Source organism: Pseudomonas sp. MEJ108 (assembly GCF_030208985.1).
GTDB classification, from domain to species: domain Bacteria; phylum Pseudomonadota; class Gammaproteobacteria; order Pseudomonadales; family Pseudomonadaceae; genus Aquipseudomonas; species Aquipseudomonas fragariae.
Map to the genome: position 1 here is coordinate 57,156 of NZ_JARVSW010000021.1, position 56,469 is coordinate 113,624.

The following is a 56,469-nucleotide window of genomic DNA, read 5'->3' on the forward strand; positions in this document are numbered from 1 at the left end:
ATGGGTGCCAGTGCCTGGGGTGTCTTGTGAAGCATCGTCTTCGGCTATCTGCGTGTCGTCCTGCTGCTCGTCCTCTTGATCGTCACGAAAAACATCAGCCAGCAGCGCCGAAGCCTCTGCCGTTTCGCGTCGCAACCGGGCAACCCTGTCCATGTCCAGCACGATCCCGGAGCCTTGCTTCTTGTCGGGGCCTGTTGCTGTAGCGGCTGACAGCGCTGTCGAGACCTGTCCTGTATGCGAACCGGCCGCAGCATCATGGAGGTTGCTGTAAAGAGCGTGTGGATTGAGTTGAAGTGCCCTGTAGATCCGCTCAAGCAATCTGACTTTCTCAGGCGTAACCGCTCCGTCAGCGTGGGCAAGGTGAGTCAGGCAACCGACGATGGTCTGCTTTTCTTCCTGATTCAGCGAACCCAGCTTCTTTTTCAGGCTTGCCAGGTTGGGCGGCTGCTGCAGTTGCATCGACAGATACGCCTTGAGACGTGTTCGATGCGCGACACGCAGATGCTCCCATGAGTCGATATGCCGTTCGAGCAGTGCAACTGCATGCTGACTCGTGCCGCCATCAACCGCTGCCACGCTGCTGGCGAGATCCAGAGTGACGACAGCCGCGTTGTAGTCCGCTGTCACCCGCGACATGCCAGGATCGGGCCCGGTCGCGAACAGAACGATGCTGTCCTCAGGTTTGGGCGCACGATTGCCCGCCAGCACATCCGGTTCCATTCCTATGTGCATGTCTTCAAGTACTTTTATCAGCGCGATGATCTGGTTGCGTGCCTGGGCACCGTCAGACTTGAAACGTATCGCCAGCTGATCAAGCGTCATCAACTTCGTGGCAGGGCCGACCTCCGATTGAAGCTGTCGCAGTTCATGCCTGGCGTATTCGGGCCATAGCGACACCGGCAGCAATAGCAGCGCCTCCAATGACTCATGCTTAGCGAGATCATCGGCATTGCGGCCCATGTACCGACTGAATGGTGCGAGCACTGAAGCACAGCCCTGCACGAGGACCTGGATTTTCTTGCGGGTGGCGGACGTAATGCTGACGTCTGGCAGATCACCCACCGGTATTTCCGGTACATCGAGGTAGGCGGACGATGGGCGATAGGCGACCCATAGTCGGGTCTTGTTCCTCAGCAGCTTCAGGCCGTCGGGAAACTGCTCTTCATATTCGGCTCTGAACAGGCGCTGAAACAGATCTGCGCATCTGCCAACAGGTTTGCCACGCGAGATATTCGGATCCGTCAGCGCCCAGGATAAGGCCCAGGATGCGTTCAACGGGTATTTGTCGATGGCCATCTGGCCCAGCGCCACTCGCAGCACGATGGGCATTTCATAGCGGTCGGCCGACTCCATTGGTGGCTCGCGCAAATACATCTGCCCTGAAATGACAGGCATGTTCAGGTATTCGAGAAGCCGCGAAGCCTGGTTATAAAACGAAAGATCCCGATGATAAACAGTCCGCAAACGCTCGATTTCCTCTTTTATCGCGGGAATCTCTTTTCGTGCATCGGGATCAGAAAGGCTGTCGATCAGTAAACGCCGTTCAAGGCCGTGGAAAAACATGAACAGGTAACCACTGCTTGCCTCAGGATCACAACGTCCCCCCGCCAGCCACTGCAGATAGCCCCTGCGCGCGGCAGGTTCAAGATCTTTGTAGGTCGACCAATAGTAGGCCACCCCCGCAACGGGAGGCGTGTCGGAACCGGCCACCGGCAAGGCTGCGTCTATGAAAGAAGGTTCGGATAGTCTGAATTCGGGGTTCTGCGTGCCCGTGTAGATCATGCCGCCGGGCAAGGTGATATCGGCCACGGTGAGCGGCTCCCCTGGACGCAGCCATCTGGCTTTCGCCGGGCGATCAGGTGCCTTGGGGATGCTGAAAGAGTGGGTGCCGGGTGAGTCCTGCCGGATGGTAAAGAACTCGGATTCACGCTCTGGATGGCGCATCTGCGGGGTGAAGGGCGAGGGTGCCTGTTCCGACGGCGTGTCCGCCCGGGGTTGCGTACCGCCAACCAGGTTGGGAGACGGTCTGCTGAAGCGCGCATAGCGCCCTATGGCCAGGTCGGCGTGGTGCCCATCGGAAACCGTGGTATGGATAGGGTCGGCTAACGGCTGAGTGCCGCCCGCGAGATTGTCTGACGCTCTACTGAAGCGGGCATATCGGCCGATCGCGAGGCGTTCGAGCTCTTCATCGATACGGTCTATTCCCAAGGTGGCTGGCGCTGAATCGTGACCATCAGCCTTGATAGCGTGCCGAATCTCATCCGCATGGGGTTGCGTGCCTCCAACAGGATGGACAAGCGTTCGGCTGGGGGCCATTAGGGTCTTCCATGGTTCATCGGCTGGCAAACTGGCAGTATCCACATTTTGTCAGCGTGGGCCAAGTATGGGCTGATGAGCTTGCGGAGGCATTGGCCAAACCCCAGAAACGACAAAGCCCTGAATAATCAGGGCTTTGCGCTGCCAAATATGGCGGAGGCATAGAGATTCGAACTCTAGGACCTGTTACAGTCGGCAGTTTTCAAGACTGCTGCCTTAAACCACTCGGCCATACCTCCACTTCGTTGCGGGCGCCATAATACCGGAATGAAACAAGCTGTCAAACTCTGTGACTAGCCAGTTGCAGCGCCTCTGTTATGATCTTTGCAACTCAACATTTCAACAGCAAGGAGTTTCGCCATGCGCGAACAGGATTACAGCCTTAAAACCGGCATGCAGGCCGACCAGCTCGAGGTTAGTCGTGTCCTGCGCAATACTTACGGTCTTCTCGCCCTGACACTGGCTTTCAGTGGTGTCATGGCCTTCGTCGCTCAGCAGATGCGCGTCGGCTACCCGAACATTTTCGTGGTGCTGATCGGCTTCTACGGTCTGTTCTTCCTGACCAACAAGCTGCGTGATTCGGTCTGGGGTCTGGTGTCGACCTTCGCCCTGACAGGTTTCATGGGGTTCCTGCTGGGCCCGATCCTCAACCGTTACCTGGGCATGGCCGGGGGGGCTGAAGTGGTCAGCTCCGCCTTCGCGATGACGGCTCTGGTATTCGGCGGTCTCTCGGCCTATGTACTGATCACTCGCAAGGACATGAGCTTCCTGGGTGGTTTCATTACCGCAGGTTTCTTTGTCCTGCTGGGTGCAGTAGTGGCCAGCATGTTCTTCCAGATCAGCGGTCTGCAACTGGCTATCAGCGCGGGCTTCGTGCTGTTCTCGTCGGTCTGCATTCTGTTCCAGACCAGCGCGATCATTCAGGGTGGCGAGCGTAACTACATCATGGCGACGGTCAGCCTGTATGTATCGATCTATAACCTGTTCATCAGCCTGCTGCAGATCTTCGGCATCATGAGCCGCGACGACTGATTTACCTGGCCTGAACATTCAGGCCACTGCGCTTCAACAAAAGCCCCGACTCGTCGGGGCTTTTTGCGTTTCTGTGTCGGGGAAAAGTGTCAGCTTTGGCCAATGGCAAGGCTGGCGAAATGCTGTTCATAGCGGCTGAGTGGGGCGCGTCATTACCCAAGGCATTCGTGGTCAGTCGAAGCCATAAAATTCCTGACCTATCAGTCATATTTATCAAGCTTGTTACAGTCTGTTCAAGCGCTTATCGACGATCTCATCATCACAAAAAATAATATCAGGCGATTCTCCAATGCCTGTAGGCGCTTGCCCATTTGAGGCCACTTGACATCATCGAACAGCGCTGGACACAAGATTTCAAGATGTGTCAGTTTTGTTACGCAACACGATTTCACGCTTCACCAGGCGAGTGACCGGACTCTCTCGCTACAGGGGAGAGTCTTGTCGTACCTGACCTGTCAATCAATCAGCAAACAAGGAAGTGTCATGACGAAAGTCAAAGAAAATGCTGCAATCCAACTTTCCGCTGCTACCAGCACCTCTTTCGACCAGATCAATGCGTTCGCGCACCAGTATGACCGTGGCGGCAACCTCACGATCAATGGCAAGCCCTCGTATTCAGTCGATCAGGCCGCTGATTATATTCTTCGCGACGACGCCTCCTGGACGGATCGCGATGGCAACGGCACCATCAACCTCACTTACACGTTCCTGACGGCCAAACCTGCCGGGTTCGACAATTCGCTGGGGACTTTCAGTGCGTTCAACGCGCAGCAGAAAGCACAGGCAGTATTGTCGATGCAATCCTGGGCAGACGTTGCCAAGGTCAGCTTCACCCAGGCAGCTTCCGGCGGCGACGGGCATATGACCTTCGGCAACTACAGCAACGGCAGTGCAGGCGGGGCAGCTTTTGCCTACCTGCCCAGCGGCAACAGCCGTACTGACGGCCAGTCCTGGTACCTTGTCGATAACAGCTACAAGGTCAACACCACCCCGGACAATGGCAATTACGGTCGTCAGACCCTGACCCATGAAATCGGCCACACCCTTGGCCTGTCTCACCCAGGTGACTACAACGCGGGCGAGGGCAATCCGAGCTACAAGGACGCCACTTACGCAGAAGATACCCGTGGCTACAGCGTCATGAGCTACTGGAGTGAGTCCAACACCGACCAGAACTTCGTCAAGGGCGGTGCTCCGTCGTACTCTTCGGCACCGTTGCTGGATGACATCACTGCCGTTCAGCAGCTCTATGGCGCGAACATGAGCACCCGTGCCGGTGATACGGTCTATGGGTTCAACTCCACTGCCGGGCGCGATTTCTACAGCGCCACCTCCGCCTCGTCCAAGGTGGTGTTCTCGGTGTGGGATGGCGGGGGCAAGGATACCCTCGACTTCTCAGGCTTCACCCAGAACCAGAAGATCAACCTCAATGCCGCCTCGTTCTCGGATGTCGGTGGCATGGTGGGCAACGTTTCGATCGCCAAGGGTGTGGTGGTTGAAAACGCGCTGGGCGGTTCGGGCAATGACCTGTTGATCGGCAATGCTGCCGCCAACGACCTCAAGGGTGGTGCCGGCAACGACATCATCTACGGTGGTGGCGGCGCCGACAGCCTGACCGGTGGTGCAGGTGCCGACATCTTCGTGTTTGGCGCCAGCTCTGATTCCAACCGTGCAGGCCAGGATACGATTCGTGATTTCGTCAGCGGTCAGGACAAGATCGACGTGTCGGCCATTTCCACGCTGAGCGCGCTGCAGTTCGTCAACGCGTTCAGCGGCCACGCTGGCGAGGCGATCCTCAACTATAACCAGAGCAGCAATCTGGGCAGTCTGGCGATCGACTTCACCGGTCAGGGCATTGGCGATTTTCTGGTCGGTACTGTAGGTCAAGCATTGGCTACTGATATCGTGGTTTAATCTGTAACAATCATGGACGACCCTGCGGTTGTCCATGATCTGAAAAGTACCCCGCCATGAAGATCACTCACGTTTTTCGAATCGTGCCAGCAGCCTTTGGGCTGCTGGTGGGTATTTCTGGAGCAAGCCTGGCCATGAGTTTGAAACTGCCCAATCCTGATGAACTCAGCGGCAAGTGGCGACTTTCTCTTCAGGGAAAGACGAACGAAGTCTGTGAGCTGCATCTCAATACCGAAGTACCGCAACTGACGGGCGATCTCGCCTGCGCAGTGAAGTGGTTGCATGAAGCACCCACTGGCTGGTTTCCGACTCCGGATGGCCTGGCGTTCACCGACAAGGAAGGCAATCGCCTGATTCACCTCAATAACATGGGGGAGCAGATCTATCAGGCGCGTCTGCCCGGCGGTGAAGTGCTGGTCCTTGGACGGCTCGCCGATTAAGCGTTTCACGGACCTACGCGAGTTGTTTGTCAAAACCCAGGGATGTCACTCCGTCACAAGCAAGACCATCAAGGAACAACCATGAGTGCGTTGCCCCAAAGCGCCCGGCCGCCGCTTTATAAAGCGCTGGCTGACTACAAGAGCGCGTTGATCGGTGTCGGTTGTTTTACCGCGCTGATCAACGTGCTGATGCTCGCCCCATCGATTTACATGCTGCAAGTCTATGACCGCGTACTGACCTCACAGAACCAGACCACCCTGGCCATGCTGACGCTGATGGTGGTCGGGTTCTTTGCGTTTATCGGCCTGCTGGAGATGGTCCGCAGCTTTGTGGTGATCCGCATCGGCAGTGAGCTGGAAAAGCGTTTCAATCTGCGCGTCTATCAGGCTGCGTTCGAGAGCAACCTGCACGCCGGACAGCGTCAGGCTGGACAGGCGCTGGGTGACTTGACTTTCATCCGCCAGTTTCTCACCGGGCCGGCGTTGTTCGCGTTCTTCGACGCCCCGTGGTTCCCCATCTACCTGGCGGTGATCTTCCTTTTTGACCCCTGGCTTGGCGTGCTCGCCAGCGTAGGCACGGTGTTGCTGGTCGGACTGGCGTGTCTCAACGAATGGCTGACCCGCAAACCGCTGGCCGAAGCCAGCGGCTACTCGCAGCAGTCTGCGCAATTGGCGACCCGGCACCTGCAGCAGGCCGAGGCGATCCAGGCGATGGGCATGCTTGAGGTCTTGCGGCGTCGCTGGTTCCATGTGCATGGGCGCTTTCTGGCCCTGCAAAACCGGGCCAGTGATACGGGAGCGGTGATCAGTTCGATCAGCAAGGCCCTGCGTCTGTGCCTGCAGTCGCTGGTGCTGGGCTTGGGCGCACTGCTGGTGATAAATGGAGACATGACTGCTGGCATGATGATCGCCGGTTCGATCCTCATGGGTCGGGTTCTGAGCCCTATCGACCAACTGATCGCCGTCTGGAAGCAATGGAGTTCTGCACGCCTGGCTTATGGGCGCCTCGACCAGTTACTCAAGACCTACGCCGAGCCCGCGCCGCGCATGCCGCTGCCGGCACCGCGTGGTCAGATCAGTGCGGAACAGGTCAGCGCTGCGCCTCCTGGCAAAACGTCGCCGACGATTCAGCAAGTGAGCTTTCAGTTGCAGGCCGGTGAAGTGCTCGGCGTGCTGGGCGCATCCGGCTCCGGCAAATCGACCCTGGCACGCGTGCTGGTCGGTGTCTGGCCGGCGCTGGGCGGAACGGTACGTCTGGACGGGGCCGACATGCATCGCTGGGACCGAGAGGCGCTGGGTCCCTATATTGGTTATCTGCCGCAGGATATCGAGCTGTTCGGTGGCAGCGTGGCGGAAAACATCGCGCGCTTTCGCGAGGGTGACGCGAGCGCCGTGGTCGCTGCCGCGCAACTGGCGGGCGTACACGAACTGATTCTGCGCCTGCCGCAAGGCTACGACACGCGGCTGGGCGATGATGGCGCAGGCTTGTCCGGTGGTCAGAAACAGCGCGTCGCGCTGGCCCGTGCGCTGTATGGCGATCCGCGACTGGTGGTGCTCGATGAGCCCAATTCCAATCTGGATGCCGCGGGTGAAGCGGCGCTGACTCAGGCGATTGCTGAACTCAAGACCCGCGGCTGCACTGTCGTGCTCGTCACCCACCGTACGCAGTCGTTGAACCAGACCGATCGTCTGCTGGTGCTGAGCGAAGGTCGCATGCAGGCATTCGGCGCCACGGCTCAGGTGCTGCAGGCCTTGTCGGGACAGCCATCGTCCACACAAGCACCGCAAGCGCAGCCTCAATCGCAATCCCGCCCGGCACCTGCCGGGCTTTCCATGAGCCGTCAGTACGGCACGCAGAACAGGCAGTCCGACGTATGAACAGCCCTATCGACACTCATTACGCCGTGCCGGGCAAGGAGCGCGGCGTGCAGTTCTTTGTTCGCGCCGGCTGGATTCTCATGTTGGCGGGAGCGGGCAGTTTCTTTCTGTGGGCCAGTCTTGCTCCTCTGGATCAGGGCATTGCCGTGCAGGGGACGGTGGTTGTTTCTGGCAAGCGCAAGGCTGTGCAGTCGCTGGATGGCGGCGTGGTCAGCAAAATTCTGGTCAGTGAAGGCCAATTGGTGAAAGAGGGCGAACCACTGTTTCGCCTTGATCAGACTCAGGTCGAAGCTGACGTGCAATCGCTGCGAGCCCAGTATCGAATGGCCTGGGCCAGCCTGGCGCGTTGGCAGAGCGAGCGCGACAACCTTGACGAGGTGCGCTTCCCCGCAGAACTGATTGCCGCCGGGCAGGGGCAAGACCCCGACCCTCGGCTGGCGCTGGTGCTTGAAGGGCAGCGCCAGTTGTTCAGCAGCCGGCGCCAGGCGCTGGCGCGCGAGCAATCCGGCTTGCAGGCGAGCATTGAGGGTGCCGGACTGCAACTTGCCGGTATGCGCCGTGCCCGCTCGGACCTGCTGGCTCAGGCTGACTCGTTACGCAAGCAGCTGAGTAACCTGGAGCCCTTGGCGCAGAACGGGTTCATTCCCGGCAATCGCCTGCTGGAGTTCCAGCGTCAGCTTTCTCAGGTGCAACAGAGCCTGGCGCAAAACGCAGGCGAAACCGGACGTATAGAGCAAGGTATCGTCGAATCGCGGTTACGCCTTCAGCAGCAGCGCGAGGAGTACCAGAAAGAGGTGCGCAGCCAATGGGCCGATGCCCAGGTCAAGGCGCTTACCCTTGAGCAGCAACTGGCCTCGGCCGGTTTCAGTCTGCAACACAGCGCCATCCTTGCGCCGGCTGATGGCATCGCCGTCAATCTGGGCGTGCACACCGAAGGCGCGGTGGTGCGTGCCGGCGAAACCCTGCTGGAAATCGTTCCGCAAGGCACACGGCTTGAAGTTGAAGGGCGGCTGCCAGTGCAACTGATCGACAAGGTCGCCAGCCATTTGCCGGTCGACATTCTGTTTACCGCGTTCAATCAAAGCCGCACGCCGCGTGTTTCCGGTGAGGTGAGCCTGATTTCCGCCGACCAGATGCAGGATGAAAAAACCGGCCAGCCGTATTACGTGCTGCGAACTTCGGTGGGCGACGCGGCGCTGGAAAAACTCAACGGGCTGGTGATCAAACCCGGCATGCCCGCTGAAATGTTCGTGCGCACGGGTGAGCGCTCGCTGCTCAATTATCTGTTCAAACCTTTGCTGGACCGTGCCGGCTCCGCGTTGACGGAGGAATAGGATGTCTCGTCATCCCTTTAAAGCCGCTCTGCTGACGGCCATCCTGCTGGGTACTGCACCTTTGAGCCAGGCCATGGGCCCGTTTCAGGTCTATGAATTGGCGCTTCGCAATGATCCGGTTTATCTGGGCGCACTCAAGGAGCGCGACGCGGGCCTGGAGAACCGGGTGATTGGTCGTGCCGGCTTGTTGCCTCGCGTGTCATACAGCTACAACAAGGGGCGCAACGATTCCAAGGCGACCCTCAAAGGCAGCGCTCAAGACACCACCGACCATCGCCACTACAACAGCTTTGGATCGAGCCTGACGGTTCAGCAGCCCTTGATCGATTACGAGGCGTACGCCAATTACCGCAAGGGGCTGGCTCAGGCGCTGTTTGCCGACGAGACCTTTCGCAGCAAGAGCCAGGAATTGCTGGTGCGGGTGTTGACCCTGTACACCCAGGCACTTTTCGCCCAGGACCAGATCAATATCGCGCGTGCCAAGCAGCAGGCGTTCGAGCGCCAGTTCGCGCAGAACCGGCAGATGTTCGAGCGGGGAGAAGGCACGCGCACCGATATTCTCGAAGCCGAATCGCGCAACGAACTGGCGATTGCCGAGCAGATCGAAGCCAGCGATGAGCAGGATGCGGCCTTGCGCGAGCTGGCGGCGTTGTTGGGCGAACCGAGTATCGATGTTGCGCAGCTGGAGCCATTGAGGGACAGCTTTCAAGCGTTGGTACTGGCACCGTCCAGTTTTACCGAGTGGCATGCGCTGGCCATGGCCAACAGCCCGATCCTGGCCTCGCAACGTCAGTCCCTGGAAGTGGCGCGATACGAGGTGGAACGCAACCGCGCAGGGCATCTGCCGACGGTGAACGCCTACGCAAGTATCCGCCAGAACGAATCGGACAGCGGCAACACCTACAATCAGCGTTACGACACCAACACGATAGGCATCGAGCTCAGTCTTCCACTGTATGCCGGAGGTGGCACCAGTGCCTCGGTGCGCCAGGCCAACAGCAAGCGCGAGCAGGCTGAATATGAGCTGGAGGGCAAGACCCGGGAAACACTGATCGAACTGCGTCGCCAGTTCAACGCCTGTGCGTCAGGGGTGAACAAGTTGCGCGCCTATCAGAAAGCGCTGATCTCGGCGCAGGCGCTGGTCGAGTCGACGCGCCAGAGCATTCTGGGTGGCGAGCGCATCAGCCTGGATGCCCTCAACGCCGAGCAGCAGCTCTACAGTACCCGTCGCGATCTGGCAAAAGCCCGTTACGACTATTTGATGGCCTGGATCAAACTGCATTACTACGCCGGCACCTTGCGCGACACCGATCTGGCGCGCATCGACGAGGCGTTCGTGGTGGCGCGCTGATCAAGCCTGCCTGGCGAAGCGTTGCAATGAAAAGGCCGAGAGATCCACATCGCTCTCGCCATCAATACAACGTTGCGCCAGCGCCAGTCCAAGCCCGGCCGAATGCTTGAAACCGTGGCCGGAACAGGCCGAGACCACCGTCATGTTTTTCAAGTGCGGGTGTTCATCGATGATGAAGTGGCAGTCCGGCGTGACGGTGTAGGCGCATACCGAGGACTTGACCACCTTTGGTGTCAGTCCCGCAATCCTGCCCTGCACCTGGGTGCGGAACATTTCCTGTTCTTCCCACGCGGTAATGGTGCGGTCCAACCGGTCAGCCGCTGACGTATCGAGGTACTGCTCGGTAGCGACCTTCATGCTGTTTTCACCGGGCAGCGGCGGGAAGCCGTAATTGACATCGGCTTCGCCCGGCCCATGACTCAGGATGAAGCTTGGCGACGGCGCAGCAAAGACAGCTTCGTGCTGCAACTCGAACCAGAACAGCTTTTGCCGGCACACCCGCAGCAGGTCGCTGAACGGTGCGCCGAGCAACCCGGACGACCACATACCCGCGCTGACTACGACCTTGTTGGCGATGATCGAGCCCTTGTCGGTAGTGATTCGTACCTGATCGCCATGCGCCTGTAAGTGCGTGACCGTTTCGTGGGTCAGCAGACGCGCGCCGTGTTGCCTTGCCAGCTTGAGTTGTACGGCGATGCAGCGCTCGGGCCGAACGAATCCGCCTTCGGGTTCGAAATAGCCGATGGCGCTGTCCAGCACAGGAGAGAACTGAGGGAAACGCTCGCGAATCGCTGCAGCCGCCAATACCTCGTGCTTCACCCCATGAGTGCGGGCCAGGGCGATGGTCTGATGGGTGAAGTCGTTGACGTCCTCGGGATCGTAGGCCGGGCTGGAGGTCATCACCAGCACACCGCATTGTTCGAACAGCGACTCGCCGCTCAATGCTTCAAGTTCGCGCCAGATGTGCTGTGAGCTGCGTACCAGTGGCAGGTATTGCGGACCTTCACCGGCCGAGAGTCGCGTGATGCGTGTATCGCCGTGACTGGAGCCCTGTGTGTGCGGGGGATCGTAGCGGTCGATACCAATCACATCGACTCCGGCCTTTGCCAGCTGATAGGCAGTGGCAGCACCCATGGCACCCAGGCCGAGTACGGCCACGTTACAACGCTGTTGCATAGGGGAGCCTCGATAAATCATCTATCTCACTATGGACAGTCTGTCGAATCAACCGCCAAACGTGCATAAGGTTATGTCAGGCGGCCTCGTTGGCCATCACAGATGCCATCACACCAGCATTGCAGACCCCCGTCAAAATTTACGCTTGCACTGCTCAGGGTTTTTAAGGTCCGAAATCGATGAAAAGTTGTCCACGGAAATCGTGGGTATGTCTGTGGGTAACTTTTTGAAACCCTTGTTACACGTGGCTTACAGCTGTGTGGTTAATTTATGAACAGCCCCTGTTTTGCACTTCTATGGTGCTGTCATCCGGGTACAAAACAGGTCCGCTATAAGCGACTTCGGGCACAAAAAAGAAATATTTTCCAAAAAAAAAGCGCGACCCTCATCAGGTCGCGCTGCTGTGTTGCGGATCCAGCCGGTGGCCGTTACGCGACAGGCTGATCACTCCATTCACCATTGACCAGACGACGCAGGCCCAACGGGTTGGCGTTCTGCAACGCAGGTGGCAACTGGCTGTCCGCCAGGTTCTGATAGCAGACCGGGCGCAGGAAGCGGTCGATGGCCAGGGTGCCCACCGAGGTACCGCGTGCGTCCGAGGTGGCCGGGTATGGGCCGCCGTGAACCATGGCCTCGCAGACCTCGACACCGGTCGGGTAGCCGTTGAACAGAATGCGCCCGACTTTCTCTTCGAGAACCGGTTGCAGCCAGCTGTAGGTGCTCAAGTCCGCGGGCTCACCGATCACGGTCGCAGTCAGCTGACCACGCAAGGCTTGCAGCGCGTCCTTCAACTGCGCATCGTCAGCGACTTCGATCAGCAGCGTGGTCGGGCCGAAGACTTCCTCTTGCAGCAACTGATCACCGTTCAGCAGCAGGCTGACGTCAGCCTTGAACAGCTGCGCCTGAGCCTGCTTGCCTTCCTGTGGCTTGCCGGCCAGATGCGTCACGCCAGGGTGCGCCATCAGGTGTTCCACACCTTTGCTGTAACTGCGCAGGCCGCCCGCGTTAAGCATGGTCTGCGGAGCCTGACTGCCCATCTGTTCGGTCAGATGCTCAACGAATTTTGAGAACGCCGGTGAGCGCAGGCCGATGACCACGCCCGGGTTGGTGCAGAACTGACCGGCACCCATCACCACCGAGCCCGCCAGCTCCTTGGCCACGGTTTCACCGCGAGCCTGCAAGGCTTCTGGCAGCAGCACGACCGGGTTGATGCTCGACATCTCGGCAAATACCGGAATCGGTTGCGGACGTTCGGCAGCCATTTTGCACAGTGCGTTGCCGCCGTTCAGCGAACCGGTAAAGCCGACGGCCTGGATGGCCGGGTGCTTGACCAGACCTTCGCCAACGCCGTTGCCGAAGATCATGTTGAACACGCCTTTGGGCATCTGCGTACGTTCGGCAGCGCGAATGATGGCGCTCGCCACCAGATCGGCGGTCGCCATGTGACCGCTGTGCGCCTTGAACACCACTGGGCAACCGGCGGCCAAGGCCGCCGCGGTATCACCACCGGCAGTGGAAAACGCCAGCGGGAAGTTGCTCGCTCCGAACACCGCAACCGGGCCGACACCGATACGGTATTGGCGCAGGTCGACGCGTGGCAGCGGCTTTCGATCCGGCAGTGCCAGGTCGATACGTGCACCAACAAAATCACCGCGACGCAGAACTTTGGAAAACAGGCGCATCTGGCCACTGGTGCGACCGCGCTCACCTTGAATTCGCGCCTGGGGCAGGGCGGTTTCCTGGCAGACGATGGCGACGAAGTCATCACCCAGCTGGTCAAGTTCATCGGCAATGGCGTCGAGGAAGTCGGCGCGACGGGCCGGGCTCAGCTGACGAAATTCCGCAAACGCAGCCTTGGCAGCCAGTGCCGCGGCGTCGATTTCGCCGTCGGTGGCCTGATGAAAACTGTAAGGCAGCTCTTCACCGGTGGTGGCATCCAGGCTTTTTTGCAGGCTCTGGCCCAAAGCGCTGCGGCCGCCAGCGATGAAGTTCTGGCCGAGAATGTTAGGCATCGGTATCTCCTGTTGTTTTGAGGTTGGAGGTCGGCAGGGAAGGTATCCGGACCGGCGCTCCTTATGGGTTGCCGAGTTGCTTTACAGATTGTCAGTGATGGGGCGTTTAAAAGCAGGCCAGCCATCATTTTTTCAGTTACCAGTGGGCAGTCATCGTACAACCTGATTCGCTGCCTGTGCAACTGTCGACCTTATTTGCCAGGCCGAGTGCCGTTGCTCTTTATAGTGCATGGGCGCGCTCAAGCCTCTATCGTGGCGCGCCTTCATGACCTTTTGAGGTATTGCAGTGCATCCAGCACCTGACGCAGGGCCTTGCTGACCGGTTTGTCCTGGCGCAAGGCGATTCCCAATGTGCGACTCAGCGCTGTTGCCAGTGGCAGCATTTGCAAGCCGCGGCGATGGTGCAGCGCAGCAACGGCCATCCGCGGCACGATGCTGTAGCCCAGGTCTGCGGCGACCATTTCCTTGATCGCTTCGATACTGCCCAGTTCCATGACCGGTTTTACCCGGATCCCGGCGTGCAGGAACCATTCATCGATCAGCAGACGCGTACTGCTGCCTGCTTCGAATACGACCAGCGGTTGTGCGCTGAGGCGCTCCGGGGTCATGTGCGCCGGCATCGGTCGCTGGCTGCTGGCGAAGATCGCCACGAACGCATCCTCAAGCAGCGGCGTGATGTGCAGACTGCGGCTGGCGGCGGGCAGGGTGACCAGTGCCAGGTCCAGAAGGTTTTCTTCGACCGCCTTGAGGATACCTTCGGTGTTGCCGGTACTGACGCGCACATCCAGTTCCGGGAAGCGCCGACGCAGCGCCTGCAACATGGGCGGCAGCAAATGGATGCAGGCTGTCGCGCCGGTGCCGATGGCGATTTTCCCGGCAACGCCGCTGGCATGGCTGGACAGTGCCTGCAGAGCGTCTTCGACCACCGCATCGATGCGCGCGATATGCTCCAACAGTACAGTGCCTGCGGAGGTAGGTTTGAGGCGTTTGCCGACCCGTTCGATCAGCTGCAGCTTCAACTGATCTTCCAGTTGTCGCACGTGCAGGCTGACCGCTGGCTGGGTCAGGTGCAGACGCTCTGCCGCCGCAGAAAAACTGCCATGGGCGATGACCAGCGAAAACGTGTGCAGGTGATTGAGGTTCAGCCGACGCATGACAAAGTATTTCTTATGCTGTGGATGATAAATCATAGCTTTTTTAATGTCGTGGCGAGCGGCATCATTGCGGCCATTCACAGACATTCGTACAGAGTTCGGACATGACTTCAACCTTTGACCTGCGTGACGCCCGCGACGATGACATGCCCGCTGTACAGGCGATTTACGCTGACCACGTGCTACACGGGATTTCCAGCTTCGAGCTGGAGCCGCCTGACCTGGCAGAATTGCTCCAGCGTCGTCGCATGGTCCTCGCCAAAGGCTTGCCGTATATGGTCGCCGAGCGCGATGGCGACATTGTCGGCTATGGCTACGTTACGCCGTATCGGCCACGTCCAGGCTACCGCTTCACCGTGGAGGATTCTGTGTACGTGCGCGATGGGCTCGGCGGGCAGGGGATCGGTCAGGCGCTGTTGAGTGCCCTGGTGCAGCACTGCGAAGCGGGCGGCTGGCGGCAGATGATCGCGGTTATCGGCAACAGCCAGAATATCGCGTCGTTGCGCCTGCATGAGCGTCTCGGCTTTCGCCGGGTCGGAGTGTTCGAATCGGTCGGCTTCAAGCATGGCCGCTGGGTAGACACGGTGCTGATGCAGCGCATGCTGGGCGAAGGCTGGGGCAGTGTCCCGGTGGAGCGCACCTGAACCTGTCACGGCACTGCTGTACAAGATGAAATTGTCGAACAATCCGGCTCAATAGCGTTGCCAGCGCTTGCCTGAATGGTTAGGGTACGCGGCTGTTCAAGAAGGAGCCTGATATGACTCGGCATGACCCCACGGAAACGGGCACGGCAGTCACCCGACAGCGACGCGCGCCAAAGGGCGAAAAGCGCCGCGAAGAACTGCTCGATGCAGCCCTGCAAGTGTTTTCCCTTGAAGGCTATACCGGCGCTTCGGTGGCCAAGGTGGCAGCCATCGTCGGTATTTCCGTCGCCGGATTGCTGCACCATTTTCCGAGCAAGATCTCGCTGCTGATGGGCGTGCTGGAGCGACGCGACGAGGTCAACGGCCGAATTGCTGCCGAAGTCCGCACCGATAACACCCTGACCGGTCTGCTCGGCGGCTTGCGCGCGATCAACCGCTCCAACGCTACGGCGCCCGGCGTGGTGCGTGCATTTTCGATCCTCAATGCGGAAAGTCTGCTGGAAAACCAGCCTGCCTTTGAATGGTTCCAGACGCGCTACGAGCGTATTCACGCGCACTTGCTGGGACAGTTTTCGGCTTTGGTGGAGCGCGGGGAGGTACGTGCGGATGTGGATCTGGACAAGATCATCCGGCAGCTTCTGGCGATGATGGATGGCTTGCAGATTCAGTGGTTACGCTTTCCCGATCAGGTGGATCTGGTCGAGTGTTTCGATACCTACATTGCGCAGGTCGATGCAGCGGTAAGGGCTCGTCCCTGAGCCTTTATTTGTCCGTTTACCCTTCAGTCAGCTAACGCTTACTCAACGGTCTGCTTGAATACACCGCCGGTCTTGACCGGTGGTTTCTCGACCAGGACCGAGTTCAGAGCGGAGCGTGGCAGCGGGTTGCTGCTGGTGGTCGACAGTTCCTGACGGAACGAGTTGACCAGCTTGGCGTTCAGGCGGATGTCCTGCGACGACGAGCCGAGCGAGATGTTGAAGGTGTCGGCATCGACCACCCACTGCTTGCTCTTCTCATCGAAGTAGGCCAGCGAGCGATCATTCAGCTCGATGGTCACACGCTTGCTTTCACCCGGCTTGAGGAACACCTTCTTGTAGCCTTTGAGTTCCTTGATCGGACGCTCGACTTTCGGGTTCTGCTGGCCCACATACAGCTGAGCGACTTCCGAACCACCGACCTTGCCGGTGTTGCTCAGGTCGAAGGACACCTTGATCGGTGTATTGCCGACCGCGACGCCCGGCGTGACCTTGATGTTGCTGTAGCCGAACGTGGTGTACGACAGACCGTAGCCGAACGGATAGAGCGGCTTGATGCCTTTCTTCTCGTAACCGCGATAACCCAGCAGCAGGTCATCCTTGTAATCCATGTCGGTCAGAGTGTTCTGGTTGTCGAATTTCGGGAAGGAAGCGTAGGCCGGGTTGTCTTCGATGTTGCGTTCGATACTGATCGGCAGCTTGCCCGACGGGTTGACCTTGCCGAAGAGGATCTCGGCCAGGGCCTGACCACCGTTCTGACCCGGATAGAAGGCGTGCAGCGCTGCTGGAACCTGTTCGATCCAGTCGCTCATCTTCAGACCCGTACCGCCATACATGGTCACCACGGTATTGGGGTTGACCTTGGCGATGTTCTGGATCAGCTCGTTCTGGAACTCAGGCAGATCGAAGCTGTGGTCGAAACCTTCACCTTCGTATTCGTTGCTGTTACCTACGGCAACCACGACGGCGTCATAACCGGACAGGTCCTGAGGAGCGTTCAGCGAGGCGGAGCTCAACTGCACACCTACCAGGCCGCCCATGGTCGACAGGTAGCCGGCACGACGCGAGTACTCGAGCTTCACGTCGTAAGACTGGCCCGCTTCCAGATTGATCTTGGCGAACTCTGGAATGGTTGGCGGAATGCTGTTGCCCGGAAGCGGCTTGCCGTCACCGTTGTCGATGATTTTCTTGCCGTTGACCCACAGACGCACCGCGCCGTCGGCACGCACCTTGAACACCTGCTCGCCGCTCTGGGTCGGAGTCACCTTGCCGGTGTAGCGAATCGAAGTCGACGATGTATCGCCATTCAGCTGGCCAGCGGTCGAACCTTTGCTGGCGTACGGATCGGACGTCGAAGTGTTGCTTTCGAACGGCAGGTTCTTGTCGTTGGCCCAGTCCAGGTCAACGTGCTTCTCGGTACGCGTGACAGCTGCATCACCAGACCAGTTGGTGTTGCTGAAGTACTCGACCTTCATGCCCTGGACTTCGTTGCCAGTCGCGTCGGTGGTGGTCCAGGCACTGGTGCTTGGGTCCAGCGACAGGCCTTCGATGAAGTCGACCTTGGCGTTAGGCGCGATCTGTTGCAGGCCGCTCAGCTCGCTGACGTAATGGCTGGCCATGACGTTGGCGCTGCCGAAACCGGTGGGTGGCGAGTACTTGGCCAGGGTGCCGACAACGGCGATTTTCTTGACTTTCTGCTTGTCCAGCGGCAGCAGATTGTCCTGGTTTTTCAGCAGTACGATACCTTCACGCGCAGCGTTCAGAGCAACCTTGTTGCTGGTCGAGCTGTTCATGTTGTGCGTGGTCAGCGGCGTCTTGCTGTCGAACTTGTACAGGTAGATCTGCTTGAGGATGCGGCGGACCTTGTCGTCGATGGTCGCAGCGCTCAGGTCGCCGGCGTCCAGATGCGGCTTCAGCACGGAGCTGTTCATCTGGTAGCCCATCATGTCCAGATCGGTACCGGCGCGGGCAGCGTTGAAACCGTGAACGACAGCGTTGTAGTCGCTCTGTACGAAGCCTTTGAAGCCCCATTCTTTCTTCAGGATCTGGGCGATCAGGTGGTCGCTTTCGCAGGCGAAATCACCGTTCACCTTCTGGAAGGCACACATCATCATCGCCACATTGCCGTTTTTCGACGACGATTCGAACGCAGGCAACGACATTTCGCGCAGCACGCGCTCTGGCATTGTCTGATTCAGATTGAAGCGGTTGCTTTCCTGGTCGTTGGCCGCGTAGTGCTTGGCGTTGGCCCATACACCACGAGACTGGATACCGTTGATGACGCCCGGTGCCAGGCTGGCGCCAAGGAACGGGTCTTCACCGGAGAGGTATTCGAACGCACGGCCGCCGTACGGCATGCGGTACAGGTTGACGCCGGGGCCAGTGATGAACTGGTAGCCGCCGACGGCAGTGTCATAACCCAGCGCACGGCCGAGGTCGATGGCACGACGCGGGTTGAAGGTGGCGGCCAGGTTAGGGCCGGACGGGTAGACAACACCCTGATCGTTGCCTTCGCTGGTGTAGCGCACGCCCACACCGCCGTCAGCGCCGTGGATCTGCGGGACGCCGTAATTGGTCAGTGGCTTGACGTCCCAGCCGCCGGTGCCGCCAATGTAGGCCAGCTTTTCTTCCATGGTCATCTTGGCCAGGGTTTTCTGTGCGGCTTTTTCGGCGCGATCTTCACGCCCTTGTTGTACGGTAGGGTCAGCGGCGTGCACCTGGGATACTGCCAATGCCAGCAAGGCCAGCGCCGAGTGCGCGCCTATCATCTTTCGCTTGTTCATATTGCTCTCCAACTGCGTTTCAAATAACTGTCTGCCTGCGCACGTGCGCAGGATAAATGCGTTCTTATTTACCGCTTTCGGCCAACTTTTTCTTTGGGCAACAGTTTCCCGTCGTCGCGTTTATTCCCTGTTTCAAGGGCGCGAGGTAGGACTCCTTAGTTGCCGAATTAGTTTTGTTTGGCGTGTCTTTTTTTTACTTGCTGAGCGCCATCAAAGCGACATCGCATGATGGCGTTTTGAATCTACAAAACGATACAATTAAGTCTAAAACAAGGCATAAATGTCAAATAAAAGCGTATTTTTCTTCGATTTCGTATTTTTTCTTTACAAATGAGGAACTCTTCTTAAACCTACTGGTCGATGGGTTTAAGATTTTTCAGGATGAAGAAAGACAGCTCGCAAGTTGCGACGTGTGCTGTGCGTTAGTTCTTGCCCGATTTCTATATCTGCTTCGCTTGTTGCGGAGCTCTTTTTGTTTTTCGAGGAGTTAATACGATGAAGTTTTCCATGATGAGTGCCGGTGTGGTTTTGGGTCTTGCCCTGAGTGGTGCGGTCTTTGCTGACGACGCGACAGATGCAGACGCAACATCCGGTGCCAGCGACGAGACGGTGATGACCCAGACCCAGGACGCCAAGGCGGCGCAGAAAGCGCAAAACCAGAAGACCGAAACGACAAAAGGCGGTCGCCCGCAGAACGCAACCCCTCAAAAGCAGTCAAACTGATCGTTTGAAGTCTTTGAGCGCAGCACTCACCAGTCGGTGAGTGCTGTAATATGTCCCTCCGAAGTAGCAAAATGCCCTCATTCATGCCGTCAGCTCCCGTCGATGTTTCCCGTCTGCTCATTCCGGATGCCCAGCAGGTTTGTGCCTGGCTGATCGAAAATGCCGGTCTGAAAACGGCCGATCTGGAGCGCGCCCAGCGTCTGCAGCAGGAGTCGGAAGGTACTGAGTTGCTAGGCCTGCTGACGCGTCTGGGCCTGGTCTCCGAATTCGAGCTGGCCCGCGCATGGGCGGCATTGCTGCAGGCACCGTTGTTGCTCGCCGATGCTGTACCACCGCTGCTGGACCCTTTGCCGCCGCTGACCGAACGCTTCATGCGCCACTATCAAGTTGTACCGGTAGGCTGGAGCGATCAGGGCCTGCAAGTGCTCAGCGCCAACCCCGGCACGCTGTACCCGTTTCAGGCCATCGCCTATGCGTGCGAGGTGCCGGTGCGACTGTCCATCGGCCCGCGCAATGAGGTCGAGACCCTTATCGAGCGCTATTACGGGCAGGGCCGCTCGGCGATGGGCACCCTGATCGAGAATCTGGATGAGGAGGGCGGCTCGCTGGAAGACATCGAGCACCTCAAGGACCTGGCCTCCGAAGCGCCGGTCATTCGTCTGGTCAACCTGATCCTGCAACGTGCAGTAGAGCAGCGTGCATCGGACATCCACATCGAACCGTTCGAGAGCCAGTTGAAGGTGCGTTATCGCATTGACGGCGTGCTGCACGAAGCGGAAGCGCCGCCATCCAGTTCTTCGGCAGCGGTGATTTCCCGGGTGAAGATCATGGCCCGTCTGGACATCGCCGAGCGTCGTCTGCCGCAGGATGGCCGGATCATGCTGCGCATCCAGGGCAAGGAACTGGACCTGCGGGTATCGACAGTGCCCACCAGCTTTGGCGAATCAGTGGTCATGCGTCTGCTGGACCGGCAGACCATCAATTTCGATTTCCCGAGCCTGGGTTTCGATGGCGAGCGGCTGGACGAATTTCTCGACGTGCTGGAGCGTCCGCACGGCATTCTGCTGGTCACCGGGCCGACCGGTTCCGGCAAGACCACCACGCTGTATACCGCGTTGTCACGGCTCAACACGGCCGAGCGCAAGATCATCACCGTTGAAGACCCGGTCGAGTATCAGCTCGAAGGCATCAACCAGATTCAGGTCAAGCCTTCCATCGGCCTGGATTTCGCCGGGGCGCTGCGCTCCATCGTGCGTCAGGACCCGGATGTCATCATGATCGGTGAGATGCGCGACCTGGAAACCTGCCGTATTGCCATCCAGTCCTCGTTGACCGGACACCTGGTGCTCTCGACGCTGCACACCAACAGCGCAGCGGCGAGTATTACCCGCTTGCTGGACATGGGCGTCGAAAGCTATCTGATCGCTTCGACGGTCAACGGAATTCTGGCTCAGCGTCTGGTCCGTCGCCTCGATCCGGCAACCCGCGAGGCCTTCGATGCGCCACCGGAGCTGATCGCCGAACACGGGCTGGAGCGTTTCACCGACGAGCGGCCCATTCGTTTGTATCGCCCGCGTGCCGATGCGCCTGGCGGCGGTTATCGCGGGCGCAGTGCAATCACCGAACTGCTGGTGATGAACGAAGAACTGCGCAGTCTTTTGATGCGCCACGCCGACGCCTCGACGCTGGAAGAGGCTGCCCGACGTGGCGGTTTGCGCACGCTGCATGAAGAAGGCCTGCGTCAGGCCGTGGCCGGGGTGACTTCGCTGGAAGAAGTGCTGCGCGTCACCCGTGGTGAAGGCACATGAGCCTGTTCAAGTACCGCGCGCTGGATGCTCAGGGCGCGCCGCAGAATGGCACGCTGGAAGCCCGCGATCAGGATGCCGCCATTGCCGCGTTGCAGAAGCGTGGCCTGATGGTCCTGCAGGTCGATGCCGCCGGTCTGGGCGGTTTGCGCCGTGCGCTGGGCAGCGGCTTGCTCAATGGTGCGGCGCTGGTCAGCTTCACCCAGCAGCTCGCGACGTTGCTCGGCGCCGGGCAACCGTTGGAACGATCGCTTGGAATTCTGCTCAAACAGCCTGGACAACCGCAGACCAAGGCGTTGATCGAGCGCATCCGCGAACAGGTCAAGGCTGGCAAGCCGCTGTCCGTGGCGCTCGAAGAAGAGGGCAGCCAGTTCTCGCCCCTCTATATAAGCATGGTCCGCGCCGGTGAAGCCGGTGGCGCACTGGAAAGTACGCTGCGCCAACTGAGCGATTACCTGGAGCGCAGCCAGTTGCTGCGTGGCGAGGTGATCAACGCGCTGATCTATCCGGCCTTTCTGGTAGTGGGTGTGTTGGGTTCCCTGGCGCTGTTGCTGGCCTACGTCGTGCCGCAATTCGTACCGATCTTCAAGGATCTCGGTGTGCCGATTCCATTGATCACCGAGGTCATTCTCAACCTCGGAGAATTTTTGAGCGACTACGGGCTTGCGGTGCTGGCGGGCCTGATCGCGTTGATCTGGGGCATGGCCATTCGCATGCGCGACCCGCAGCGTCGCGAGCGTCGTGATCGCCGTCTGCTGGGCATTCGGGTTATCGGTCCTTTATTGCAACGCATTGAGGCAGCACGGCTGACGCGCACCCTCGGTACGCTTTTGACCAATGGAGTGGCGTTGTTGCAGGCGCTGGTGATCGCTCGCCAGGTCTGCACCAATCGTGCCCTGCAGGCGCAGGTCGAGCAGGCGGCCGAGTCGGTCAAGGGTGGCGGCACGCTGGCCAGCGCGTTTGGTGCGCAGCCGTTGTTGCCGGATCTGGCTCTGCAAATGATCGAGGTCGGCGAACAGGCTGGCGAACTGGACACCATGCTGATGAAGGTCGCCGATGTGTTCGACGTCGAGGCCAAGCGCGGTATCGACCGCATGCTGGCCGCACTCGTGCCGGCGCTGACGGTGGTGATGGCGGGCATGGTCGCGGTGATCATGCTGGCCATCATGCTGCCGCTGATGAGCCTGACCAGCAATATCTGAATTCATGAACGAGGAAACCATTCCGATGACTTTTAGCCGTACACGCTTCAAACCCGCACGTCGACAAGGCGGTTTCACTTTGCTGGAAATGCTTGCCGTTATCGTATTGCTGGGCATCGTCGCGACCATCGTCGTGCGTCAGGTGGGCGGTAACGTCGACAAGGGCAAATATGGCGCAGGCAAGGCTCAGTTGGCCAGCCTTGGCATGAAGATAGAAAGCTATGCGCTGGACGTCGGTTCGCCACCCAAGACCTTGCAGCAATTGACCGAGAAGCCGGGCAATGCGTCGAACTGGAACGGCCCTTATGCCAAGCCCTCGGACCTCAAGGATCCGTTCGGCCACGCATTCGGCTACCGCTTCCCTGGCCAGCACGGCAGCTTCGACCTGATCTTCTACGGCCAGGACGGCCAGCCGGGCGGCGAAGGCTACAGCGCCGACCTGGGCAACTGGGAGTAACGCTCGGCATGAGAACGCCTGTCGCAAGCCGGGGTTTTACCCTCATGGAAATGCTGGTGGTGCTGGTGTTGATGAGCATTGCCGTCGGTCTGGTGGGGTTCGGTCTGCAACAGGGTTTGAGCACCGCCAGTGAACGGCGCGCGGTCGGTGACATGGTCGAAGCGCTACGGGCCACCAGAGTGCGCGCGATTGTCACCGGTCAGCCGGCGCGCACCGAATTCAATCTGCGCAAGGCGACCTTCAAGGCGCCCGGCAAGCGCGAGATGCACTGGCCGGAAAGTCTGCGCGTGACCATGCAGACTGCGTCCGATCTTGGCTCCGCTGTGGAGTTCTACCCGGACGGCGGCTCCAGTGGCGGCAACGTGGTGGTCGCTGACGGCGACCGACGCTGGCGTATTGATATTGGCTGGCTGACCGGCAGCGTCCAGGTCCGGACGCTTTAATGAAAACATCGCAGTCGGGGTTCACCCTGCTGGAAATGCTTGCTGCACTGACCGTCATGGCGGTGTGCAGCGGTGTTCTGCTGGTGGCGTTCGGGCAAAGTGCGCGCTCTTTGCAGCAGGTGGCGCGCAGTGACCGGCTCAGCCATGCGGCACGCACGATAATGGATCAGGAAAGCGCCGGTCCGCTGGAAAACGGTACGCGGCAGGGGAAACTCGCAGGCATCGACTGGACACTGGATATCCGTCAGCTGCCGGGTGCCAATGGTCAGGCGAGGATGTTCCGTCTCGACCTGATGCTCAGTGAGCATCAGCGCAAGGCGCAGTTCAGCACGTTTAAATTACGCGGCGCTGTCAGCGGGGCGGGGTCATGAGGCGCGCCCAGCGTGGCTTCACGCTGCTGGAAGTGCTGCTGGTGATCAGCCTGCTCGGCGTGTTGCTGGTACTGGTGGCCGGGGCGTTGCTGGGGGCCAATCGTGCCGTGCTCAAGGCTGAGCGCTACACCGTGAACCTGGACGAGATCCGCGCCGCGCAAGCGTTTCTGCGCAGCTCGATCGCTCAGGCGCTGCCGCTGGACACGTCTGGCGAAGATGACGTCAACAGCGGTTTTTTTGAAGGCTCGGCGCAGCAGTTGCGGTTTGTCGCAACGCTGCCGGGCGAATTGGGCGGCGGTATCCAGGTTCACAGCCTGGAGCTCAAGGGGCCGCAAGACCATCGGTCTTTGCAGGTGTCGTTCGCTCAGGTTCTGTCCAGTGCAAATGGCATTGCCCTCAAACCCTGGGGTGAGCCTCAGGTATTGCTGCAAAACGTCGAGTCGTTGACGTTCAGTTATCGCGGGCTGACGCCCAAGGGCAAGCCGACCGGCTGGATGGCCGAATGGCCCTGGCCGAATCGCTTGCCGGGTGCGGTGCGTATCGACATGCAGACCCATGGCGCAGTGAAATGGGTCTCTGAGGTTGTGGCCCTGCGTCTGGACCTGTCCGGCGGGGCGGGCGGCGAATGAGCATGACGGGCCAATCGCAGCGTGGTGTTGCGCTGCTGGTAGTGCTCTGGGTGCTGGCGCTGCTGAGCCTGTTGCTCGGCGGGCTGGCCGGGTGGGTGCAACTGGAGAGTCGACAGTCGCTCTGGTTGCGGCAAAATACCCAGGCGCTGATGGCGGCCGAAGCTGGCATGAATATGGCTGTACAGGGCTTGCTCGATGCTGCGCAGCGCAAACGCTGGATTGCTGACGGGCGTGTGGTCTCGTTGCGTATGGATGATACGCAACTGCTGGTGAGCATCAGAAGCGAGAGGGGCAAGCTGGACCTCAACAGCGCGCCGGTCGCGGATATATCGCGTCTGCTGCAGGCCTGTGGCGCGGCCAAGAATCAGGCCAGCGGTATCGCCCAGGTGCTGGAGTCGCAGCGCAATGGCGGTCAGTCACCGCTGCGGGTGGTAGAGGAAGTTCGCCAGCTGCCGGGCATGAACCAGGCGCTGTATGTTCGGCTGTTGCCGGAAATAACATTATGGAGCGGCCTGGATCGGCCCGACCCGGCGTTCGCTTCGGCGTTGCTGCGTCGGGCCTTGAACCTGCCGAACCAGAGCGCGGTTGGAGCCGACCCCGGTGAGGTACTGGCCATCGACACGCGCGCAGAACGACCGGGCGGCGTGACCGCCCTGTTACAGACCACTGTTTTATTGAGCCCATCGGAGGGAGGCGCACAACCCTACAGGGTGTTGCGTTGGCAAGAATGAATTCATCAGTTTCTGCACGTCTGGCGCCTGTTTACGCGTTACGCGAACAGGTCGCCCGGCAGTGGCGTGGCAGTCCGGCGCAACACGCCTGGCAATGGTGGGTGGCGGAGCTTCGCGCCTGCCTGCCGCCGCGTGTGCGTCGATGGCTGGGCCGCGAGACCGTGGAGCAGACGCTTGTCTGGCCATTGGTCGAGCCGCTGCCGGACGCATCGCCCCAGGTGCGGCGGGTATTGCTGTTGCCGCCGTCGGCTGTGCTGTTGCAGACCTTGCAGCTTCCTGCGGCTGCGGCACGCAATCTGTCGACCGTGGTCGGCTACGAGCTGGATCGCTTCACGCCGTTTGACGCTGGCCAGTTGTACTTCGTCGCCCGTCAGGACAGTCGCAGCGCCAGCTTTGTGCAGGTCACGCTGGTGGCAATCCTGCGCGAGCGGCTGGACGCGATACTCAGTGAGTGCGCCGAGCGGGGCTTGCGTCCCGATGCCGTCGACGTCGGCACGGATGTGGGTGCTGAGCACCTGACTGCCGGGCAGCGCATGGGGATTGATCTGCTGCCGATGCCATTGCGCCCGCAACAGTCGCGCTCCGGCCATCGCTTGCAGCGCGGGCTGATCTGGCTGTGTGCCGGCCTGCTGCTGAGCGCCATGTTGCTGTGGCTGAACGACCGGCAGAGCCTGCTCGAGGACATGCAGGCCAGCGTCAAGGAGCAGAAGGCTCAGGTTGGCGAGGTCCAACAACTGCGCCAGCAACTGACCAACACCCTGGGCGCCGCCAACTACCTGTTGCGCCGCAAGGCGGCGCAGCCGCCGCTCTCGGCGCTGCTCAGCGAGCTGACCGCCTGCCTGCCTTCGGACACCTGGATTGAGCATATGGAAATCAGCGACAGTGCCGAGGTGGCCTTTTCCGGCCAGAGCGCCAAGGCCAGTGCGCTGATCGGCCGCGTCAAGGACTGCCGAAGTCTGGATAATGCGCAGTTTCAGGGGGTGATCCAGCCCGACACCAAAACCGGCAAGGATCAGTATTCCCTGCGCGCGCATTTGCACCAGAACCAGCAGCAGGAGAACGCCGATGCGCCGTCCACTGACAAGCCGTGAGCGGCGGGGCGCTGCCCTGATGATTCTGGCCCTTGTGCTGTGCCTGGCTTACTGGTTGTTGATTGACAGCTGGTTCGCCGGGCCGCTGCGCGACATCAACGAGCAGACCGACCAGTTGCGCGAACAGCAGCAGCGTTACGCGGGCCTTCTGCAGCAGGGTGATTCGTTGCGCGAGCAACTGGAGCAGGCCCGCCGTGATCCGGCCAGCAGCACCAGCCTGCTGCCGGGCGAGGATCCCAGTGCCGTGGCAGCCGATCTGATGCAGCGCATTGCCGACCTGATCAGTAGCCAGGCCAGCACCGGCGGCGGCTGCGAGTTGACCCAGCGCATGCCGATCACCCCGGAGCAGGACAGTGCCGAGCCATACCGGCAGGTCAAGGTCAGCCTGACCCTGAACTGCGCCATCGAACCATTGACTGCGATCCTGCATGCGCTGGAGTATCAGCGCCCGTTTCTGTTCATTGACGAGATGAGTATGCGTCGCGACGCCAACGCTCCGGCCAGCGGTGCTGCCGGCAAACTGGTGGTGCATCTGCTGGTGCGCGGCTACCTGCAACCGGCCAGTGCCGGGGAGGGCGAGCAATGATCGGTTCATTACGTCCGCTGGAGTGGGCATTGCTGGCTTTCGCTGCAGTGCTGGCAGCCTTGATCGCACTGGTCTTCAGCGGCGCTGCGCACTCACCGGACTGGCTGCCCGAGCAGGCACCGCGCAACCCGGTCGATCAGAGGGCCCAGGTCCACAGTGCGCCGTCGGCGACACTCGACAGCCTCGCCAATACCTGGAAAACCCCGCTGTTCAGTCCGGATCGCAGCCCTGACGTGGCCGTTCGCAAAGCCGATGCACAAGCCAGCAATCTGGCTGGCCTGACCCTGACCGGAGTGATCATGGACGGCTCCTTGCGTGTGGCATTGCTCAAGCAGGCCAGCGGTCCGGCATTGAAAGTCCGTCAGGGCGATCGCTTGCCCAATGGCTGGACGCTGGACCGTCTGGAGCCGACCCAGGCTACGTTCAAACTCGATGACCGCACGCAAGTCCTGCGCCTGCCCGCGCTGCGTCTGCCGCCGCCGTCGAATACACCGCCGATTACCTTAACCAACGATTCCACCCTGTGATGGGTACCTTTTCTGGAGTTCCTGCCATCGCTACCTTGCGCACACCCTTGCTTTGCCTGGCCACCGCCGTCGCCCTTGGCGGCTGCGCGTCACAGTCAGACACACTCGATCCCGACAATGGCATGCTGCAGGAAGCGCTCCAGGGAACCGGTTCACAACGTCCGCCGGTAGACCCGCGCAGCGAAAGACCGCCCGTCGAGCCACCTTCCCAGCAGACGACGAGCTCGCCGCAGCGGCAGATCATCAAAGGCAACCAGCGTTTCATCCGTCAGCCCGCCGCAGCTCCCGCAGCGCGTCAGGCCGAGACCGGTGACATCGTCTTCAACTTCACCAATCAGCCGATTCAGGCGGTGATCAACAGCATCATGGGCGATCTGCTGCACGAGAATTACAGCATTGCCCAGGGTGTGAAGGGCGATGTGAGCTTCTCGACGTCCAAGCCGGTCAACAAGCAGCAGGCGCTGTCGATTCTCGAGACGCTGCTGTCCTGGACCGACAACGCGATGATCAAGCAGGGCAACCGCTACGTGATCCTGCCGTCGAATCAGGCGGTAGCGGGCAAGCTGGTCCCGGAAATGCGCGTGGCGCAACCTTCGGCCGGCATGTCGGCGCGGCTGTTTCCGCTGCGCTACATCTCGGCGACCGAGATGCAGAAGCTGCTCAAGCCGTTCGCTCGGGAAAACGCCTTTCTGCTGGTCGACCCGGCGCGCAACGTGCTCAGCCTGGCCGGTACTCCGGAAGAGCTGGCCAACTATCAGGACACCATCGACACCTTCGATGTGGACTGGCTCAAAGGCATGTCTGTCGGTGTTTTCGGCCTGCAACGTGCCTCGGTTGGCGAACTGATGCCCGAGCTGCAGAAAATGTTCGGCCCGGAAAGCGGCATGCCGCTGGCGGGCATGGTGCGTTTCCTGCCGATCGAGCGGACCAACTCGGTGGTGGCGATTTCCTCGCAGCCTGAATACCTGCACGAAGTCGGCGAGTGGATTCACACCATCGATGAGGGCGGTGGCAACGAGCCGCAGATGTACGTGTATGACGTGCGCAACATGAAGGCCACCGATCTGGCCAAATATCTGCGGCAGATTTACGGCACCGGCGCCATCAAGGAAGACGCTGCGGCCAAGGTTGCACCGGGGCTGCGCACCACCACCTTGTCATCGCTCAACTCCAGCGGCGGCAGTGGTGTCGGCGGCATGAGCAGCTCAAATGGTCTGGGCAGCAACGGCGGCGGCATGGGTAATGGCGGAGGCTTTGGCAACAGTCAGGGCATGAACAACAGCCAGAATAGCGCCGACAGCGAGTCGGAAGGCGACGATCAGGGCGGCGGCGATTCGGATTCGGACTCGGCCAGCCAGGACGGTAGCGGCTCGTCTGGCGCCAGTAAGTCGCTGGACGCCAGCACCCGCATCACTGCGCAGAAGAGCAGCAACCAGTTGCTGGTACGCACGCGTCCGGCGCAATGGAAGGAAATCGAATCGGCCATCAAACGCCTCGATAATCCACCGCTGCAAGTGCAGATCGAGACGCGCATTCTGGAAGTCAAACTGACCGGCGAACTGGACATGGGCGTGCAGTGGTACCTCGGGCGTCTGGCGGGCAATTCGGGTACCACCGGCAACGTCACCAATACCGCTGGCAGTCAGGGGGCGATCGGTACTGGCGGGGCCGCGCTGGCCTCTACTGACGCGTTCTTCTATTCCTTTGTCAGCAACAACCTGCAGGTCGCCTTGCGCGCCCTCGAAACCAACGGCCGCACGCAGGTCCTGTCGGCGCCTTCGCTGGTGGTCATGAACAACCAGCAGGCGCAGATTCAGGTCGGTGACAACATCCCGATCAGCCAGACCTCGATTAACACCAACACCAATACCGGCACCACATTGAGCAGTGTCGAGTATGTGCAGACTGGCGTGATTCTCGATGTCGTGCCGCGCATTAATCCGGGCGGCCTGGTGTATATGGATATCCAGCAGCAGGTCAGTGATGCGGACAGCAGCGGCACTACCGACGCCAACGGCAACCCGCGTATTTCCACGCGCTCGGTCGCTACGCAAGTTGCGGCGCAGAGTGGTCAGACGGTGTTGCTGGGCGGATTGATCAAGCAGGATAACGCGGAGACGGTCAACGCCGTGCCGTACCTTGGGCGTATCCCCGGTCTGCGCTGGTTGTTTGGCAATACCAGCAAATCCAAGGACCGCACCGAGCTGATCGTGCTGATCACGCCAAGGGTCATCACCAGCAGCAGCCAGGCGCGCCAGGTGACGGATGATTACCGTCAGCAGATGCAACTGCTCAAGCCCGAAATCTCGCGGACCAGCATGCAGAACTGACGCCGGTTCATTGCTGCCACCACGCCCACTCACGACGCTGCCTTTGGGCGGCGTCAAACAGAGGTCATGAACAGATGCTGAAATTTTTAGCTGCCTTACTGTTTGCCGTTACCGCAATGGCGCAGGCGCAGGACACCTTGCACACGGACCTGCCGCTCGATTATCTCGCGCAGACCAATGTCGACAAGCCTGACCAGCCGCTGGTGATTTTCATCCACGGCTACGGCAGCAATGCCGCCGACCTGTTCGGGCTCAAGGAAGAGCTTCCGGCCGACTACAACTATGTGTCGGTACAGGCGCCGATGGAGTTGCGTGCTGACAGCTACAAGTGGTTCACCCAGAAGCCCGGCGTCGCGGATTATGACGGTGTGACCGAAGACCTGAAAAGCAGCGGTACCCAGCTGGCTGCGTTCATTGGCAAGGCCACTGAAAAGTTTCACACGCAGCCTGGCAAGGTCTTCCTGATCGGTTTCAGCCAGGGCGCCATGATGAGTTACGAAGTTGCCCTGCGACAGCCAAAACTGGTCGGCGGTTTTGCGGCATTGAGCGGACGGCTGCTGCCGGTCGTGAAGTCCGAGGTCAAAACCTCCGACGACCTCAAGGCCCTGAGCGTATTCATCGGTCACGGCACCCAGGATCGCCAGGTAGCCTATGCCAGTGCACCGCAAGCCGAGGCGACGTTGAAAACGCTCGGTCTGACGCCACAGTTACATGCCTATGAAGGCATGGGGCACAGCATCAACGAGGCTGAAGTGATGGATCTGGCGGCTTGGTTGAAGCAGTCAAACCGCCAGTGAATACGTGCGTCGTCCGAGGGGGCGACGCTCAATCTTCGGTCAACTAGTTGACCTTGACCTCGTTGAACTTGAGCACGTTGTCCTTGTTCTCGCGATCGCGGAAGGTCAGCTTCAAGGCAGGTGACTGCTTCACACGGCCCTTGGTCGCTTCAAAGATCAGTGTCACGCGGGTAGGCACGTTGCGGATCAACTGGAAGCTGTCCCAGCGATCGAACTTTGCATCGCCGACACGCAGTTGCGAAAGCCCCAGCGCACCGCCGGTTTCTTCGAACAGGCTGATCGGGTTGAGAAACCTGAAGTCGCGATCGGCACTTTTATTGATCAGCTCCAGCATGCAGGTAGGCGACTGGCCGTTCTGGTCACAACCCAGCAACTCCATACTTACGTTGTCGACGGTCTCGGAGCGCTTGCCGAACAGGTTGGCGCTTTCGTTCTCGGTGAACAGTGTCTGAGCGCGGGCGAAATCGACCGAAGGTTTAGCGTATTCGCCGCCCAGTTTGAAAAACACCGCGCAGAGAAATAGTGACAGTGCCAGCCAGACGCCGAGCTTGAGCGGCGATGGAAGCTTTCTGGCCATGATTGCGATGTACAGCCCGCTTATCACCATGCCGGTGCCGACGATAATGACCAGTGTCTTCCAGTTTATGAAGTCAATACTGAGGCCAAGAACGGCCGGGTCCGGGAAAAGGTAGGTGAAGATGCTCCATATAGCCCCGATCATACCGCTGATGCCGAGCGATATCTTGGCGAAAATCGCGGAAATCTTGCTTGTTCGTGGTGCTGCGTCCATTGCTGTTATGCCTTGTTCGGGTTGCGCAAGTGCGTGCCGATGCGCTTGAAAAGCAGTATCGACGGATTCGGGGCCTTGGGATGAGGCGTCTGTACAATCCGTGTTCAATCGCGCAGATCCAGAGGTGTCGGATACGCGAGCCTTTAGGTGCGAGAGAGAGCCAGAAGGGCAATGGCCGATGCCATTGCCGCGGCATTATCCTGTAAATCAGTTACAAAGTGCAGCGTTTACGCATTCTGCCTGGATCGATCCCTGAGCAGCGCGAGCAGTGCAATCAGCGGCAGTGCCGTGCCGGCGATCAGTACCCAGGTCCAGCCACCGTGATCAAACAGTGGGCTGGCGACTGCCGAGCCAATCGCGCCGCCGATGAAAATACTGGTCATGTACAGCGCGTTGAGGCGGCTGCGGCTGGCGGCATCCAGCGCGTAGACCGTGCGCTGGCCCAGGACCATGCTGGTCTGCACGCAGAAATCCAGCACTACGCCCGTTATGGCCAGGCCAATCACGCTGTACGCTGGATGAACCAGGCCGGGAAGAAAGCTCAGCGCGCCGAACAGCAGCGCGCCCAGTGAGGCGATGCGGGTGTAGCCAGCGTCTGCCAGTCGGCCGCTGATGGGCGCGGCAATGGCGCCGATCGCGCCGATCAGGGCGAAGATCGCGATCTGCGTTTGCGACAGCCCATGATTGCGTGACAGCTCCAGCGGGACGGCGGTCCAGAACAGGCTGAAGGTTGCGAACATGCACGCCTGATAAAAGGCACGCTGACGCAGCACCGGCTGGGTACGAAGGAGAGTCCACAGCGAGAACAGCAACTGGCCGTAGGACGCGCGATGATCCGGGAGGCGTTTTGGCATGGTGGTCGCCAGTACCACGCTGATGCCGATCATCACCACGGCCGCCGATCCAAACACCGCCCGCCAGCCGAAATGGTCGGCCACCAGACTGGCAATCGGCCGCGCCAGCAGAATCCCCAGCAGCAGTCCGCCCATGATCCCGCCAACGACCCGCCCACGCGACTCCTCCGGAGCCAGATGCGCCGCCAACGGAATGAGCATCTGCACCGATACTGAACTGAAGCCCACCAGCAGCGAGACCAGCAAAAACACATTCGGCTGCTCGGCGAAGGCGGCACCCAGCAGGCTGAGAATCGCGACGACAGTCGTCACCAGCATCAGCCTGCGGTTCTCCAGCAAGTCACCCAGCGGCACCAGAAAGAACAAACCCAGGGCGTAACCGATCTGCGTCAACGAGACAATCAGACTGGCCGCCGTGCTCGACAGCCCGATGTCCGGCGCAATCAGCTCGATGATCGGCTGTGCGTAGTAGATGTTGGCGACAATCGCGCCGCAGCAGAAGGCGAACAGCATGACCATGGCCGGGGTCATGGTCATAGCGTTGTGCGGGGATTGGGACGAGTGGGGCATGAAAGTCTCGCTTGAGCAGGGACTGCCAGACGTGAAAGCGTGTCTGTCAGACGGTTTTTGATCGATGCAGCGCAGGCTAACGGTTTTGTCGGCCATTAAGTAGGTGCGGCGAGTTGATACAGGATATTTCCGGGAATGATGATCAGCGAAGCGCAGCGATGTGTCGGTATAGTCACGCACGCTCGCGAACTATTGACCTTCGCTTGCCACGGATGAATACTCTTTTCAGAAATTCATATAGATGACTGGATGAATAAAATAATGAACAAGCTTTCCAGCGACGAACGTCTACCGCTTTATCAGCGCCTGCGCGACAGCCTGGCGCAACAGATTGCCAATAATCGCTGGCGTCCGGGTGAGGCGATTCCTACCGAAGCGGCTTTGTCTGCCGAGTATTGCCTGTCCACCGGCACGGTGCGCAAGGCCATTGATCTGCTGGTCAGTGACAACATTCTGGAGCGTCAGCAGGGGCGTGGCACGTTCATTCGTCGTGCGCAGTTTCAGTCTTCGCTGTTTCGTTTTTTCCGTTTTCAAACCGAAGCGGGTGAACGCCGGGTGCCGGAAAGCCGGATTTTGTCCGTCGAGCCTGTGGTCGCGCCTTCGTCGGTCGCTCAGGCGCTGGGGCTCGCCGCCGGTGCACCGGTGATTCGTATGGTCCGCTTGCGGCTACTGGATGGCCAGCCTGTGCTGGCCGAAGAAATCTGGCTGCCACGTGCGCGGTTTCAGGCATTGCTGGAGCTGGACCTCGGTACGCAGGGACCGTTGCTTTATCCGATCTACGAAGATGTCTGCGGTCAGGTGGTCGCCTGTGCGCAAGAAAGCCTGACGGCCGAGACGGTCAACGATGTGTACGGCCGGCTGCTGCAGATTCCGGCCGGCAGCGCGGTGGTGGTCATCGAACGCCTGGCGCTCAATTACGCCGGTGAACCTCTGGAATGGCGTCGTTCGCGAGGGCACGCCAGTCATTTCCGCTACAGCGTGGAAATTCGCTGACAGCGCTGCAGCCTGCCCAAGCTGTTCAACGCCCATAAGGATAAAAGCCATGTTCAGCTGGTATCGCGATGTCACTTCCAAAGAGCGCAAGACCTTCTGGGCCTGTTTTGGCGGCTGGTCGCTGGACGCGCTGGAAGTGCAGATGTTCGGTCTGGCCATTCCGGCCCTGATTGCTGCCTTTGCCCTGACCAAGGGCGATGCCGGCCTGATCAGTGCGGTAACGCTGGTGACCTCAGCGTTGGGTGGTTGGGTGGGCGGGACGCTGTCCGACCGCTACGGCCGGGTGCGCACGCTGCAGTGGATGATCCTGTGGTTTTCCTTGTTTACCTTTTTGTCTGCGTTCGTGACCGGTTTCAACCAATTGCTGATCGTCAAGGCACTGCAGGGCTTTGGCATCGGTGGCGAGTGGGCGGCAGGCGCGGTGTTGATGGCCGAGACGATCCAGTCCCGCTACCGCGGCAAAGTCATGGCCACTGTGCAAAGTGCCTGGGCCGTGGGTTGGGGGCTGGCGGTGGTGCTGTTTACCCTGATTTATTCATTTGTGCCGGAGGATATCGCCTGGCGGGTGATGTTCTTTGTCGGCCTGTTGCCTGCCCTGATGATCATCTGGGTGCGACGCAACGTCGAAGAGCCGGACAGTTTCCAGCGCATGCAGAAAAGCGCTGCGCCGAAGGGCAGTTTCTTCAGATCGATGGCCGGGATTTTTCGCCCCGAGCTGCTGCGCGTTACCTTGCTCGGTGGCTTGCTGGGGCTCGGTGCGCACGGCGGTTATCACGCGGTCATGACCTGGTTGCCGACCTTCCTCAAAACCGAGCGCAACCTGTCCGTGCTCAGTTCCGGCGGCTATCTGGCGGTCATTATCGTTGCCTTCTGGTGCGGTTGCGTGTGCAGCGGCCTGTTGATCGACCGTATTGGTCGACGCAAGAACATCATGCTGTTCGCCTTGTGCTGCGTGGTCACCGTGCAGTGCTACCTGATGCTGCCGTTGAGCAACACACAGATGCTGTTTCTCGGCTTTCCGCTGGGCTTCTTTGCCGCAGGCATTCCGGCCAGCCTCGGCTCGTTTTTCAACGAGCTGTACCCGGCAGAGGTGCGGGGTGCCGGGGTGGGCTTCTGCTACAACTTCGGGCGTGTGCTGTCGGCAGTGTTCCCGTTTCTGGTGGGGCATATGAGCCAATCAATGTCGCTCGGCAGCGCCATCGGAATCGACGCCGGCATTGCCTATGGCGTGGCGATGATTGCTGCGTTCTGTCTGCCGGAAACCCGTGGGCGCAACCTCGAGGCCACGCCGCCGGTTGCCGAACCACTGGACAAGGGCGCAGCGCAGCAGGCTTGAAAATCCTCTCATCCGCGGCGTTGCGGCGCCGCGTTGACTTCTTGTAGACGGACCCATGATTGATTCCTGTACCACACCAATGCTGGGCATCGATGCCCACGCACATGTCTTCAGCAAGGATTTGAGTCTGGCGTCAGGACGACGTTACAGTCCGGACTACGACGCGACGGTGCACGCCTATCTGGCCAATCTGAGCGAACATGGCCTGAGCCACGGCGTGTTGGTCCAGCCCAGTTTTCTGGGCACTGACAACCGGTTTCTGCTCGACGCCCTGGCGCAGGCTCCGGACCGGTTGCGCGGCGTGGCGGTGGTCGACACGGACATCAGTCGCGGTGTGTTGCAGCGTATGGCCGGGCTGGGCATCGTCGGCATTCGCTTGAACCTGATCGGCAAGCCGCTGCCGGACTTCGCCGCGCCGGAATGGAAAACGCTGTTCAAACATATCTGGACGCTCGGCTGGCATGTCGAACTGCACCGCGAGGTCGCTGATCTGCCAGGGCTGATTCGGCAGTTGCTGCCGTTCGGTTGCAAGCTGGTGATTGACCATTTCGGGCGGCCCGATGCGCGTCCTGGTGTTGCTGATCCGGCGTTCCAGGCCTTGCTGGAGTTGGGCCTGAGCGGGCAGTTGTGGATGAAGGTTTCGGCAATCTACCGTCTGGGCGGCAGTGTCGAGCAGAACGCGGCGTTCGCTCGCGCGGCATTGCCGTTGCTGCTGCAAAGCTTTGGTCCGCGCCGGCTGGTATGGGGCAGCGACTGGCCACACACCCAGCATGAGCACGTGGTCAGCTACACCGATGTGGTCGAGCAGTTCCGCGCGCTCGACTGCCCGGACCCGCTCAAGCGCATTATGTTGGTCGAGGCTCCGCAGGCACTGTTCGATTTCCTGCCGGTGGAAATCTGAGCGGCTAAACAGCAGGTGGCTTGATCCGATAGCTGACCATATACAGCGCCGGGAGGAAAAACAGGGTCAGTAGGGTGGCGATGGCGATGCCGCCGATCATCGCAATGGCCATCGGCCCCCAGAACACCTCGCGGGCAATCGGGATCATGCCCAGGCTCGCGGCCGCTGCGGTGAGCATAATCGGTCGGCAGCGATGTTCGGTGGCCTTGACCACCGATGTCCAGGCGCTTTCCCCGGCGGCAATGAATTCATCGATCTGCGTGACCAGAATCACCGAGTTGCGGATGATGATACCGATCAGCGCCAGCACGCCCAGAATCGCCACGAACCCCAGCGGATAGCCGGAAATCAACAAGGCTGCGACCACGCCGATCAGGCCCAGCGGCACCACGCTGACCACCAGCAGCAGTTTTTTCACGCTGTGCAACTGGATCATCAAAAAGCTGATCACCAACAGCAGCATCAACGGCACAACCTTCAGGATCGGACCCTGTGAGCGCGCGCTGGCCTCGACGGCGCCGCCGGTGGCGACCGAGTAGCGCAACGGCAGGCGGGCGCTGAAGGCATCGACGTCGGGCTTCAATTGCCTGACCAGCGCTGCCGGCTGCAAGGTGCCGAGCACGTTGGCTTTCAGGGTGATGGTCGGCAGCCTGTCGCGGCGCCAGACCAGTGGCTGTTCCTGCTCGTAACTGAGCGTGGCGAACGCCAGCAGCGGCACGCTCGCACCGCCGGGTGTGGGGATCTGCAGATTGGCGAGGGTCTGCACCGAGCTGCGTTCGTCGCTGTCTGCGCGTCCGACCAGGTCGATCAGATAGGTGCTGTCACGCACCTGAGTGATGGTGGTGCCGCTGACCAGGCTGTTGAGGATTTGCGCCACGTCCTCGGAGGACAGACCGAACTGGCGCACCTTGTCCTGCGCGATGTCGATCTTCAGCACCTTGCCCGGTTCGTTCCAGTCATAGATGACCTGGCCGATATTGGGGTTGGCATCGAGAATCGCCGCCAGCGCCATGGCCTGGCTGCGCACCTGCTCGATGTCCGGTCCGCTGACCCGGTATTGCACCGGCCAGCCCACCGGCGGCCCCATGTTCAGCGGCTGAACATAGCCACCCACACCGACGTAATCGTCACGAAAGCGCTGACGCAAGCGCTCGATCAGCCGGTCACGCGCTTCGCCACCCTGGCTGACGATCACCAGTTGCCCGTAGAACGGGTTGCTCAATTGCTGATCCAGCGGCAGATAGAAACGCACTGCGCCCTTGCCCACGTAAGAGCTCCAGCGCACTACATCGGCATCTTCTTGGAGCGTTGCTTCAAAGCGGTCCATGGTCTGGCGCGTACCTTCGATGGAGCCATTTTGCGGCATGTAAATATCCACCAGAATTTCCGGCCGGTCGGAGTCCGGGAAGAACTGGTTCTGCAGCAACCTGCCTGCAAACAGCGACCCGATGAACATCAGCAACGTGATGCCGATCACCCACCCGCGGTGCTCGAGTGCCTTGACCAGCAGGCGGCTGAAACCACGCATCCAGCGCCCCGGCGCGGCATGTTGCGCCGAGGCCTTGAGGATGTGCACGCCAATCAGGGGCGCGAACAGTACCGCCACCAGCCAGGACAGCAGCAACGCCACAGCAATGACGGCGAACATGGTGAACACGTATTCGCCTGCGGAACTGGAGTTCAGGCCGATGGGCACGAAACCGGCGACGGTCACCAATGTGCCGGTCAGCATCGGGAACGCGGTCGAGGTGTACGCGAAGGTGGCGGCCTGCGGTAACGAATCGCCGCGTTCAAGGCGAGTGACTATCATCTCGACGGTGATCATCGCGTCATCCACCAACAGCCCCAGGGCGATGATCAGCGCGCCCAGCGAGATACGTTGCATGGTGATGCCGCTGTACTCCATGAACACGAAGACCAGCGCCAGCACCAGCGGAATCGAACAGGCCACCACCAGACCGGCACGAATGCCTAGGCTGATGAAGCTGACGACCAGCACAATCAGGATCGCTTCAAAGAGTGCGTGGGTGAACCCGCCGATGGCTTTTTCGACCACATCGGCCTGGCTTGAGACCAGGTGCACGTCGATGCCCAGCGGCAGCTCGGTGGTCAGATCGTCGATGCGCTGCTGCAACTGGGTGCCGAATGCCTGGATGTTGCCACCTTGCTTCATGGCCACCGCAAGGCCGATGGCTGGCTGGCCGTTGAAGCGGAACAGTGAGGAGGGCGGATCGGCATAACGGCGCTCGATGGTCGCCAGATCGCTGAGGCGAAAGAACCGGTCGCCGAAGCGCAGATTGACCGCCTCAAGGTCCTGTTCATTACTGAACTGTCCGCTGGCCCGCACGGCAATGCGTTCGGGACCTGCCTCCATCACGCCGGCCGGCGTGACCGAGTTTTGCGCTTGCAGGCTTTGCAGCACCTGGCGCTGATCGATGCCCAGCGCCGCGAGCTTGCGGATCGAGAAATGCAGATAAATGACTTCGCGCTGGGCGCCTAGCAATTCGATCTTGCCCAGGTTGGGCACGCTGCGAATATCCGCGCGTACTTGCTCGACATAATCTCGCAACTGGCGGAAAGACAGGCCATCGGCGGTGAACGCATAGATGCTGCCGAACACATCGCCAAACTCGTCGTTGAACGCCGGGCCCTGAATGCCGCTGGGCAGTTCGGCGCGCACATCGCTGATCTTCTTGCGCACCTGATACCAGGCCGCAGGGATGTCGGCGCTGCGGGTTTCGCTTTTGAGGAAGACAAAAAGCGTCGATTCGCCAGCCAGCGTGTAGCTTTTCACGTAATCCAGCGCGTCGATTTCTTCGAGCTTCTTTTCCAGCCGATCAGTCAACTGCTGCAGGGTGTCGGGCAGCGTCGCACCCGGCCAGCGCGCCTGAATGACCATGGTCTTGATGGCGAATGAAGGGTCTTCCTCACGGCCCAGATTCAGGAATGACCAGCTGCCCATCAGCAGTGAAACGAACATCATGTACCAGACCAGCGTGCGATGCCTGAGCCCCCAGGCCGACAGATTGAAGCGCTCCTTCACAAACTGACCTCTCGCTGCAGGCGGATCTTCTGTCCGGACTGCATGCCGTTGACGCCGGCAGTCACTACTTTTTCGCCCTCGTGCAGCGCGCCGCTGACCCTTACCGTCGAGCCTGATCGCGCCAGTACCTGCACCGCGCGCGGGACCAGTGTCGATGTCGTTGGGTCGATCACCCACACCTGATACGTGCCGTCACGCTGCAGCACTGCGCTGCCGGGCAGCTCATGAAACGCCGGCGCGTCGCCACTGATCTCTACCGTGACGGTCGAGCCCAGGCGAAAGCTGTCCGCAGGGTTCTGCAAGGCCAGGCGGACGCGCTGAGTGCGGGTCTCGGCATTGATTTGCGGCGCAAGCTGGCGGACGTCCGCGGCCACTGAAAGCTGTTCGTTGATTTGCGAAATCACTCTGATGCGGTGGCGTTCATCCAGCGAACCGAGTGGCAAGTCGACGACCGCTTCACGGCTGTCCGGGCGCGCAAGACTGACCACTGCCTGACCGGTCGCCATGACCTGGCCGACTTCGGCTTGCCATCCTGTGATCAGGCCATCGAACTCGGCTGACAAATGTGTGTAGGACACATGATCACCGGCTTGCTGCACCGCGACGCGGGCCTGATTGCGCAGCGCGTCCTGAGTGCGCAGGTCGTTGTCCAGCTGATCCATTCGCGCTCGCGAGCCGATACCGCGCTCATAGAGTTGCTGGTAGCGCGTCAATTCATCGCGTGCCTGTTGCCAGGCGGATTGGGCTTTGCCGAGTTCTGCCTGGCGGGCACGCAAACGGTGTTGCTGGTCGCCGGGTTCCAGCGTGGCGAGCAGATCGCCCTTGCGCACCCGATCACCGATCTCCGCATGCCGGCTTGCCAGTCGCCCTGCGACGCGAAACCCCAATGCCACTTCATACTGCGGCTGAATGACGCCGGCGAAGCGGCCATGAGAGGCGCTGCGCTGATCGACTATTTCGGTGAACAGTACCGGGCGTTCGACAACCTCGCGAAGCGGTTTGTCGCGGCAGCCCGGCAGAGCCACGATCAGAATGCAGATCAGCCAGCAGCGGGATCTGGTTCGTGTTTCTGCGTACGAGGTGCTCATTGCGCAGCTCCCGATGACGCCAGCGAGACGCTTTGTTCGGCTTGCGCTTGCCCTGCGACCTCTACCCGTTGCCCCGGGTAGAGAAACTGCAGCCCCCGGGACACCACCCGATCACCTTCGGACAGCCCTTCTGAAACGATGACCTGACCCTGTTCGTAACGCAGCACTTTGACAGGCGTCAGCCTGACCCTGGCCTGGGCGTCCACCCGCCAGACTGCCGGTTGTCCTTGTGTGCGGCTCAAGGCGGACCAGGGCAGGGCGAACGCCGATTGCGACTGCGTCTGCAAGCGAGCGCTGACCACGGAGCCCAGCGCGAGCGACGCAGCGGCGCCCTGCAGAGCAACGCGCACTCGCAACGTGCCATTTGCAGCGGAGACGATAGGGGTGATTTCCCTGATGATGCCGGTCAACTGAGTCCCTGGCTGGCCCAAGGGGCTGACAGTCACTGCGGCACCTTTCTGATCGGCTCGCAGCAGTGATTCATACGCGGAAAATACCGCTTCGCGCTCGCCATCGTGGGCGACGCTGAAAATCGCAGTGGCGGCCTGAACCACCTGACCTTCTTCGGCATACCGCGCCGTCACGATGCCATCGGCTGCTGCGAACAGCCCGGTATAACCGACCTGGTCACGCGCATTGGCCTGCTGCGCCTGCAGCGCGGCGAGATCCCCCCGCGCACTGTCGAGGCCGGAGCGGGCCTTCTGGTATTCACTGAGGTTGGTAAAACCCTTGGGCAGCAGCACTTGCTGCCGCTGGTAGTTCTGTTCGGCGAGGTGCAGCCGCGACTGTCGTACCGCGACTTCGGTACGGGCTGACGCCAGCTCGGTGTTTTGCTCGCGTGCGTCGAGTCTGGCCAGCACCTGTCCGACCCGCACTCGATCCCCGACATCCACGTAGCGCTTGATCAGCTTGCCGGAGACACGAAACGATTGCTCGGTCACCTTGCGAGCCTGGATATCGCCCGTCAGCGTCACACTGCTGGCAACGTTCAGTAAGGCAACCGGTTGCGCGCTGACTCGCACCAGCGCCTTTTCTGCGGGTTTTCCTGCAGAACAGGCGCTGAGTGACAGTAGCGAGATGAAACCCAGTACCACATGGGGCTGGGCGTACAGGGAGTGCAACGGCCGGATATTTCCGGAAACACGGCAGCACGAACGCAGGAGCTTTGCAAAGGAAAAAGTCATCAACGAATAGCACTGCCCGATCAAAGAAAGCCAACACCCATGAATCACAGCGTCACGCCGGAAAAGCGCAAGGGCTTCCCGGGCGCAGGCGAGTGCTTCAGGCCATCGCGGTGACGCTGGGCCAAACCTCCTGGGTAGCTTCAGTGCCCAGAAATGTCAGTACGTTTCTTTGCGAGTGGTGCCACGCCGCCTTGCTTTCCAGGTCCAGAAAATGCCCGGTGTCCGGAACGACGTTGAAACTGCTTTTGGCGATGTAGTTGGAAAACATGCGCGCATCTTCAACGGTGGTGTATTCATCTTTTTCACCGTTGATGAACAGCACCGGAATGTTGATCGAGGAGAAACGCTCGACGTAGTTACTGGCGCTTAGTTGGCGAATCTGGCTGATATGAAAGTCGATCTGGCGATATTCGTGCTCGGCAAGACTGATCAGGTGCTTGTAGTTATAGAGTTTGAACAGGCGTGGCAGGTACTTGCCCACGGTGTCGTTGAGCAGTGAGCCGATCTTGCGTTTTTCACGTGCGGCGAGGTAGACCTGGGCGTTGTCGATATAGTCGAGCATGGCCTCGTTGAGGACCGGCGAGAACGAGCTGATGATGGCCTTCTCCACGGACGGAGGACATTCGGAGAGCGCCAGCAGGGCCGATACACCGCCCCAGGAGACCGACAACAGGTGGTTTACCTGATAGAGATCAATCAGTTGCAGGAGAATGTTTACTTCGTCTTCCTTGCTGACAATCATGTCGTCCGGGTTGTGCGCTCGGGATTGCCCCGAAAACGGCAGGTCGAACAGCACCAGGTTGTAGTGCGGTTGCAAGTACTTGACCGTCTGCCCGAAAGAGCCCGTGGTCGACAGTGCACCGTTGACCAGCAGAATGGTCTTGGCGTCGCTGCCTTTCCAGTAAGTCTCGGCGTAAACCTTGTACTTACCGATTGTTAGAATCTTCGATTGTGCGCCCATAACAGCCTCCCAGCTAAAATTTGATCCAGCAATTAGTGCAGCGTTCTCTGCTTCGGCAGCCATGCCAAAGCCTCGCCTGGTAAGTGGCGAAATCCGGTGAGTTATTATTCTGGGTGCAGCGGAAACGTTACCGCAGGAACTGTGCTTGCCCGGACATAGATAACGCAGTGCCAGCATGGCGACAAGTCACTGACGTCATAAAAATGTCTGGCTGTTCACATTGTGCCTTGGCGTTTGGCCATCATCGTTTTGGCAATAGAAGGTTTTAATCGGGGAAAAGCGCCGTATGGAGCCTGAAAAGCGCATTTATTGAGGGGAACTTGTGCGTGCTGAAACGGTCAAGCCAGGTGCGAATCTGAAACATCTAGTTACGAATTTGCGCTTGGCAGAATGCGCCAGATTAATATCGAAATCGCCGAAACCCTTGAGCCAGACGCGTTAATCTCGTCAAAAAGCAGGCACGATCGTGCAATCAAGGGCTTGGAAAGTGCCTGAGTCTCAGGCCAGCGTATTCACCGTGCGGCATTCCAGCAGCAAACTTGCGCCGCCGTATTCGCTGGTGCCTATCTGCAGTGTAAAACCGTGCAGATTGACGATTGCGGCCACTACGGAGAGGCCGAGGCCGAAGCCGCTTTGCTCGGTGCCGGCCTCACTGCGATAGAAGCGCTGAAAGACAGCCGCGCGCTCGGCGACGGGGATGCCAGGCCCGGAATCCTGCACCTCGATGCACGGCGTGGTGCCGCCGGGGGCAGGGTAGGCGCTGACTTTGACGATTCCGCCGCCCGGGGTGAACTTGATTGCGTTGCCCAGCAGGTTGGTCAGTGCTTCGAACAGCAGAGCGCGGTCGCCTACCAGAGTGGGTAGCGGTTCATGCAGGTCGAGTATCAGGGTGATCTGGTCTTCTTCAGCCAGCGGCAGGTGGAAATCATGTAGCTCCTGCAGCAACGGACGCAGTTCCAGTTCAACGAATGCCGAGCGCCGCTGGCGGTCTTCCAGCTCGGAAATGCGTAGCAGTCCGCGGAAGCGTGCCATCAGCGTGTCAGCTTCGCTGATGACCTGGGCAATCTGCGTGGCATGGGTCGAATCGTGTGCTGACTGCTGCTGAATACGGTAAAGCTGCGCACGCAAGCGGGTCAGCGGTGTGCGCAGGTCATGGGCGATATTGTCGCAAACGCCCTTGACCTCGTTCATGAGCTTTTCGATACGGTCGAGCATGGCGTTGACGATCACCGCCAGCATGTCCAGTTCATCGCGCCTGTTGGAGACCGGCAGACGGCCGGCCATGTCGCCGGCGATGATCGATTCGGCACTGGCCTGAATCGCGCGGATACGCCGCAACGGCCTGCGGCGCAGTAAATGCCAGCCGGCAACACCGGGAATAATGGTCAGCGAGATGCCCCACAGCAAGGCATGCAGGATCAGCGTGCTCACCGCAAACAGCGAGCCGTTCTCGCGAACCAGCACCAGCCAGCGGCCGTCCGACGTGCGATTGACGATCGCATCGCAACTGCCTTGCGGCATGCCTGGATCATCCGATTCGATGCAATCGTTCAGTACATGAATCTGGCCGTCGATAGGCAGGTTTTTCGGGACGCTGGTGATAGGCCCGGCAACCGGGCGGAAGTTCTCGTCGAACAGACCGTAGGCATCCACCGAACGGGTATCGAAGGTCATGCTGGTGGCCAGAGCGTCCACCAGACCCTGGCCCTCGAAGCGCGAAAACAGTTGCTGGCGATGGGTGAGCGACTGGCGGGCGAGGGTGTCCAGATAAGACGTCACCTCCCAATACAGGACGCCAAGCAGAATCACGCTCCAGGCTACGAACAGCGAGCTGTACAGCGCCAGTAATCGACTCGTGGATGATCGCCAGCCGTCAGACGGGTTCGGCAATGACATAGCCGGATCCTCGCACGGTCTGAATGAGCTGTGCGGTACCGGGTTGGTCGATCTTCTTGCGCAGACGGCCGATGTGAACGTCGATCAGGTTGGTGCCCGGATCGAAGTGGTAGCCCCAGACTTCCTGAAAAATCATCATTCGGGTGATGATCTGTCCGCTGTTGCGCATCAGAAACTCAAGCAGCTTGAATTCGGTGGGCAGCAGGGTCAGCGGCTCGCCGCCGCGACACGCTTCCCGGGTGATCAGGTTCAGTTCCAGGTCGGCAACCTGCAATACCGTCTTGGCGGCACTGACCGGGTTACTGCGTCGCAATAACACCTCGACGCGCGCAGCCATCTCATCCGACGCGAAGGGCTTGGGCAGATAGTCGTCCCCTCCGGCACGCAGGCCGCGAACGCGCTCGTCCACGTCGGAAAGGGCGCTGATCATCAGGATCGGCGTGGAAATGCCCTGGGCACGCAAGTGGGTGACGATGGTCAGACCATCCATCTCCGGCAACATGCGGTCCAGGGTAATAAGGTCATAATCGCCACTCACTGCACGCGCCAGGCCGTCACGGCCATTGTCGACCCAGTCCACTTCCAGTCCGTGGCTGCTGAGTTCGGTCACGATTTCCTTTGCAGTGATGGCATCATCTTCGATTGCCAGAATTCGGGTCATGGTCCCTGCCTGAATAGATGCGTTCAAAGAGTCATTCTGCCTTTAAAACCCGCCGCGTTTCCTGAAAGAAAGTTTAATGATAGGGATCATATTTCTCGCTTTGCCGTGGAATCCGCTTCCTTGAGCTTTTGCGCTTTCTCCAGGCGACGTTTTTCTTCCTTGTTTTTGCGGTCGCGCTCCATTTTCTCTGTGGTGTCTTTTTCACTGCGGATCTGCGCATGGCTGATCAAGGCGAAAATAAAACTGCCACCGATAATGTTGCCTGCCAGGGTGGGGCCTGCAAAAGCGAACCAGAAATCCTTCCAGCCCAGCTCACCTGCGAATACAAGATAGGATACTTCGGCCGAACCCACCACGATGTGCGTGAAGTCGCCGAGCGCCATCAGGTAGGTGATCAGCACAATGATCGCTATCTTGGCGTTTTCCATCGACGCGATCATCCAGACCATGGTCGCAATCATCCAGCCCGAGACGATGCCCTTGGAAAACATCTGGGCCATGTCGTTTTCCATGACCTTGTGGCCAATTTCCAGAAACGCCTTGTCGGTGCTGGTATCGAAAATCGGCAGGTTGAGCATGACATAGGCAACCAGCAGTGTGCCGACCAGGTTGCCGGTCAGAACCACACCCCACAAGCGCAGCAGCCGCCCGATGTTGGCCAGGTTCAGCTTGCTCATGACCGGCAGCACAGCTGTGATGGTGTTTTCCGTGAACAATTGCTGACGCGCCAGGATCACCGCCAGAAACCCTGCCGAATAGCCGAGGCTGCTGATCACATGACTGCCGGGGATGCCTTCGAGGCGCGAGTTCAGCAAACCCATCGCCATCAGCGACAGGCCCATGGTCAGTCCTGCAGCCAATGCCGACCACCACAGCGCGGCTACGCTGCGCTCCAGTTCGTGGTCGCCCTGCATGCGAATGGTTTCGTGCAACACCGCCGCGCGGGGCGGCTGGTTCTCATCGATCTCGCGCTCTTCCTCGGCTGACAGGCCGGGGGTCTTGCCATCTACTTCGTGGTCCATACAACGTCCTCAGCGCCAGTGATGAAATGGACCGACCGGGGCAATGTCGGGCCGATGGTTCAGACAGGCGCCGCGCGCTGTCGTTCGCCAGCGGCGGGGCGTATCGAGAATTGTTTGAGCCAGTTGGCAGAATGTGTCGGTCTAGCCCAGCAGATCGGCGCTCTGAACGCGTTCGATACCCATGCCCAGCATGGTCTTCCAGGCGTGCTCGAGCGAGCCGTTCATGTCGATGGCGCGACAGGCGTCTTCCACCACAAAAGTGTTGAAACCGGCACTGCGTGCATCCTGCGCCGACCAGGCGACACAGAAGTCCAGCGCCAGCCCGACCACGAACAGCGTATCGATGCCGCGCTCGGTCAGGTACCCGGCCAGCCCTGTGCGGGTTGTACGGTCTGCCTCCAGAAATGCCGAATAACTGTCGATATGCGCATTGCAGCCCTTGCGCAGGACCAGTTGCGCGTGAGGCAGGTCGAGGTCGGCATGCAACTGCGCACCGTGACTGCCTTGTACGCAATGATCCGGCCACAGCGTCTGCGGACCGTAGGGCAGGGTGATGCTCTCGAACGGCAGGCGCTGCGCATGGCTGGAAGCAAAGGAAATGTGCCCGGCAGGGTGCCAGTCCTGCGTGATGACCACTTGGGAAAAGCGCGCACCCAGGCGATTGATCAACGGCAGCAGCGCATCGCCGTCAGCCACCGCCAGTTGCCCGCCGGGCATGAAGTCGTACTGCATGTCGATCACCAGCAAGGCGCAACGAGGATCGGCAGGCTTGTGGGAAAGGGGCATCGTGGATTCTCTGGTAAGGAGTAATGAGCTCAGTTTGCCTGTTTATCGCCACGTTGGCTAAGCGGCATTCCTGGCCTTGGCAAGAGTACTTTTTGGGAATTTGTATCAGGCGTTAATACGAATCTGTACTATTCGCAAAAAAATCCTGCCAGGTCCCAAGAGGCCTGGTTTCTTGCCAAGGGCTGTATGTCGATGCGTCGTACTCTCGTTTCACTTTGCGTTATCCAGGCTATCTCTCAAACTGCCTGGGCCGATCAGGTGCCTGGCGTCCAGCCTGCCATGGAGCTGCAGAATATCGATATCCAGGGCGCCGCCAATGCCGAAACGGCACAAGGGCCGGTCGATGGTTATCGGGCCACACGCTCCGCCAGCGCAACGCGTACCGATACCTCGTTGCACGAAACCCCGCAATCGGTCAGCGTCGTGACCCGCGAAGCGGTCGAGGACATCGGTTCCACACGTTTGCAGGATGCTCTCGACTACGCGGGTGGCGTCGGGCGAGCCAACAACTTCGGCGGCCAGGGGCTGACCACCTTTACGGTGCGCGGCTTTACCACCGGCGAGTTCTATCGCAACGGCTTCCCGATCAATCGTGGTTATCCGAACATGCCGGACGCCAACACCATCGAGCGTCTTGAGGTGCTGCGTGGTCCGGCCACCACGCTCTATGGTCGCGGCGATCCGGGCGGCACCTTCAATGTGCTTTCCAAACAGCCGCTGGCCGAGCCTTCCGTGACGCTGGGCAGTCAGCTCAATGATCAGGGCATGAAGCGCGGAACGCTGGATGCCTCCGGGCCACTGGATGACGAAGGCCGGTTTGCCTATCGCCTGAATGTGGTGGGTGAGGGCGGCGATACGTTCCGTGACCACGTCGAAACCGAGCGCTATGGCGTGGCGCCAGTATTGAGCTGGCAGGTCAACGACGCCACGCGCATCACCTTCGAAGGCGACTTCATGCGCAACAACGCGCCGCTGGATCGCGGTTTGACGCGGTATGCCAACCAGACGGGCACCGCTTCCCGCGACACGTTCTTCGGCGAGAAGAGTGTGGGCAAGCTGCATAACGATAACAACATGGCACAGCTGCGCTTCGAGCATGACCTCAACCCGGACTGGACGCTGGGCGGTGGCTTACAGATCCTTGACGGCTCCCTGCAGGGCGATGCCATCGAGGCCAACGGGCTGGCGGCGGACGGTCGCACGCTCGGGCGCAACTTCAACTATCGCAAGCTGGAATGGACCGATCGCGATGTGCAGCTGAATCTGACCGGGCATTTTTCAGCGGGCGGTTTCGAGCACACGCTGCTGACCGGTGTCGAGTACGAAGATTATGACTACAAGTCGATCATTCAACGTTCCAGCGGTGCAGTAGCTGCCTACCCGATCGACCTCTTCAATCCGGTCTACGGCCAGGCTCGTCCGGCACTGACCCGAACGACCACCCATGACAAGGAAAACCTCAAGACCTGGGCTGCCTTCGTACAGGACCAGGTGGCCCTGACCGAGCGCCTGAAGCTGCTGGGCGGTGTGCGTCTGGAGCGTTTCGAACATGATTACGATTCTTTCCTGCCCGGCACCAGCAGCTGGACTGCCAGCGATAACGCGGTCACACCGCGCCTCGGCCTGAGCTACGACCTGACCGACGACCTTGCCGTCTACGCCACCACCGCTCGCTCGTTCAAGCCCAACAGCGGTGCCAGCCGATTGGGTGGCGGGTTCAAGCCGGAGGAGGGCAAGTCCTATGAAGTCGGAACGAAGTGGGAAGCGCTGGACGGGCAGCTGAGTGTCGACACGGCGATCTATCAGATCGAAAAGCGTAACGTGCTGACCACCGATCCGCTCGATTCAACGTTCAGTGTGGCGGCTGGCGAGGTGCGCAGTCGCGGCCTGGACCTGAACGTGGTCGGCAACCTGACTCCGCAATGGCGGGTAATGGGCAGCTACGCCTACGTGGACGCCGAGGTCACCAAGGACAACACGCTACGCTCCGGTACACGGTTGATGAACATTCCCGAGCAAACGTTCAGCCTGCTCAACGTCTACGAGTTTCAGGACGGCGCCCTGCGTGGTCTGGGCCTGGGCGGCGGCGGTCGCTATGTCGACCAGCGCGCCGGGCGGACAGCCAACACCTCTTTCTCGATGGACAGCTATACAGTGTTTGACCTGTTGGCCTATTACAAGGTCAACCCGCACGTGAAGCTCAATCTGGACCTGAAGAATGTGTTCGACACAGACTATGAGGAAGGCTCTTTCGGCAATGTCTATGCCTATCCGGGGGCTCCACGGACAGTGCAGGTGGGGATTGCCTATACGTTGTGATGCCGTGTGCCGGTATCGGGTTCTGATGGAGAAAGCTTGACCCTTTCAAGGGCAGGTTCAGCAGCGTGTGTCATGGGCACCGGCCCTTGCGCACACGCGGCCGTGCATCATCAGTACTGATCGGCCGTTGAAAAACCGGCACGATGGCGAAGTTTGCCCCCTTGGAACTGTTCCTTGCCGGGCAAAATATCCGCTCCGGCGGCTTTGAGAGCGCTCATATTATCCCGCAAGGCGTTGGTGGCGGCGTCCTTTTGCTGGAAGGTATTGTTTGCTGTCAGGTTGGCATTACCCACTTCGCCAATCTGGAATTTATAGCCAGCCTCTTTCAATGCCTTGATCTGGCTGGCGAGTCGCGAAGAGGCTTCGCTTTCTCTGGCGTACACATGAAAACTGCCAATCAGGGCAGGGTTGTCGTCGCCATTGGCAGCTTTTAATTGAACAGCAAACTTGACCAGGCCGCTTTGCGGACCTGCGGTCAGGCCACCTCCCCAATTGCTGTCCTCGACAATAATACTTCCTTTATAACCGGCATCGCGTGCGGATTTAATTAACGTGGTCTGCATGTCAGCCCATTCCTGACTTGCGCTTTTACCGCCCTGATGGAAGGTATCCAGTACAAAGCCTGTACGACTGCCAAACCTTTTGACAATGGTACTGATGTCGGCCGCGGCCTCCTTCAATTTGTCCCCCGTCAGCACGTTTCCGCTACCCTGGTTCGCATCGTCGCGGAACGTGAACTGAACTTTTACACCCTGTTTGCCCCCTTCACTGAGCAATGCTCTGAGCTTATCCAACTGCCTGCTGTCCTTGATCTGATCGTGCGTCATCTGAAAGCGCAAGGTTCCGCCTCCAATCGCTTTCAGGTCCTGAATCATCTTCGTGGCAGCGGCAGGTGTGGCGATATCATCAGGATTGACGTTGGCTCCCCCGCGCAAGACGGGCTCGGCGGTTTTGACGGGCTCGGAAGCGGAAACCTTGTCTTTGTCTTGGACTTTTGTATCTGGCTCGGCAGAGGTCGTGTTGTCTTTGACAGTGGCCACGTCATTGAGCATGGCCTTGGTATAGACCGGCGACGTTTCCGCTGCTTCAGCGGAGCGCCTGTCGGAGGGGGTGTAGGTATCGAGTTTCGTCTGCGTATCCGAAGTTGCAGCCGTCGTGCCAGCGCTCGCCGGCTGTGGGGTCCTGTCTGCCGTGACAGGTTTCTCGTTAGCTGCCATGAGGCTGTCATGTGGCCTGGCTGAGCGGATATTCATCGGGTGTCTCAGTAGTCTGTGCGAAAAATGGCTGCGCCTGATGAAGCAGGAGAATGAATCTCGAGGCAGGCGATAACTTATGGAATGACAGTGTTCATATAAACATGTCGGAAACTTAATTGAGCGATTGTGCGACTGTTTCCATGTTTCTGTTGTTTATTGATGCTCGGGCTCAGCGTGCAACTATATCCCGGACATTGTCCACTGGACGAGCAGGTTCGTATAGAACTCATTTCCCGTGCAGCAAAAGTCTGGCCGGTTAATTCGGTTATGGCCTTTTTCTGTCCGAAGCACTGGTCGTTTACTGGCCTGGAAGCGAGGGCCGACAGCGCGGCCCTTGATCAGGCTTTAAAGCGGCTGATACGCAACGCCCAGGAGCAGCGTGGCATCCATAGGTTACAGGCTGATGTTGCAGGGCCCGTCAGCCAAACACCCGAATGGGCGACCCCGCATGCCACGCCTGGATGTCTTCGATCATCTGCCCGTAGAAAGTCCGGTAGTTGTTCTCGGTGACGTACCCGATGTGCGGGGTCGCCAGCACGTTGTCCAGGGTGCGGAACGGGTGGTCGGCCGGCAGCGGTTCGAGGTCGAAGACGTCCAGCGCTGCGCCGGCGATTCTGCGCTGTTGCAATGTTTCGATCAGCGCGGCCTGATCGATGATCGGGCCGCGTGACGAGTTGATCAGATAAGCGCCCGGCTTCATCCAGTTCAGTGCTTCTGTATCCACCAGGCCGCGGCTGCGATCGCTGAGCACCAGGTGCACCGACAGCACATCGGCCTGTTCGAACAATTGCTGTTTGCTGACATAAGTGACGCCGGACTCGGCAGCAGCCTCTGGTGTCAGGTTCTGGCTCCAGGCAATGACCTTCATGCCGAATGCCTGCCCGTAGCGGGCAATCCACTTACCGATACTGCCCAGGCCGAGAATACCCAGGGTTTTGCCATGCAGATCGCTGCCCAGCCCGACCTGCCAATTGCCGGCACGCAACGCGTTGGCCTCGGCCACCAGATTGCGGGTGATGCCCATGATCAGCGCCCAGGTCAGCTCCGGTGCCGCATGCTTATAGCTTTCTGTTCCACACACGACAATGCCCTGACGCTTGGCCGCAGCGGTATCAATCGCCGCATTGCGCATGCCGCCGGTGACCAGCAGTTTCAGCGCCGGCAGCTGGCTGAGCAATGTCGCATCGAACAGGGTTCGCTCGCGCATCACGCAAATGATGTCGAAGTCTCGCAGGCGCCGCGCCATGGTCGATGTATCGGCAGGGTAGTCATGCAGAAAACTGATCTCGCCCATTGAGCCGAGCACGGACCAGTCCACTACAGTGCTGGCGACGTTTTGCCAGTCATCGAGTACCGCGATTTTCAATGGGGTCATTGTCTGAAGGCCTCTTGATGGGATTGTTTTTCAAGGCAAACGCTAATTGAACAGGCTGGCGGCGATATTGATCGAAAAGCCTAGAATCGCGGTGTTGAACACAAAGCAGATCAACGACTGGCCGAGCACGACCTTGCGCATTTCGCGCGTCGCTACGCCGACGTCGGAGGTTTGCACCGCGACGCTGATGGTGAACGAAAAGTACAGAAAGTCCCAGTAATCGGGGTTCTTTTCACCGCCCACAAACGCCAGTGCGGGCTCCTTGCCTTTCCAGGTGTAGAACATGCGTGCGTAATGCAGGCTGAAGATCACGCCGATCATCAGCCAGGAACCGATGACTGTCAGGCCGGTGAAGGCGTGGTGAAGCATTCTGGCGTCGTTGGAAAGGCCTTTGCTGCCGGCGATTTCAAAAATGATGGCGGCCAGACTGGCCAGTGCCGCAACGCAGACCGTGACCAGAATGACGCCTGCGTTTTCGTCTTCCCTCATGGCGACTCGCCGCACATCCTCAGCGTCGCTGCGCAACGTGCGGATGAAAATCATGATCAGATAAAGCCATACTCCCGTGTCCCAGCCAGTCAGCAGGCTCTGGGTCAGTGTCGAGTGAGGGATGAGCCAGGACCAGGCGATGCCTGCGGTCAGGCCGACCAGAGCGGCAAGGGTAAGGCGAGGGCGGGTGCGGGCGAGGTGGCGCATGCGGTCTAATCGTCACTGGACAGTACGGGACATTAGCATGCCGCTTCTGGAAGCCTAATTCGATTAAAAAAAACGGCGCGCAAGGGGGTTGCGCGCCGTGTGCCAGCCAGAGGTTGAACAGGCGGCGAGTCAACGGCGAATGTCGGACCGATTCAACGCACCAGGCAAGGCTGCTTGTTGTTGAATGTCCAGTCCGGGATCAGAAACTGCATGGCCACTGCGTCATTGCGAGCGCCCAGGCCCATGCCTTTGTACAGTTCATGAGCCTTGGCCAGCTGGTCCATGTCCAGCTCGACACCGAGCCCCGGTTTGTTCGGGACCTCGACCTTGCCACCGACGATTTGCAGCGGCGCCTTGGTCAGACGCTGTCCGTCCTGCCAGATCCAGTGGGTATCGATCGCCGTGATAGTGCCCGGCGCTGCAGCGGCCACGTGGGTGAACATCGCCAGGGAAATATCAAAATGGTTGTTGGAGTGCGAGCCCCAGGTCAGGCCCCACTCGTTGCACATCTGCGCCACCCGTACCGAGCCCTGCATGGTCCAGAAATGCGGGTCGGCCAGTGGAATGTCCACCGACTGCAACTGAATGGCGTGACCCATTTCCCGCCAGTCGGTGGCGATCATGTTGGTGGCCGTCTTGAGGCCGGTAGCGCGGCGGAACTCGGCCATCACTTCACGACCGGAATAACCGTTTTCCGCGCCGCACGGGTCTTCGGCGTAGGCCAGCACATGATGCTGATCGCGGCACAGGCGGATCGCTTCCTTGAGCGACCAGGCGCCGTTCGGGTCCAGCGTAATGCGCGCGTCGGGGAAGCGTTCGGCGAGCGCCGTCACCGCTTCGATTTCCTGGTCGCCGCTCAACACGCCGCCCTTGAGCTTGAAGTCCTGAAAGCCGTAACGCTGATGTGCAGCTTCGGCCAGGCGCACCACGGCCTGCGGCGTCAGTGCTTCTTCATGGCGGATACGGAACCAGTCATTATCGGCCTCGGGTTCGCTGCGGTAGGCCAGATCGGTCTTGCGCTGGTCGCCGACATAAAACAGGTAACCGAGCATTTCAACCTGATCGCGTTGCTGACCTTCGCCCAGCAATGCCGCAACCGGTACTTCCAGATGCTGGCCGAGCAGGTCGAGGAGCGCCGCTTCCAGCGCGGTGACCGCATGAATGGCAATGCGCAGGTCGAACGTCTGCAAGCCACGGCCACCGGAGTCCCGATCGGCAAACGCCTTGCGTGCCTGGTTGAGGATTTTCTGGTAGGTGCCAATGCTGCTGCCGACGACCAGCGATCGCGCGTCTTCCAGCGTCTGGCGAATCAGCTCGCCGCCAGGCACTTCGCCCACACCGACATGCCCGGCATTGTCCTTGAGAATGACCACGTTGCGGGTGAAGTAGGGGCCGTGTGCACCGCTCAGGTTGAGCAGCATGTCGTCATGGCCCGCTACGGGCACAACCTGCATCTCGGTAATGACGGGGGCCTTGCTGGTGATATTGGATTGCTGAATGTTCATGACGGGTCCTTTAAACGTAAGGCCTTGAAAATATGACCGATGAAAAAGCGGCTGCGCACGTGCATCAGTGGGTCGCCGGGGTCTGAATGGCGGCGACCGGCGTCGCACCAGGCTTGGGGGTATTGCGCGCGGCGAAAACGATGATCGCGGCGATGATCGAAGTGGCTGTCAGGCCGTACAGTCCGCCCTGGATCGAGCCGGTGTGTTCTTCCAGCAGGCCGAAGGTGGTCGGTGCCACGAAGCCGCCGAGGTTGCCCACCGAATTGATCAGCGCGATGACCGCAGCGGCGATCCGCGCGTCCAGATAGGCCTGCGGGATCGGCCAGAACAGCGAAGAAGCCGACTTGAAACCCAGTGCGGCAAAGCAGATGGCAACGAAAGCGAAGATCGGGCTGCCGGTGGTCGACATGAACATTCCGGCAGCGGCAATCAGCAGGGCAATGGCTACCCAGGCTTGCTGGCGTTTCCACTTGGCGGACAGCGAGGCGAACACGTACATGCCGATGATCGACAGCAGCCACGGAATCGAGTTGAACATGCCGACTTCGAAGTCAGTCAGGCTGCCCATCTTGCGGATGATGCTCGGCAGCCAGAACGTCGCTGCGTAAATCGTCAGCTGGATGAAGAAGTAGATCAGGCAGAACAGAATGATCTGACCGTCTTTGAGCAGCTTGCCGATGGACGCCTTGACCGGCGTCGCCGCTTCACGGGCAGCCTGCTCGGCATCGATGGCGTTGACCAGTGCATTCTGTTCTTCGCGGGTCAGCCACTTGGCATCGTGCGGCTTTGAGTCCAGCCAGAACCAGACGAAGAAGCACAGGCCGACCGAGAACATGCCTTCGATGAAGTACATCCACTGCCAGCCCTTCAGGCCGAAACCGGTGATTTGCAGCAGCAGGCCGGACAACGGGCCCGAGATCAACGAGGCGATGGCCGAACCGCTGAGGAAGATGGCAATCGCCTTGCCACGCTCGACGCCGGGAAGCCAGCGGGTGAAGTAGTAGATCACGCCTGGAAAGAAACCGGCCTCGGCCACGCCGAGCAGAAACCGCAAAATGTAGAAGTGGGTTTCGGTCTGGATAAAGGCCATGCAGGCCGCAACGATGCCCCAGGTCAGCATGATCCGCGTCAGCCAGATACGTGCGCCGACTTTCTGCAACAGGATGTTGGAAGGGACTTCGAAGAGGGCATAGCCGATGAAAAACAGTCCGGCACCCAGGCCATAGGCAGCAGCGCCGATACCCAGGTCATGCTCCATGTGCGAACGCACGAAGCCGATGTTGACCCGGTCGATGTAGTTGACGATGAACATGATGACGAAAAGCGGCAGGACGTGACGTTTGACCTTCGATACGGCTGAATTCAGAACCGAACCTGTGCCGTCGGCCATCCTGGAATTGGATGTGCTCACAGTTGAATCTCCCACTCGTTGTTTTTATGCGGGTATGTGCGAAGTGTGTCCCTCGCATTGTCGGTCATCATACAAGTAAAAAGCCGTTGTGCAATCCCTTGGCGGTGATGATCTGCAAGATTATCAACCTCGAGGCATTTGCCGTTGTGCGGGTGTGTCGAGCCTGTGTGACGGCGTTAATTTAAAGTTTTGACCAGTAAATGCTGAGGTTTTTGCTTGTGTACATCAGCTGGACCTGACCGGTGACTTGAACGCAATGGCCGATGGGAGGCAGGGTGGGTGGAAACAGGAGCTTTGACATCCGGGAAAGACTTGTAATACAAGTAAGACAACTGCGCCGGGCTGTCAAACCCGGCTTCCGGCCGCTCTCAGTCCGGTATTCGCGCTGCCATGGCCGTGATACGGCAGCATAAACAGACAAGTCAGGATTCATTCACCATGCAAGAGCCTGCCAGCACAGCGCCCAAACGCCGTCAGCACAACCTGGCCACCGATCTGGTCACCGAACTGAGCCAGCGCATCCTGCTCGGCAAGATCGCACCCGGTCAGAAGCTGCCGTCCGAGAACCAGATCGTCCGCGAGCACGGCGTTAGCCGTACCGTGGTACGTGAAGCGATTTCCAAATTGCAGGCGTCCGGGCTGGTGGTGACCCATCACGGCATCGGCACCTTCGTGCTCGAGCGCAGTGATCAGACGGGGCTGCGCCTCAAGGTCGAGACCGTTTCCAGAGTGCGCGATATCATCGAACTGCGCATCGGCCTGGAAACCCAGGCCGTGGCGCTGGCGGCTGTGCGCCGTACCGATGAGCAACTGGCGGCCATGCGTCAGGCGCTGGATGATTATCAGGACCTGCTGGCCAACGACGACAGCTGCGTCGAGGCTGACAAGCGCTTTCACATGCTGATCGCCGAAGCCACCGGCAACCCGTATTTTCTGGAGATCATGCAACACCTGGGCAGTGCGGTCATTCCGCGCAGCCGCATTGCATCGAGCGAGCGGGCAGGTAACAACCTTGCGCATCAGGGCTACCTGGCCAACCTGGAACACGAGGCATTGCTCAGCGCTATTCGCCGCAAGGACCCGGATGCCGCGCGCGCGGCGATGTGGACGCATCTGAGCAACAGCCGTGAACGGCTGGTTCCACTGGAGTAGGCGCGAACGTGTTTGCTCCCACAAGAGCCCTCCATACTCGAGCGTACGGCAAAAATGTAGGAGCGAACCGGGCGACGCTTCGCTTGTTCGCGAAAGGGGCCGTATAGCCGCAGAAGATTCGGCGTTCAAAACGACGCCTTCGCGAACAAGTTCGCTCCTACAAAAGCCCCCATGCTTGAGCGTACGGCA

The 56,469-nt window shown here is 59.8% G+C and carries 46 protein-coding genes and 1 tRNA gene (1 of these 47 cut by a window edge); 26 read left to right on the plus strand and 21 right to left on the minus strand.

Annotated features, from left to right (window positions below):
• Together QRN50_RS12045 and QRN50_RS12050 are read right to left on the minus strand one after the other, a co-directional pair.
• A protein-coding gene (locus QRN50_RS12045) for a tellurite resistance TerB family protein (protein WP_096126783.1) crosses the window boundary here: on the minus strand, positions 1 to 2,316 show its 5' portion. The gene continues 228 nt to the left of window position 1, outside the view; 2,316 of the gene's 2,544 nt are visible here — the first part of the coding sequence; it begins with the start codon at positions 2,314 to 2,316; its stop codon lies beyond the left edge, outside the window.
• Between the two features lie 151 nt (positions 2,317 to 2,467).
• Positions 2,468 to 2,555: transfer RNA gene (locus tag QRN50_RS12050), tRNA-Ser, on the minus strand.
• Positions 2,556 to 2,676: 121 nt separating this feature from the next.
• On the opposite strand from QRN50_RS12050, the gene QRN50_RS12055 reads away from it, so the two are divergent.
• From QRN50_RS12055 to QRN50_RS12080, 6 genes are all read left to right on the plus strand, one after another.
• Positions 2,677 to 3,348 carry a Bax inhibitor-1/YccA family protein gene (locus tag QRN50_RS12055; RefSeq protein WP_002553978.1) on the plus strand — a complete coding sequence of 224 codons (672 nt, stop codon included), beginning with the start codon at positions 2,677 to 2,679 and terminating at the stop codon, positions 3,346 to 3,348.
• Between the two features lie 483 nt (positions 3,349 to 3,831).
• A complete protein-coding gene (locus QRN50_RS12060; RefSeq protein WP_003405046.1) occupies positions 3,832 to 5,262 on the plus strand; it encodes a serralysin family metalloprotease in 1,431 nt (476 codons plus the stop codon).
• A gap of 56 nt (positions 5,263 to 5,318) precedes the next feature.
• Positions 5,319 to 5,702 (plus strand): protease inhibitor Inh/omp19 family protein, encoded by a 384-nt coding sequence (locus QRN50_RS12065; RefSeq protein WP_096104086.1) that lies wholly within the window; start codon positions 5,319 to 5,321, stop codon positions 5,700 to 5,702.
• Between the two features lie 81 nt (positions 5,703 to 5,783).
• Positions 5,784 to 7,580, plus strand: coding sequence for a type I secretion system permease/ATPase (locus QRN50_RS12070; protein ID WP_003405043.1), 1,797 nt, complete (start codon positions 5,784 to 5,786; stop codon positions 7,578 to 7,580).
• Positions 7,577 to 8,914, plus strand: a complete 1,338-nt coding sequence (locus QRN50_RS12075) for an HlyD family type I secretion periplasmic adaptor subunit (RefSeq protein ID WP_003371807.1) — start codon at positions 7,577 to 7,579, stop codon at positions 8,912 to 8,914. The genes QRN50_RS12070 and QRN50_RS12075 overlap by 4 nt, the downstream gene beginning before the upstream one ends.
• Before the next feature lies 1 nt (position 8,915).
• Entirely contained in the window at positions 8,916 to 10,265 is a 1,350-nt protein-coding gene (locus tag QRN50_RS12080; protein WP_003405041.1) for a TolC family outer membrane protein, read from the plus strand.
• On the opposite strand, the gene solA is transcribed toward QRN50_RS12080, so the two are convergent.
• The 3 genes from solA to QRN50_RS12095 all read right to left on the minus strand — a co-directional run bounded on the left by solA (position 10,266) and on the right by QRN50_RS12095 (position 14,607).
• Positions 10,266 to 11,441: an N-methyl-L-tryptophan oxidase gene (gene solA / locus QRN50_RS12085; RefSeq protein WP_096126782.1), complete on the minus strand. Its 1,176-nt coding sequence runs from the start codon at positions 11,439 to 11,441 to the stop codon at positions 10,266 to 10,268.
• A 428-nt stretch (positions 11,442 to 11,869) separates the two neighbouring features.
• Positions 11,870 to 13,453: an aldehyde dehydrogenase (NADP(+)) gene (locus QRN50_RS12090; protein WP_024652449.1), complete on the minus strand. Its 1,584-nt coding sequence runs from the start codon at positions 13,451 to 13,453 to the stop codon at positions 11,870 to 11,872.
• Positions 13,454 to 13,716: 263 nt separating this feature from the next.
• Positions 13,717 to 14,607 carry a LysR family transcriptional regulator gene (locus QRN50_RS12095; RefSeq protein WP_024660439.1) on the minus strand — a complete coding sequence of 297 codons (891 nt, stop codon included), beginning with the start codon at positions 14,605 to 14,607 and terminating at the stop codon, positions 13,717 to 13,719.
• Between the two features lie 104 nt (positions 14,608 to 14,711).
• Between QRN50_RS12095 and QRN50_RS12100 the strand changes: the two genes are divergently transcribed.
• Positions 14,712 to 15,251, plus strand: coding sequence for a GNAT family N-acetyltransferase (locus QRN50_RS12100; RefSeq protein WP_024642102.1), 540 nt, complete (start codon positions 14,712 to 14,714; stop codon positions 15,249 to 15,251).
• 113 nt (positions 15,252 to 15,364) lie between these two features.
• Entirely contained in the window at positions 15,365 to 16,009 is a 645-nt protein-coding gene (locus QRN50_RS12105) for a TetR/AcrR family transcriptional regulator (protein WP_024642101.1), read from the plus strand.
• A gap of 38 nt (positions 16,010 to 16,047) precedes the next feature.
• Here the strand turns inward: QRN50_RS12105 and QRN50_RS12110 are convergent, their stop codons facing one another.
• Positions 16,048 to 18,789 carry a beta-glucosidase gene (locus QRN50_RS12110; RefSeq protein ID WP_053275556.1) on the minus strand — a complete coding sequence of 914 codons (2,742 nt, stop codon included), beginning with the start codon at positions 18,787 to 18,789 and terminating at the stop codon, positions 16,048 to 16,050.
• 495 nt (positions 18,790 to 19,284) lie between these two features.
• Here QRN50_RS12110 and QRN50_RS12115 point away from each other — a divergent pair, with 495 nt between their 5' ends.
• The 13 genes from QRN50_RS12115 (at position 19,285) to QRN50_RS12175 (ending at position 30,481) form a co-directional block, all read left to right on the plus strand.
• A complete protein-coding gene (locus tag QRN50_RS12115) occupies positions 19,285 to 19,512 on the plus strand; it encodes a hypothetical protein (protein WP_003405027.1) in 228 nt (75 codons plus the stop codon).
• A gap of 83 nt (positions 19,513 to 19,595) precedes the next feature.
• Entirely contained in the window at positions 19,596 to 21,320 is a 1,725-nt protein-coding gene (gene gspE / locus QRN50_RS12120) for a type II secretion system ATPase GspE (RefSeq protein WP_024639652.1), read from the plus strand.
• Positions 21,317 to 22,519, plus strand: coding sequence for a type II secretion system inner membrane protein GspF (gene gspF / locus QRN50_RS12125; RefSeq protein WP_003417566.1), 1,203 nt, complete (start codon positions 21,317 to 21,319; stop codon positions 22,517 to 22,519). The genes gspE and gspF overlap by 4 nt, the downstream gene beginning before the upstream one ends.
• A gap of 25 nt (positions 22,520 to 22,544) precedes the next feature.
• Positions 22,545 to 22,976 carry a type II secretion system major pseudopilin GspG gene (gspG, locus tag QRN50_RS12130; RefSeq protein WP_003317918.1) on the plus strand — a complete coding sequence of 144 codons (432 nt, stop codon included), beginning with the start codon at positions 22,545 to 22,547 and terminating at the stop codon, positions 22,974 to 22,976.
• Positions 22,977 to 22,984: 8 nt separating this feature from the next.
• The gene (locus tag QRN50_RS12135; protein WP_003411575.1) at positions 22,985 to 23,419 is read left to right on the plus strand and encodes a prepilin-type N-terminal cleavage/methylation domain-containing protein; all 435 of its coding nucleotides are present in this window, start codon (positions 22,985 to 22,987) and stop codon (positions 23,417 to 23,419) included.
• Positions 23,419 to 23,790 carry a type II secretion system protein gene (locus QRN50_RS12140; protein WP_011268251.1) on the plus strand — a complete coding sequence of 124 codons (372 nt, stop codon included), beginning with the start codon at positions 23,419 to 23,421 and terminating at the stop codon, positions 23,788 to 23,790. Before QRN50_RS12135 ends, QRN50_RS12140 begins: the two co-directional genes overlap by 1 nt.
• The gene (locus QRN50_RS12145; protein ID WP_003405015.1) at positions 23,787 to 24,419 is read left to right on the plus strand and encodes a type II secretion system protein GspJ; all 633 of its coding nucleotides are present in this window, start codon (positions 23,787 to 23,789) and stop codon (positions 24,417 to 24,419) included. Before QRN50_RS12140 ends, QRN50_RS12145 begins: the two co-directional genes overlap by 4 nt.
• Positions 24,416 to 25,150 carry a general secretion pathway protein GspK gene (locus QRN50_RS12150; protein WP_003405013.1) on the plus strand — a complete coding sequence of 245 codons (735 nt, stop codon included), beginning with the start codon at positions 24,416 to 24,418 and terminating at the stop codon, positions 25,148 to 25,150. The genes QRN50_RS12145 and QRN50_RS12150 overlap by 4 nt, the downstream gene beginning before the upstream one ends.
• A complete protein-coding gene (locus QRN50_RS12155) occupies positions 25,147 to 26,241 on the plus strand; it encodes a type II secretion system protein GspL (RefSeq protein WP_024652444.1) in 1,095 nt (364 codons plus the stop codon). The genes QRN50_RS12150 and QRN50_RS12155 overlap by 4 nt, the downstream gene beginning before the upstream one ends.
• Positions 26,216 to 26,827 carry a type II secretion system protein GspM gene (gene gspM, locus QRN50_RS12160; protein ID WP_003343405.1) on the plus strand — a complete coding sequence of 204 codons (612 nt, stop codon included), beginning with the start codon at positions 26,216 to 26,218 and terminating at the stop codon, positions 26,825 to 26,827. The genes QRN50_RS12155 and gspM overlap by 26 nt, the downstream gene beginning before the upstream one ends.
• Positions 26,824 to 27,354 (plus strand): type II secretion system protein, XpsN-like, encoded by a 531-nt coding sequence (locus QRN50_RS12165; protein WP_003405008.1) that lies wholly within the window; start codon positions 26,824 to 26,826, stop codon positions 27,352 to 27,354. Before gspM ends, QRN50_RS12165 begins: the two co-directional genes overlap by 4 nt.
• Positions 27,354 to 29,684, plus strand: a complete 2,331-nt coding sequence (gene gspD / locus QRN50_RS12170; RefSeq protein WP_024652443.1) for a type II secretion system secretin GspD — start codon at positions 27,354 to 27,356, stop codon at positions 29,682 to 29,684. Before QRN50_RS12165 ends, gspD begins: the two co-directional genes overlap by 1 nt.
• A gap of 74 nt (positions 29,685 to 29,758) precedes the next feature.
• Positions 29,759 to 30,481: an alpha/beta hydrolase gene (locus QRN50_RS12175; RefSeq protein WP_096126781.1), complete on the plus strand. Its 723-nt coding sequence runs from the start codon at positions 29,759 to 29,761 to the stop codon at positions 30,479 to 30,481.
• Between the two features lie 43 nt (positions 30,482 to 30,524).
• On the opposite strand, the gene QRN50_RS12180 is transcribed toward QRN50_RS12175, so the two are convergent.
• Positions 30,525 to 31,271 (minus strand): hypothetical protein, encoded by a 747-nt coding sequence (locus QRN50_RS12180; protein ID WP_003405003.1) that lies wholly within the window; start codon positions 31,269 to 31,271, stop codon positions 30,525 to 30,527.
• Between the two features lie 227 nt (positions 31,272 to 31,498).
• Positions 31,499 to 32,695, minus strand: coding sequence for an MFS transporter (locus QRN50_RS12185; RefSeq protein ID WP_011268247.1), 1,197 nt, complete (start codon positions 32,693 to 32,695; stop codon positions 31,499 to 31,501).
• A gap of 261 nt (positions 32,696 to 32,956) precedes the next feature.
• Between QRN50_RS12185 and QRN50_RS12190 the strand changes: the two genes are divergently transcribed.
• The 3 genes from QRN50_RS12190 to QRN50_RS12200 are packed head-to-tail and all read left to right on the plus strand — an operon-like array spanning position 32,957 to position 35,925.
• On the plus strand, positions 32,957 to 33,688 hold the full coding sequence (locus tag QRN50_RS12190) for a GntR family transcriptional regulator (RefSeq protein ID WP_192873871.1): 732 nt from the start codon (positions 32,957 to 32,959) through the stop codon (positions 33,686 to 33,688).
• Between the two features lie 49 nt (positions 33,689 to 33,737).
• Positions 33,738 to 35,024, plus strand: a complete 1,287-nt coding sequence (locus QRN50_RS12195) for an MFS transporter (RefSeq protein WP_003404995.1) — start codon at positions 33,738 to 33,740, stop codon at positions 35,022 to 35,024.
• Between the two features lie 55 nt (positions 35,025 to 35,079).
• A complete protein-coding gene (locus QRN50_RS12200; RefSeq protein WP_096126779.1) occupies positions 35,080 to 35,925 on the plus strand; it encodes an amidohydrolase family protein in 846 nt (281 codons plus the stop codon).
• Between the two features lie 4 nt (positions 35,926 to 35,929).
• On the opposite strand, the gene QRN50_RS12205 is transcribed toward QRN50_RS12200, so the two are convergent.
• The 8 genes from QRN50_RS12205 to pncA form a co-directional block, all read right to left on the minus strand.
• Positions 35,930 to 38,968: an efflux RND transporter permease subunit gene (locus QRN50_RS12205; RefSeq protein ID WP_096126778.1), complete on the minus strand. Its 3,039-nt coding sequence runs from the start codon at positions 38,966 to 38,968 to the stop codon at positions 35,930 to 35,932.
• Positions 38,965 to 40,056, minus strand: coding sequence for an efflux RND transporter periplasmic adaptor subunit (locus tag QRN50_RS12210; protein WP_011268241.1), 1,092 nt, complete (start codon positions 40,054 to 40,056; stop codon positions 38,965 to 38,967). The genes QRN50_RS12205 and QRN50_RS12210 overlap by 4 nt, the downstream gene beginning before the upstream one ends.
• On the minus strand, positions 40,053 to 41,240 hold the full coding sequence (locus QRN50_RS12215; protein ID WP_096126777.1) for an efflux RND transporter periplasmic adaptor subunit: 1,188 nt from the start codon (positions 41,238 to 41,240) through the stop codon (positions 40,053 to 40,055). Before QRN50_RS12215 ends, QRN50_RS12210 begins: the two co-directional genes overlap by 4 nt.
• Positions 41,241 to 41,337: 97 nt before the next feature.
• Positions 41,338 to 42,264, minus strand: a complete 927-nt coding sequence (locus QRN50_RS12220) for an alpha/beta fold hydrolase (RefSeq protein ID WP_024639643.1) — start codon at positions 42,262 to 42,264, stop codon at positions 41,338 to 41,340.
• Between the two features lie 435 nt (positions 42,265 to 42,699).
• Positions 42,700 to 44,097, minus strand: a complete 1,398-nt coding sequence (locus tag QRN50_RS12225; protein WP_003404984.1) for a sensor histidine kinase — start codon at positions 44,095 to 44,097, stop codon at positions 42,700 to 42,702.
• Positions 44,075 to 44,758 carry a response regulator transcription factor gene (locus QRN50_RS12230; protein WP_003371891.1) on the minus strand — a complete coding sequence of 228 codons (684 nt, stop codon included), beginning with the start codon at positions 44,756 to 44,758 and terminating at the stop codon, positions 44,075 to 44,077. Before QRN50_RS12230 ends, QRN50_RS12225 begins: the two co-directional genes overlap by 23 nt.
• Before the next feature lie 86 nt (positions 44,759 to 44,844).
• Positions 44,845 to 45,780 carry a formate/nitrite transporter family protein gene (locus QRN50_RS12235; protein WP_003404982.1) on the minus strand — a complete coding sequence of 312 codons (936 nt, stop codon included), beginning with the start codon at positions 45,778 to 45,780 and terminating at the stop codon, positions 44,845 to 44,847.
• Positions 45,781 to 45,921: 141 nt separating this feature from the next.
• Positions 45,922 to 46,566 carry a bifunctional nicotinamidase/pyrazinamidase gene (pncA, locus tag QRN50_RS12240; protein ID WP_011268238.1) on the minus strand — a complete coding sequence of 215 codons (645 nt, stop codon included), beginning with the start codon at positions 46,564 to 46,566 and terminating at the stop codon, positions 45,922 to 45,924.
• A 192-nt stretch (positions 46,567 to 46,758) separates the two neighbouring features.
• On the opposite strand from pncA, the gene QRN50_RS12245 reads away from it, so the two are divergent.
• Positions 46,759 to 48,885, plus strand: a complete 2,127-nt coding sequence (locus QRN50_RS12245; protein ID WP_024652436.1) for a TonB-dependent siderophore receptor — start codon at positions 46,759 to 46,761, stop codon at positions 48,883 to 48,885.
• Between the two features lie 110 nt (positions 48,886 to 48,995).
• Here the strand turns inward: QRN50_RS12245 and QRN50_RS12250 are convergent, their stop codons facing one another.
• From QRN50_RS12250 to QRN50_RS12270, 5 genes are all read right to left on the minus strand, one after another.
• Positions 48,996 to 50,138: a cellulase family glycosylhydrolase gene (locus QRN50_RS12250; protein ID WP_032620435.1), complete on the minus strand. Its 1,143-nt coding sequence runs from the start codon at positions 50,136 to 50,138 to the stop codon at positions 48,996 to 48,998.
• 421 nt (positions 50,139 to 50,559) lie between these two features.
• Entirely contained in the window at positions 50,560 to 51,516 is a 957-nt protein-coding gene (locus tag QRN50_RS12255) for a D-2-hydroxyacid dehydrogenase family protein (RefSeq protein ID WP_024660430.1), read from the minus strand.
• Positions 51,517 to 51,558: 42 nt separating this feature from the next.
• Positions 51,559 to 52,212, minus strand: a complete 654-nt coding sequence (locus QRN50_RS12260; RefSeq protein ID WP_003404973.1) for a DUF1345 domain-containing protein — start codon at positions 52,210 to 52,212, stop codon at positions 51,559 to 51,561.
• A 152-nt stretch (positions 52,213 to 52,364) separates the two neighbouring features.
• Complete coding sequence (gene gudD, locus QRN50_RS12265) at positions 52,365 to 53,717, minus strand: glucarate dehydratase (RefSeq protein ID WP_003404971.1); 1,353 nt, start codon at positions 53,715 to 53,717, stop codon at positions 52,365 to 52,367.
• A gap of 64 nt (positions 53,718 to 53,781) precedes the next feature.
• Entirely contained in the window at positions 53,782 to 55,107 is a 1,326-nt protein-coding gene (locus QRN50_RS12270; RefSeq protein ID WP_058398466.1) for an MFS transporter, read from the minus strand.
• Positions 55,108 to 55,566: 459 nt separating this feature from the next.
• On the opposite strand from QRN50_RS12270, the gene QRN50_RS12275 reads away from it, so the two are divergent.
• Entirely contained in the window at positions 55,567 to 56,280 is a 714-nt protein-coding gene (locus tag QRN50_RS12275; protein WP_011268232.1) for a FadR/GntR family transcriptional regulator, read from the plus strand.
• The last annotated feature ends 189 nt before the right edge of the window (positions 56,281 to 56,469 follow it).

Coding starts and splice junctions, on each gene's coding strand:
- QRN50_RS12110 (WP_053275556.1), bottom strand. CDS start 18,789: ATGAACAAGCGAAAGATGATAGGCGCGCACTCGGCGCTGGCCTTGCTG.
- QRN50_RS12250 (WP_032620435.1), bottom strand. CDS start 50,138: ATGAATATCCGCTCAGCCAGGCCACATGACAGCCTCATGGCAGCTAAC.
- QRN50_RS12155 (WP_024652444.1), top strand. CDS start 25,147: ATGAATTCATCAGTTTCTGCACGTCTGGCGCCTGTTTACGCGTTACGC.
- QRN50_RS12260 (WP_003404973.1), bottom strand. CDS start 52,212: ATGCGCCACCTCGCCCGCACCCGCCCTCGCCTTACCCTTGCCGCTCTG.
- QRN50_RS12175 (WP_096126781.1), top strand. CDS start 29,759: ATGCTGAAATTTTTAGCTGCCTTACTGTTTGCCGTTACCGCAATGGCG.
- QRN50_RS12200 (WP_096126779.1), top strand. CDS start 35,080: ATGATTGATTCCTGTACCACACCAATGCTGGGCATCGATGCCCACGCA.
- solA (WP_096126782.1), bottom strand. CDS start 11,441: ATGCAACAGCGTTGTAACGTGGCCGTACTCGGCCTGGGTGCCATGGGT.
- QRN50_RS12065 (WP_096104086.1), top strand. CDS start 5,319: ATGAAGATCACTCACGTTTTTCGAATCGTGCCAGCAGCCTTTGGGCTG.
- gspG (WP_003317918.1), top strand. CDS start 22,545: ATGACTTTTAGCCGTACACGCTTCAAACCCGCACGTCGACAAGGCGGT.
- pncA (WP_011268238.1), bottom strand. CDS start 46,566: ATGCCCCTTTCCCACAAGCCTGCCGATCCTCGTTGCGCCTTGCTGGTG.
- QRN50_RS12180 (WP_003405003.1), bottom strand. CDS start 31,271: ATGGACGCAGCACCACGAACAAGCAAGATTTCCGCGATTTTCGCCAAG.
- QRN50_RS12055 (WP_002553978.1), top strand. CDS start 2,677: ATGCGCGAACAGGATTACAGCCTTAAAACCGGCATGCAGGCCGACCAG.
- QRN50_RS12075 (WP_003371807.1), top strand. CDS start 7,577: ATGAACAGCCCTATCGACACTCATTACGCCGTGCCGGGCAAGGAGCGC.
- QRN50_RS12270 (WP_058398466.1), bottom strand. CDS start 55,107: ATGGCCGACGGCACAGGTTCGGTTCTGAATTCAGCCGTATCGAAGGTC.
- QRN50_RS12080 (WP_003405041.1), top strand. CDS start 8,916: ATGTCTCGTCATCCCTTTAAAGCCGCTCTGCTGACGGCCATCCTGCTG.
- QRN50_RS12115 (WP_003405027.1), top strand. CDS start 19,285: ATGAAGTTTTCCATGATGAGTGCCGGTGTGGTTTTGGGTCTTGCCCTG.
- QRN50_RS12220 (WP_024639643.1), bottom strand. CDS start 42,264: ATGGCTGCCGAAGCAGAGAACGCTGCACTAATTGCTGGATCAAATTTT.
- QRN50_RS12185 (WP_011268247.1), bottom strand. CDS start 32,695: ATGCCCCACTCGTCCCAATCCCCGCACAACGCTATGACCATGACCCCG.
- gspM (WP_003343405.1), top strand. CDS start 26,216: ATGCGCCGTCCACTGACAAGCCGTGAGCGGCGGGGCGCTGCCCTGATG.
- QRN50_RS12225 (WP_003404984.1), bottom strand. CDS start 44,097: ATGTCATTGCCGAACCCGTCTGACGGCTGGCGATCATCCACGAGTCGA.
- QRN50_RS12230 (WP_003371891.1), bottom strand. CDS start 44,758: ATGACCCGAATTCTGGCAATCGAAGATGATGCCATCACTGCAAAGGAA.
- QRN50_RS12095 (WP_024660439.1), bottom strand. CDS start 14,607: ATGCGTCGGCTGAACCTCAATCACCTGCACACGTTTTCGCTGGTCATC.
- gudD (WP_003404971.1), bottom strand. CDS start 53,717: ATGAACATTCAGCAATCCAATATCACCAGCAAGGCCCCCGTCATTACC.
- QRN50_RS12255 (WP_024660430.1), bottom strand. CDS start 51,516: ATGACCCCATTGAAAATCGCGGTACTCGATGACTGGCAAAACGTCGCC.
- QRN50_RS12135 (WP_003411575.1), top strand. CDS start 22,985: ATGAGAACGCCTGTCGCAAGCCGGGGTTTTACCCTCATGGAAATGCTG.
- QRN50_RS12235 (WP_003404982.1), bottom strand. CDS start 45,780: ATGGACCACGAAGTAGATGGCAAGACCCCCGGCCTGTCAGCCGAGGAA.
- QRN50_RS12145 (WP_003405015.1), top strand. CDS start 23,787: ATGAGGCGCGCCCAGCGTGGCTTCACGCTGCTGGAAGTGCTGCTGGTG.
- QRN50_RS12105 (WP_024642101.1), top strand. CDS start 15,365: ATGACTCGGCATGACCCCACGGAAACGGGCACGGCAGTCACCCGACAG.
- QRN50_RS12100 (WP_024642102.1), top strand. CDS start 14,712: ATGACTTCAACCTTTGACCTGCGTGACGCCCGCGACGATGACATGCCC.
- QRN50_RS12210 (WP_011268241.1), bottom strand. CDS start 40,056: ATGAGCACCTCGTACGCAGAAACACGAACCAGATCCCGCTGCTGGCTG.
- QRN50_RS12275 (WP_011268232.1), top strand. CDS start 55,567: ATGCAAGAGCCTGCCAGCACAGCGCCCAAACGCCGTCAGCACAACCTG.
- gspF (WP_003417566.1), top strand. CDS start 21,317: ATGAGCCTGTTCAAGTACCGCGCGCTGGATGCTCAGGGCGCGCCGCAG.
- QRN50_RS12190 (WP_192873871.1), top strand. CDS start 32,957: ATGAACAAGCTTTCCAGCGACGAACGTCTACCGCTTTATCAGCGCCTG.
- QRN50_RS12165 (WP_003405008.1), top strand. CDS start 26,824: ATGATCGGTTCATTACGTCCGCTGGAGTGGGCATTGCTGGCTTTCGCT.
- gspE (WP_024639652.1), top strand. CDS start 19,596: ATGCCGTCAGCTCCCGTCGATGTTTCCCGTCTGCTCATTCCGGATGCC.
- QRN50_RS12090 (WP_024652449.1), bottom strand. CDS start 13,453: ATGCCTAACATTCTCGGCCAGAACTTCATCGCTGGCGGCCGCAGCGCT.
- QRN50_RS12060 (WP_003405046.1), top strand. CDS start 3,832: ATGACGAAAGTCAAAGAAAATGCTGCAATCCAACTTTCCGCTGCTACC.
- QRN50_RS12245 (WP_024652436.1), top strand. CDS start 46,759: ATGCGTCGTACTCTCGTTTCACTTTGCGTTATCCAGGCTATCTCTCAA.
- QRN50_RS12140 (WP_011268251.1), top strand. CDS start 23,419: ATGAAAACATCGCAGTCGGGGTTCACCCTGCTGGAAATGCTTGCTGCA.
- QRN50_RS12070 (WP_003405043.1), top strand. CDS start 5,784: ATGAGTGCGTTGCCCCAAAGCGCCCGGCCGCCGCTTTATAAAGCGCTG.
- QRN50_RS12215 (WP_096126777.1), bottom strand. CDS start 41,240: ATGACTTTTTCCTTTGCAAAGCTCCTGCGTTCGTGCTGCCGTGTTTCC.
- QRN50_RS12195 (WP_003404995.1), top strand. CDS start 33,738: ATGTTCAGCTGGTATCGCGATGTCACTTCCAAAGAGCGCAAGACCTTC.
- gspD (WP_024652443.1), top strand. CDS start 27,354: ATGGGTACCTTTTCTGGAGTTCCTGCCATCGCTACCTTGCGCACACCC.
- QRN50_RS12150 (WP_003405013.1), top strand. CDS start 24,416: ATGAGCATGACGGGCCAATCGCAGCGTGGTGTTGCGCTGCTGGTAGTG.